The sequence below is a fragment of the Aquimarina ulvae genome (genome assembly GCF_053613295.3).
Genome location: NZ_JBSIBP030000019.1, coordinates 1 through 44,837 on the forward strand (window position 1 = coordinate 1; position 44,837 = coordinate 44,837).

At 30.2% G+C, this 44,837-nt stretch carries 15 protein-coding genes; 6 read left to right on the top strand and 9 right to left on the bottom strand.

What is annotated here, in order from left to right:
• The 9 genes from ACWGOQ_RS23305 to ACWGOQ_RS23345 form a co-directional block, all read right to left on the bottom strand.
• Positions 1–1,584, bottom strand: a 1,584-nt coding sequence (locus ACWGOQ_RS23305) for a condensation domain-containing protein (RefSeq protein WP_458202874.1), incomplete at its 3' end; no start/stop codon positions are given.
• Between the two features lie 8 nt (positions 1,585–1,592).
• Positions 1,593–6,641 (bottom strand): non-ribosomal peptide synthetase, encoded by a 5,049-nt coding sequence (locus ACWGOQ_RS23310; protein WP_452060276.1) that lies wholly within the window; start codon positions 6,639–6,641, stop codon positions 1,593–1,595.
• Between the two features lie 242 nt (positions 6,642–6,883).
• Positions 6,884–11,134, bottom strand: coding sequence for a thioester reductase domain-containing protein (locus tag ACWGOQ_RS23315; RefSeq protein WP_452060277.1), 4,251 nt, complete (start codon positions 11,132–11,134; stop codon positions 6,884–6,886).
• Between the two features lie 53 nt (positions 11,135–11,187).
• Complete coding sequence (locus ACWGOQ_RS23320) at positions 11,188–11,970, bottom strand: SDR family oxidoreductase (RefSeq protein WP_452060278.1); 783 nt, start codon at positions 11,968–11,970, stop codon at positions 11,188–11,190.
• Between the two features lie 90 nt (positions 11,971–12,060).
• Entirely contained in the window at positions 12,061–12,972 is a 912-nt protein-coding gene (locus ACWGOQ_RS23325; RefSeq protein ID WP_452060279.1) for a cupin-like domain-containing protein, read from the bottom strand.
• 419 nt (positions 12,973–13,391) lie between these two features.
• Complete coding sequence (locus tag ACWGOQ_RS23330) at positions 13,392–17,864, bottom strand: non-ribosomal peptide synthetase (protein WP_452060280.1); 4,473 nt, start codon at positions 17,862–17,864, stop codon at positions 13,392–13,394.
• Positions 17,865–18,040: 176 nt separating this feature from the next.
• On the bottom strand, positions 18,041–22,681 hold the full coding sequence (locus ACWGOQ_RS23335) for a non-ribosomal peptide synthetase (protein ID WP_452060281.1): 4,641 nt from the start codon (positions 22,679–22,681) through the stop codon (positions 18,041–18,043).
• 176 nt (positions 22,682–22,857) lie between these two features.
• The gene (locus ACWGOQ_RS23340; protein WP_452060282.1) at positions 22,858–35,295 is read right to left on the bottom strand and encodes a non-ribosomal peptide synthetase; all 12,438 of its coding nucleotides are present in this window, start codon (positions 35,293–35,295) and stop codon (positions 22,858–22,860) included.
• Positions 35,295–35,822: a UpxY family transcription antiterminator gene (locus tag ACWGOQ_RS23345; protein WP_452060283.1), complete on the bottom strand. Its 528-nt coding sequence runs from the start codon at positions 35,820–35,822 to the stop codon at positions 35,295–35,297. The genes ACWGOQ_RS23340 and ACWGOQ_RS23345 overlap by 1 nt, the downstream gene beginning before the upstream one ends.
• Positions 35,823–36,582: 760 nt before the next feature.
• Here ACWGOQ_RS23345 and ACWGOQ_RS23350 point away from each other — a divergent pair.
• The 6 genes from ACWGOQ_RS23350 to ACWGOQ_RS23375 all read left to right on the top strand — a co-directional run bounded on the left by ACWGOQ_RS23350 (position 36,583) and on the right by ACWGOQ_RS23375 (position 44,712).
• The gene (locus tag ACWGOQ_RS23350; RefSeq protein WP_452060284.1) at positions 36,583–38,766 is read left to right on the top strand and encodes a lantibiotic dehydratase family protein; all 2,184 of its coding nucleotides are present in this window, start codon (positions 36,583–36,585) and stop codon (positions 38,764–38,766) included.
• 10 nt (positions 38,767–38,776) lie between these two features.
• A complete protein-coding gene (locus ACWGOQ_RS23355) occupies positions 38,777–39,658 on the top strand; it encodes a thiopeptide-type bacteriocin biosynthesis protein (protein WP_452060285.1) in 882 nt (293 codons plus the stop codon).
• A gap of 138 nt (positions 39,659–39,796) precedes the next feature.
• The gene (locus ACWGOQ_RS23360) at positions 39,797–41,557 is read left to right on the top strand and encodes a helix-turn-helix domain-containing protein (RefSeq protein ID WP_452060286.1); all 1,761 of its coding nucleotides are present in this window, start codon (positions 39,797–39,799) and stop codon (positions 41,555–41,557) included.
• A 516-nt stretch (positions 41,558–42,073) separates the two neighbouring features.
• The gene (locus ACWGOQ_RS23365) at positions 42,074–42,223 is read left to right on the top strand and encodes a hypothetical protein (protein WP_452060287.1); all 150 of its coding nucleotides are present in this window, start codon (positions 42,074–42,076) and stop codon (positions 42,221–42,223) included.
• A gap of 67 nt (positions 42,224–42,290) precedes the next feature.
• Positions 42,291–44,438, top strand: coding sequence for a prolyl oligopeptidase family serine peptidase (locus ACWGOQ_RS23370; RefSeq protein WP_452060288.1), 2,148 nt, complete (start codon positions 42,291–42,293; stop codon positions 44,436–44,438).
• Positions 44,439–44,583: 145 nt separating this feature from the next.
• Positions 44,584–44,712, top strand: coding sequence for a transposase (locus ACWGOQ_RS23375; RefSeq protein ID WP_458202875.1), 129 nt, complete (start codon positions 44,584–44,586; stop codon positions 44,710–44,712).
• The last annotated feature ends 125 nt before the right edge of the window (positions 44,713–44,837 follow it).

The following is a 44,837-nucleotide window of genomic DNA, read 5'->3' on the forward strand; positions in this document are numbered from 1 at the left end:
ACTAGAACTAGTAGCATTAAATTCTCCTAAAAGAACACCCTTCTCTTCTTCTGAAAGATAATCTATAGCTCGTAATGGTTTTGAAGGATCTAAGAGAATTTTAGATAAAAGCTGTCTATAATGACACATTAAACCTTTAATCATCTCACCATCATACACGTCAATATTGTAATTAATATTGAACAAAAGATTGCCTCCAGTCTCCTGAAAAATGATCTCTAAATCAAATTTAGATGCATTTGAACCGCGATCTATTATTCTATTGGCTGTATTAGAATCTAAAATAATGCTAGAATTATCATCCTGTAAGTTTTGTAGCACTAGAATTGCATCAAATATTGGGTTACGACTAGTATCTGTTTTAATATCTAATTCTGATACTAAGCTATCAAAGGTATATTGTTGATTAGAGAAAGCAGATAAGGTTGATTTTTTAACCCGATCATAAAGGTCATCAAAATTTTCATCAGGAATTATTTTATTTCTTAGTGCCAATGTATTTACATAAAACCCTATCTGATTTTCTAAATCACCGTGCTCTCTTCCTGCCACCGGCGTTCCTGTTATTATATCTTTTTGTGACGTATATCTATAACATAAAACATTCCAGGCAGATAACAATCCCATAAATAAGCTTCCTCCCTGTTCTTGACTATAATTTTGTAACTTCTTTACTATATCAGAATTTATATACGAGGATAGACTTCTTCCATTAAAAGTTTTTATTTTAGGCCTTGTTTTATTACCAGGCAAGTCTAATGTTGGTAATTCTCCTGATAAGGTATTTACCCAATATTCTTTGCATTTCCCATATTCTTGTCCTTCTTTTTGGGATAGTTGCCAGGCACTATAATCCTTATATTGAATTTTTAACTCGGGTAAATTAGGCTGTGCATTTCTTAAATATGCTTCATAATATGCTAATACATCTTTTATCAGTATATCTTTCGACCAGCCATCACTTATCAGGTGATGCATATTATAATAAAAAACATACTCTTCCTCAGAAATCTGAAATAGACTTGCCCTTATTAGTGGACCGTTTACTAAATCAAATGGTTTAAATGAATCTTCCTTTGAGAAAATATTTATACTGTCGTTTACATCTTTAGTGTTTCTTAGATCATGATAATCAATATCGAAATTTAGTTCTTCTCTACTAAGAACCCATTGTTTAACCTCTCCTTCATCATTTTCTTTAAAAACCGTTCTTAAAATTTCATGACGATCTATAACCGAATTAATGGCTTTTTTAAACTTTTGTATATCATAACTTCCTGGTAATTCGACTCTATTAGAAATATTATAAGCCACAGAAGAATCTTCTATTTGACTTAAAATCCATAGTCGTTTTTGAGCATCAGATAGTTCATAACACGAATCTGTTTTGATTTTCGGAATACTTTCATACTTATCATTTTCGGAATTAAAACTCTGATTATCCATAAGGTATGATATAATCTCCGACTTTCTGTTTTTTATCTCCTCTAGTAATTGAGTATCTAGATTTTGATTTTCTGAAAACAACTTTAATTTGTCATCCACAATATCCATATAGATATCATTGTCGGATATTTTTTTCAAAAGATTAATCATAATTCTATCTCCTTTAATTTTTTACTAGTTCTAATAATAGATTCTTGCTTTTTTATTATTCCTATCTGGGAAGCAACATATTGAATGGTGGGATATTGAAACAAGTTTTTCATACTCATATTTGTTTCAAATCTGGTGTTTATTTTATATAAAATTTTAACAGCTTTTATACTATTTCCTCCTAATTCAAAGAAATTATCATTAATACCAATTCTATCTTTTCCTAATACTTCTTTCCAGATTTCTAGAATACTTTTTTCTATTTTGGTAGTTGCTAATTCGAATTCTACTTGGTTAATTAATTCTTCTCCTTTGATATTCGACAATGCTTTTTTATCAATTTTACCATTTGTAGTAATTGGCATGTTTTTTATTTGAATAAATCGATCAGGTATCATATACCGCGGTAATTTATCTGATAAATAGTCATATAACTTTTTTCTTTCTTGCTTCTTATTTGATACGATATAAGCCAATAGTTCTATATCAAAATCTCCTTCATTTTTTAGGACAACAACGGCCTCACTAATACTATTTTTTGATTGTAAGTGATATTCTATTTCTCCTAATTCTATTCTGTGTCCTCGAATTTTAACTTGATTATCTCTTCTTCCTAAGAATTGTATATTTCCATTTGGTAACCATCTAGCAAGGTCTCCTGTTTTATATAGTTTTTCTCCTTCTTTAAATGGATTATTAATAAACCTCTCTTCATTTAGTTTTAGACGGTTTAAGTAACCTCTAGCCAATCCATCACCTCCAATACATATTTCTCCAACAACCCCTTTTGGTTGTAAATTATCAAGTTCATCAAGAATATAAACTTGTGTGTTTTGTATAGGACGTCCAATAAGTACATTCGTGTTTTTCTCAGGGATTTCATATACTATACAACCAACAGTTGCTTCAGTAGGGCCATATTCATTATAAATTTTAATTGCAGGATTGAGTTTTCGTAACGTTCCAACTTGGTTTTGATATAATACATCCCCTCCAACAATTGCCATTTCGAGATGATTCGCTTCTAACTCCATATTTTCTAATAAACTTATATGCGCAGGAGTTAATTTTATGCAAGAAATTGTACTTTCAAAATATTGTTTTAACAAATCGGTTATCTCTAAACTTTGCTTAAATACTTTTAACCTACTTCCACTCAAAATTGGTAAAAACAAACTAGTAACTGTTAAATCAAAAGACAACGATGTAAATAGACCAAAATCTGAATTTGACAAACCATTATTGAGATAATAAGATTGCGCCCAATTCAAATAATTCATCATTGATATATGTTCTATCATGACTCCTTTAGGCATACCTGTAGAACCTGATGTATATATAACATATGATACACTTTTTGGATCTATTTTTTGGTCCTCATAATCAACAGAATATGATGATTGCGTTTCTTTAAAGAATGCTAGCTCTTTTGAATCTATAAAAGTTTTGCATTTACAATCTTCCTTTATATAATCGATTTTAGATTTCGGGTATGATGGATCGATTGGAACATAAGCTGCACCTACTTTTAACACTCCAAGAATACAAATAAGCAGCCAATCATTTCTTTCTAATTTGATACCTACTAGGTCATTGGCACATAAATTATGTTCTTTCACTAGATAATTAGACCATTTATTTGACAAATTATCTAATTCTAAGTATGTGATTTTTCTATTATCAAATTCTATAGCTATTTCATCAGGATTTTGTTTTACTTGTTCTGTAAAAACATCTATTATAGTTTTATCCTGAGCATAGGATACGTCTGTATTATTCAATTCATGTAAAAGCTCAAACTTTTCCTCTTTAGAAAGATAGTCGACCTTTCTTATTTCAGAATCTGGGTTATTTACCAATTGTATAATTAACTGTTTATAATTACGGATAATACTTTCTATCATATGCTGGTCATATATATCCGAATTGTATTTAACAATAAAAGATAAAGCATCCCCTATTTCTTGAAAAGTTAGTTCTATATCAAACTTTGAGGCACATATTCCATCGTCAGAAATATAATCGCAGTCCTTCTCTTCTATGGTAGAACCAAAATCATTATCAACAACATTCTGCAGAACAAGCATAACGTCAAACAATGCACTACGGCTGGAGTTTCTTATTAAATCCAAATCTTCTACAAGATTATCAAATGGATACATTTGATGATCAAATGATGAAAATGTAGCTGTTCTAACTTTATCATAGATTTCGTTAAAAGTATCAGTTGAATCTATTTGGTTTCTTAATGCCAATGTATTTACATAAAAACCTATTTGATTTTCTAAATCAACGTGATCACGGCCACTTGTAGGGGTTCCTATAATTATATCATTCTGTCCAGTAAATCTATTACAAAGAATATTCCACGCAGCTAGTAATCCAACAAAAAGGCTTCCTTCTTTGTATTGACCATAGGCTTTCAACTTTTTTATCGTTTCAGAAGGTATACTTGTTGATAATTGATGGCCCTTATACGTTTTTATTTTTGGTCTTATTTTAGAACTTGGAAAATCTAAGATTGGTAATTCTCCAGAAAACTGATTTAACCAATATTTCTTACTTTCTTTAAACCTATCTTTTAATAACTGTTTTTTTTGCCAAGCTACATACTCTTTATATTGAATATTTAGGCTTACCATACTTGCATCATTGTTGATCTTGAGTGCTTCGTAGCAATCAAGTACATCTTTGATGAGTACTTTCATAGACCAACCATCACTAATTATATGATGCATGTTAAAATAAAAAACGTACTCTTCATCAGAAATTTGCAATAAAAATGCCCTAATAAGTGGTCCTTGTTCCAAATTAAATGCGATATAAGAATCTTCTTTTTCATATTGCTTTGCTTTTTCTTCTGGTTTTTCTTTTCCTCTAAAGTCTACGTAATCAATTTTAAAATTTAATGCATCTTTTGACAATATTTGCTGCCTAATTTCTCCTAGTTCATTTACTCTAAAAACAGTTCTTAATATTTCGTGACGTTCAATTGTTTTATCAATTGCTTTTTTAAAGTTAGGAACATCATATTCTCCATTTAATTTAACTGAGAAAGGCATGTTATACGCTATTGAGCCTTGATCAAATTGGCTAAGTACCCACAACCTATGTTGAGACGAAGAGAGTTCATAAGTTTCTTCACTCTCTAGTTTATCTATGATTTCAAACGTTGATACTTTTGATTGTTCTATCAAATTTGCCTGTTCTTCTAAAATTGAATTATTAAACATTTTATGAATGTCTAAATCAACATTAAAAGTTTGATGTATTCTCAACTTTAATTGTATCAGCTTAATACTGTTTCCTCCTAATAATAAAAAATTGTCCTTAGCACCAACTTTTTCTAACTTTAGTACCTGTTTCCATATTGTAGCTAGCTTTTCTTCTGTTTTAGTAGTAGGCGCTTTATAGTTCTGATTTTTTACAAGAACATCATTTATCTTTTGTTCCAATACAACTGGGTCTATTTTACCATTTGCATTAATAGGAAAAGTATCTTGTCTAATTATTAAAGACGGCGTTTCATATTGAGATAAGTATTGTAAACAATAGTTTCGTACAGCATCTTGATCAACATTTTCTGATTTATAAAAACAAACTAAAATCGAATTCATTTCTTTATCTTGATGAAGTAGGCATTTAACCATACTTACCTCTTCTATTTTAAGAATTGTACTTTCGATAGAATTAATATCTACTCTGACTCCATTAATTTTAGCAATACCATCTTCTCTTCCTAACACAATAGTGTTTCGATCCGAGTCATATTTACCATAATCTCCTGTCTTATAAATTATATCTTTTTGATCACCTAATGGGTTTTTAATAAATTTTTCAGCTGTTTGTTCTTCATCATTATAATAACCCTTTGACAAAAACGGTGTCCTAATATAAATACTTCCTACTTCTCCAATTCGGCATAATTTATTCTCCGAATTTAATATAAGAATTACTGTATTTGATATAGGTTTCCCAACACATAAAACTTCCGATGGTTCTCCTTTTAATTCTTTTTCAACTGGATAAAACGTACTTAATATAGTTGCCTCTGTAGTTCCGTAAAAATTTAGTATGCTTGTATTATCTCCATTTGTCTTACGCCAATTTATTATGTCCTTGTTATATAGTTTTTCTCCCGCTAATAATATATACCTGAGATCTTCATATTTTGTAACGCTATCCTCGTCGGGAGAACTCCAATCTGAAGATAACAGTCTAAAAAGTGTAGGAACCATATGAACCACCGAGACTTTCTCTTTTCTTAACCAATGTTGAAGTTTTGAAATATCTTCCTTAACCTCTATTGATGGTAAACATATTGTACAACCATTTAATAAAGCCATGAAAACGGCTTGTAGTGATGCATCAAATGAAAAGGATGGGAGTAAACCTATTCTATCTCCCTCTTTTATACCAAGTTCTTTGGATTCCCAATGAATAAAATGACTTAAACTTTTATGACAACCTAAGACGGCTTTTGGTTTCCCTGTTGATCCAGATGTAAAAAAAATATAATTAGAATCATCTCCATCAATATAAGCCGTAGGATTACCTATTGGTAAATCAATATCCACATCTACCTCAGTATAGTCTCCATCTTTATATTCGAATATTGAAAAAATTAATTGATTATCGTTATTTATAGATATTGTAATTACCTCAGGTATAGAATAATTAAAAAGTTTATCATAACTTTTTAATAAATCTAAGTTTTCTTCGGAAGTTAAAAACACTTTGGGTCTGATATTGTCATATAACTCTCCCCAATGGTTTCTCTTATATTTTTTATCTATTGGTAAATAAATAGCTCTGGATTTGAAAACACCTAGAATTGATATTAGCTGAATTAATGAATCATTAAAAAAAGAAGCAACTATATCACCCTTATTTATATTTCTGTTTTCTAAATAATGGGCCATCCTATTAGACTGGATGTTTAATTCACTGTAGGACAGATTTTTTGTTTCTGTTTCAACGGCTATATTAGTTCCCTTTTTCTCAACAATATTTTCAAATACAGAATGTATTACTTTTTTATTCATCTCAATTATATGTTTAATATTTGATATTTAATTTTCAATATGGTGTTGTCGAAAAGCAATCTTTTATATTTCTCATCCGTTTCTTTTGAGCACTTATTATTTTGAACTCAATAAAATATTTACAGATAACATTAATTCATTACGTAATTGATTTTTGTGTAGAATACAAATACGATAGCGCCTGCGCTTTGTATAAAATGAATAATGGATATTATGGATAAAAACTAGTTGATCTAAAAAAATCAATCTATCTCTACAAGATTTAAGTTTTTTGAGGCTTTTGCTTTATCATTAAATAGTTCTTCAATTATTAACGAAATCAACCAGTCATCTTTTAATTCTGGAAATACTAAACCATAATTACCAAAAAGATCATTGGATTCTGTGCTTAGATACTCTATATTTCTTTTTTGTGATATATATCTATTGATCCATATTTTGAACATATCGATACGTTCATTTTCATAAATAGAACCTTCAAAAGCTAAAACAGCAGATTTAAATTCTTCATCATTCACTATTTTAACTGCATACCCCATTTTTTTCAAAATTGGTAATAATTCTCGTATTGAATAGTACGCGGTATTCTCTAAATGTATGCAGTTTAAATCAGTATTAATTCGACCAGTTACTACATTAGACATCATTTTAGAAACTACATCAACGTGTGAAAATGACACTTTTTCATTATAAGAAACGGGAATCTTACCCAGAATCATCATCCCTTCAAGCAACTGGATGATTCTATTTTCTCCTCCATTTTTCTGAAACTTCCCTGTAATAGAATTTGCAGCAATATGTCCTACCCTATATATTTTACACTCCAATCCTTTGTCTAAAGCATTTCTAACCAATTTCTCCGCATCAAACTTTGATTTTTCATACCCTGATAGAAACGATTGACCTATATCAAACGTTTTTTCTGAAAACTCTGAAGCGCCCCTTGATGAAACTCCGCTTACTGCCAAAGTAGATACATAATGTAACGTTTTCTTTATTCCTGTGTGAGCCAGTTTAATTACTTGCTCAGTTCCGAATATATTACTTCTATGTAGATCTTTATAGGATTTGGTCAGATTAATATCAGCTGCACAATGAACAATCGAATCTACAGAATCACAAAGATCTGTATAACTATTAAAATCTAGTCCAAAATAGTTCTCTGATAAATCTCCGACAACTAAGGTTATATTACTTCTTTTACCTAAATTCTCTTCAGGAAAATAATGTTCTAATATTGAATCTATTTTCTGATAAGCAGATTCCCGATCATAGGATCTCACCAAGCAAAATACATGAACACCCTCTATTAAAAGTTCTCTTAATAAATATGCTCCAAGATAACCTGTTGCACCAGTAAGAAAAACATTCTTTATACTTCTAGTTTTAAAATTTTGTTTAGGGATTTTATAAAATGATTTACCTATAGAAGGAACATTACTTCTATGAATATTAATACTTTTATCCACATCTATTGTATCTTTAAAGAAAGATTTTTGGGTTAATTTTTTTGTAAAATTATTAGCAATAGTATAAGCATCGGAATCACTAACAGTACTTTTACAATACTGAATATCGGCTACAAAATTACTATCAATAAATCTACCCGTAAAAAACAATTTATACTCTCTATTACTATCCTCATTCCTAGTCGAATAACTAGAAATAGAGGAAGGATAAAGGTTAAATGATGAATTTCCATAATATTCAGGAAATTCTCCTAAATAATTAAATCTAACATCAGATTTTAATTTTTCGTATGATGTATAAACATCTGGATATGCATTGATATTATTGGCGAACACCGAAACCTCATCAACCACAGTTTTGATTTTTTCAGCAGCTTTATTTTCCTTATTAAAATCTACAGGAAATGTTGTAGACCACCAAGAAACTGAGCTACTTAAATCAACAGTTTTGCTTACTTGCGGTCTGCCATAAAATTCGATATCCACGGATAACTCATCAAGGGTATAAAAGTCGAATAGAGTATCCACAAAACAACGCAGTAATATTTCATTTATCCTTTCTAGATTACTTTTTGTTTTTTTTAGGTTCTTTAGAACCATTGATAATTTATCATCTAACGAAATCGTAACTACAGAAAGTTCTGATTGCTTTTTAGATTGAATTAATGGTAGTTTTTTTATTTTTTTACTTAATCCCTTTGGATATTGAAGACTTGGTAATCTATTCTCTATTAATAGTTTCTTATAAAACTGATTTCTAATAGTTTCTTTTTTTGTGCCTTTCTGTTTACCTTTTGAAATATCTTCGTAACTAGATAAAATTTTATTTAATATGAGATCCCAGGATATTGCGTCAATAATTAGGTGATGACATGCCAAAAACAAATAGTTCTGCTCTTTTAATTCTCCTTTGATAAGTCCCACTCGAAAAGTTATTCCTGAACTAATTGAAATTGTACTTAAAATTTCTTGAGTGATTTTAATAATTTGATTTGTAACTGATAATTTCTTATTAAGTTGATAAACAGACAATGGAGGGTTTGACGCATTGGACTCTTCTGTATATACATCTTCAGAGATTTTAATAAATTTAAGAGATAACTCTGAATGAGAATTTATAGTTTCTTCAATTGCTAAGGCAAGCGTATTAGTGTCTAGTTCTCCTTTAATCTCTAATAAAACTGTCTGTGCGTATTGATCTAAATTCTTTTTATTACACTTAAAAAATTGAAATTGAGAACTCGTAAGATTTTGACCTCCAATAGTATTTTCTTCTTTTTCTATTTCTTTTCTTTTTTCTCTTTTTAAAGAAATAAACTCACTAAATAATGGATTATTATTCAAGTCAAACAAGCTAACATTGTATCCATTCATTTGTAGTTTACCTATTAATTTAATTGCGTTTAAAGAGTTTCCTCCTGATTCAAAAAAATGTTGATCTTCATAGATAACTCCTAACGCTTCTTCCCAGCAATGTTTAACGCTATCTTCCCAAGAATTCCAGTCAACAGTTTCAGAACTATTCCCTCTATTTCGCAGCTTTGTTTTTCTTCTTAAAGCTTTAAAATCTATTTTACCATTCCCTGTATATGGACAAGAATCATCAATATAAATTTGTTCTGGTATTTTATATGAAGGAAGCTGCTCTTTAAGCCAGTAATATAGGTCTTCCATACTTATCCCATTATCTGTATTTGGTTTAACGTATGATTCTATTACATTTCTATTTTCGTTTCTAAAAGTATTCAATACAGCATACTCTACTTTAGGATGTTTATTAATAACTTGCTCTATCTCATCAAGTTCTACTCTATGCCCCCTAATTTTTACTTGATTATCATTTCTATTAAGAAAAATGAAAGTCCCATTTGTTAACTTCTTACAAATATCCCCAGTCCTATACCCATATTTATTACTCTTTTTATTAAAAAAGAATTTTGATTTAGTATCTACTTTATTATTGTAGTATCCCAGACTAACTCCAGGGCCTTCAATATACAACTCGCCTATATGATTATTTTCATTAACTAAATAACCATCTCCTTCTCCTATCGGTGAGCCAATAGGTACGCTTTCTGATGAGTCTATAACATCTGAAATATTATACACGAGTGCTCCTACAGTAGTTTCACTAGGACCGTAATGGTTATATATATTTTTGGATATTATTTTATTTCTAATTGAATCAACTAATGTCCAAGGTAATTTTTCACCCCCAAGCACCATATAATTAACTCTGATTTTGTTATCTAATGAAAAGAATGGAATTATCGCATTTATATGAGATGGTGTTGTTTTTAAAAAATTAATATCCTCTTTCTCTATTATCGCCTTGAATAATTCAGGGTCTTTAGATTCATCGCTATTCAATATTCTTAACATCCCTCCAGAAATCAATGACATTAGTATATTAGTATGTCCCAGATCTGTAGAGAAATTAGTTACATGTGCTGAATTCAATTGATCATTAGTATCCAAAATTTCATAAAAACTCTTGGTATAATGAATCACATTCTTATGCGTTACTTGTATCACTTTAGGTGTTCCTGTCGTACCACTTGTTGTGGTCATATAACAGATCTCAGCACGTTTGTCTAACTTATCTTTTTCAAGGCTATTTTCTAGATTAAATAATTCACTAGATTTCAGCACTTTAAACCCTTCCCAACTTTTAACCTCAGCTTTATCTATTTTATTCAATAATACATGGCTAGGGCGAAACGAATCAATTTTATTTTTGTTTACTAAAAGTCCTTCTTTTTCATCCAAAAGTACTGGAATACCGCCCGAATAAATGATTCCCCAAAAACACATTATGCTTAGGGTATCTTTTCTAGTTAATAAAGCTACCTGATCATTAAGCTTTACTCCGTGTAACTTGAGGCTTTTTGCGATTCTTATCGAATTATCATGCAACTCTTTATAAGAGTAATTAGAATACTTATCCCTAATAGCTGTCCTATTTGGAAATTTCTCTGTAGTTAATTCGAGAATATCTGTTAAATACTGATTTTTTGTAGACATACTATAGAAAATTTCTTGTTCGTTGAGAATATTGTTTTTACGATATTAGGGTTTTATGGATACGATTGTCTTGTTGGTCGAATTGAGATATTATCCAGATGTACATTGCCCGGCATATTAATTAAGAATTGAATGGTTTTTGCAACATCTTCTCCATTTAATACAGGTCCTACTTCTGACACATACTTATTAAACCACTCCATATCATATCCAGCGGATTCCTGAAAGTTAGTTCCAACTAAGCCTGGTTCAATCAACGTTACTCGTATTCCTTGTGGTCCAAGTTCTCTTCTTAAAGCTTCGGTTAAACCATGTGTTGCGAACTTTGTTGAGCCATAAACCGAATTAAATGGGGACACATTTCTACCTATTGAAGAACCGATTACGACAATATCTTTTGGAAACGAAATGTATTCTTCTGTAGAATTTGTTTTAGCAGTCATTGAGGTAGAAACTGCTTTTAACTGATGCATCAACCCTTTAACATTTGTATCTAACAGGCTATCCCATTCCTCCTCGTTAGAGGTAATTAATGTTCCGGGTAATCCACGACCTGCACAAGCAACAAAAAGACAGGGTGCGGTTCCCCAGTTCTCTTCGCATTTTTGTATACAACTGACAATGGTATTTTTATTTGAAACATCTCCTGCTACTATATCAACTATTTCTTCTCCTGCTAAATCGTTCAATTCTTTTTTTAGCGCTTGCAACTTGTATATATCTCTACCATTTAATATCAATCTTACACCATCCGATATCATCTGTTTAGCAGTACTTCTTCCAATACCAGAACTAGCACCTGTAATGATTCCTATTCTTTTTTTTCTTAATCTCATCCTTATCCTTACTTTATTCTTTTAATTTTTTAGATCTCAAAACTGTTTTGTTAATCAATCTCTTTATGACACAACTATACAAACACCTTTTTAAGCTATAAAACTGAAGTATGACTTGTAATAGGAAAAAATATATTTTGATGGAATTTTAAAATATAAACCCATAAATATCAGCATATTGTAATAAGCATTTGGATAAGAAGCTTCTTTTATTGATGATATTAATCCATTAGTTACCGTTTTTTTTGTGTGCCAATCAATATTAAAAGAAATTGAATTCGTAAGACTACGCACCTGATGAAAAGTCCCAGCTGGCATGAAAAGAATATCTCCTGCACTTACAGTAAATTTAAGCTTCGTAGCCTCCTTAAACTTAGGGTGTTTTAGATAATCTGGATTGTTAAGATTTACTTCTGACCATTTCCAGTCTTGTCGATAACATTTATCCATATCTTCTGGCAAAACTATCGTAAACTCTTTATAACCGGATACTTGAAAAAATAGATTGTTTGTTAACAATGTATCTACATGCATCGGTGTTATATTATTAGATGTTCCCATAAAAAAACAGATATAATTCCACCAATCATTTCTATACCATTCAGGCAACAAATCCAAAGGGAAAGGTTCTATATCTCTTCTCAACTCTGGAATCATTTGAAAAAGTGGAAAATCGTGAAGATAGTACGGAGGATTTCCTTTCTTTCCTGACAACTCATACTCTTGCATTTGCCTTACGTAATCAGATAATTCCATTGCTTGTAAGTTGCCTTTTTTAACATCCCCTACTTTAGCTACAATTTCTTCTTCAAGTTGGAGGTTACCAAAATATTTATTATCCCATATGTTTATTGAAGGCCATTCACTCATTAAACCTTTAATTAAAACTGGTCTATTTTTGTTAACATATTCCAGATAAAACTTCTCTCTCGAAATATTATATTCTACTGCTATTTTAGCATCTAGTAATTGATCTACAGGATCAAGAATATTATTGTTCATATTTAATTTATTTTAAATGAATTATACTTAACACTAAAGGAATAGTGAGTTCACCCTAAGGGATACCTTATCGTACAGAAACGTGGATGAAATTATTCGTACTAACCAATAATTTTTCCACTAATTAGTTTTATTTAAAAGATTTTCTTTTTATTCAATCCTTCTGAAACCGGGAGTATGATTGTTTATACAGATTGACTTACACGTAATTATATCTTCAATTTTTAAAGAAATGCTATACTATTCTTTTAGGATGAAACAATAAAAATGAAACATACATTGCCTTTCAATAAAGTGAGATTTTTTATAGTGTGTTGGTGTTATTTTGATCAAGTATAAAATTTATACGTAATATTTATATTGTCGATATTTAATTTTACTCTTATAACTGGAAAGTCTCTTTTATAGCTTGTTATATTTTAAAAATCATCGCTCATTGTTGCTGTCATGGTATCCTGAAAATAATTTTGTTCTAATAACTCCTCCTTATCTAAAATTTCATTGATATAATCCTCAATAATGAATGACTCGTTATGAATTACGGATTCCAAAAGAATTAGAAAATCATTTGCCAGATTATCAATATCAAACCTTTTAAATAAATCTGTATTATAAACAAATTGGCAAAGAATTTTTTCTTCTTTTAAATCAAAATTAAATGAAATATCATATTTACTTCTTATTGTATTTTCCTGATCGCTTTGGAATTCAACTATTTCTTTTGAAAATTTATTTTCCTGTTTAGTTAGATCATTAACAATAAGCATTACATCAAACAAAGGACTTCTAGATAAATCTTTTCCTTGTCTTAGTTCTTCAATTAAAGCGTCAAAAGGATATATTTGATGCTCAAATGATTCTAGTATTTCACTCTTAGTAGATAGTAAAAAATCTAGATACGTTTCATTAGTATCCAAAATCATTCTTTGCGGTAATGTATTTACATAAAACCCAATTTGATTTTTTAGCTCAGGATGCAACCTACCTGCTGCCGGACTACCTATTACTATGTCTTTTTGATATGAATATCGATATAATAACATACTAGTCACACACAAAAGGTTCATATAAACAGTAGTGTTTGTCCTGCTAGTTAAATCTTTAAATTTATCAAATAATGCAGGGGAGATCTCTTTTTGAATCATCGCTCCATTATATGTCTTAATGTTTGGGCGATCATTAGAAAGAGAAAGCTCTAGTTTTGGAATATCATCAGTAAATCTATCTATCCAATATGATCTATGAAACTGATAACCTGACTCTTTTACTTGTTTGTTTTGCCATATCGTATAATCCTTATACTGTATCTTTAAGTCTAAAAGATTAGGTTTTTCATTATTTTTATATGCTTCATAATATGTTAAAACATCTTCTGCTAAAACACCTTGCGACCATCCATCACTAATAATATGATGTAAGTTATAATAAAATATAAATTCATCATCAGAAACTTGTATCAAACAGGACCTTATTAAAGGGCCTTGTTCCAAATCAAATCTTTTGTGAGAATCACTATTTATATAAGACTTAACAAGATCATACTTATTTTCTTTCTCTCTGAAATCTATAACCTCTATTCTAAATCTAGCATCTTTTTCAGAAAGAATGCATTGTCTAAATTCCCCATTATCATTCTCTCGAAAAACCGTTCTAAGGATTTCATGCCTATCAATCACAGCATATATTGCTTTTTTGAAACTTTCAACATCATGATAATCACCTTGCAGTGTTATATACGAAGGCATGTTATACGCTACAGAACTTTCTTCAAGTTGACTTAACATCAATAATCGTTGTTGTGCATCTGATATAGGGAAGTCAGCAGCATCTTTTGCCTTTTCAATAGAAATATATTCTCTCTTTTCTGATAACTCTATTAATTTTGCTTGTTCTTTGAGAGTTGGATTTGAAAATAGTTGTTTTAATTCTAACTTTACTTTAAAGCTTTTATGGATATTTCCTATGAGACGTGTAGCTTTCAAACTATGTCCACCAAGTTCAAAAAAATTGTGCTGAATTCCAAAATCACTGGTATTTAGTAATTCTTTCCAAATACCAAACAATTCAATTTCTATTTGATTTGAAGGTGCAATGTTTTCTATTAAATTTTCTGACAAATTTTCTAATGGAGATGGTAAGCCTGATTTATCAATCTTACCATTAGAATTCATAGGGATTTTGTCCATAATTACTATAAAAGCTGGTACCATATATTCAGGTACTTTGCTTGCAATATGTAATTTTATATCGCTTACCAACAAATTGTCGGAAACTGAAACGTATGCTACTATGCTTTTATCTCCATCTGGCATCTCGATTAACTTGATAGCACTTTGCGTAATCTCCTTTAGAGTATCAAGTTGTTTCTTTATTTCGTCTAATTCAATACGATACCCTCTAATTTTAACCTGATCATCTATTCTCCCCAAATACTCCATTTCGTCATTATCCAGGAACCTCACTAAATCACCTGTACGATACATTTTTCCATTTTTTCTAAATGGATCTGTTATAAATTTCTCTGCATCTAATTCTTCTCTATTTAAGTATCCACGTGCCACTCCTTCTCCAGCAACATATAACTCGCCTGGTCTACCATAAGGAAGTAAATGTTGCTCTTTATCTAATATATAGCATTGTGCAAACGATAGAGGCTTCCCTATAGTACTAACTGGCAGCATCAATGACTCTTGTGTTAATTCTTTATAGGTAACGTGGACTGTAGTTTCAGTAATCCCATACATGTTTATTAAGTTAACTTCGGGATGTTTTTCATTCCATATTTTTAACTTTAAAGGATTCAATGATTCTCCTCCAAATATGACATATCGTAGAGAAGGAATCTCTAATTTATGTTCGATAAAATTATAAAATGCGGATGGTGTCTGACTAAATATGGTAACTTCATTATTCTTCATTAATTTAGAAAGAGATTCTGGATCTCTTGCTTCCTGATCATTAATTACAACAAGGTTACCTCCACTTAGAAGACAGCCAAAAATCTCCCAAACAGAAAAATCAAAACAATAAGAATGGAAAAATGTCCAAGAATCATCAACAGAAAAATCAAATTTCTCGTTACAAGACTTAAATAGATTCATTACATTACGATGTTCTATCATGACCCCTTTAGGTTGTCCTGTTGTACCCGAAGTATATATAATATATACCAAATCACTTGGTAAAACCTTTACCTTAGGAGCATCTATCCCTACCTCTCCAATAGTTGAAGAGTTTTTATTAAGAAAATCTTCATCAATTATCAATTTACTAGAAGTGTCTGATAGAATAAATGATTTTCTTTCCTCTGGATAATCTGGGTTTACAGGAACATATGTAGCTCCACATTTAAGAACCGCAAATAATACAACGATAAGTTCTTGTGATTTAGGTAAAATGACGGTAATCGTATCACCTACATTTACATCAAAATTATCTAAAAGCATATTCGCTATTTGATTAGAACGCACATGCAAATCCAAATAACTCATACTCCCCCCAGACCAACTTAATGCTGTTTTATCTCCACACGCTAAGACCTGTTCCAAAAAACGATTTACAATTGTACTCTCTTCTCTTTCAAAATCTAATTTAGTTTTACTGATAAGATCAATCTCCTCATTACTAGACAGTAACGGGATATTTTTCAGTTTCGCTTCACCCCCGCTAACTATAAAAAACAATAGTCTTTGTATTAAGTTCAAAAGTGATTCTACAGTGTTTGAATTAAAATATAATCCGTTGTAGGTTAAAACAAGATCGTACTCTTTTTGATTCTTATTTACTAACAAATTAAAATCATATTTTCCCCATCCTTGATTAGAATCCTTTACATCATCTGAGTTAGAATTGTTTTGACTATTATCATCATAAACATATAAAATATCAAATAATGCCGTACGACTCATATCCTTTTTAGGGTTGATCTCACGAACCAATCTATCAAAAGGCATAGTCTTATAGTCCTCTGATTCTATCAATGTCTGATCAACAATATCACATAGTTCTTTGAGCCCTTTATCCGTTGGTAAAAACGAACGCAATACCACTAGATTTTCTATTGGACCTACTATGTTTTTGGTATTATCAGTACGCAAATCCATCAATGTTCCTATAACAATATCCGACAATCCTGTTAACCTCACAAGAGCCATTTTATACGCTGCCAAGAATAAGCTACGTTGACTAATATTTGATTTTTCACAAAATGAATCTATCCGATCTTGTCTTAATGAAAACTTTTTCTTTTTAGCTTTATATAGATGAACTTGTTCTCGTTCTTTATCCGTAGGAAAGTATAATACTTGTAAATCTTTTAATTTTGATTTCCAGTAAAAAGTAAGTGACTCTAAATCATCTTTTGTTAAAGCGTTTTGCCAATTAGAAAAATCCCGATATTCTAAACTTTTATCAAGGATTATATCTGCATTATCAATAATTTCTGTAAATTCTTTCTTTACAATTTTTAAACTTTTACGGTCGATAATTGCATGATGAAAGATGAACAAAAAATCTGTATGATCATCTTTGTTATCAAAGTATATTTTGAATAAATAGCCAGAATCAAAATCAAACGGTTTTTGACGAAGTTCTTCCTCTCTGTTTTTTAGTTCTAGTTCTTCAATACAGACTGTTTCACTAGCGAAATGATCTATTCCAGAAATTTTTTGAAAAATCTGATCTTCTTCTTTTAAAAAACCTGTTCGTAATATACTATGGCTTTCAACCAATTTAACAATTGCTGCTTTTATCGACTCTTTTTCAATTTTTTTATTCACTTTAAAAAACAAAGGAATATTATGATAGATTGGTCCTCCTACATAAAGGTCATTTTTCTCAAAGTGGTCAATAAACCACAGCCGTTGTTGGTGATATGAACTTAGGTTTTTCATTATTTTTGGATTAAGAACTATTTTTATAAACTTGATATGTACTGGAATGTATGTAGTCTACATCCCCACCTTAGTTTTTTGTATTAAAAACTATTAAATTATCTATCAAGACCTTATATATTAAAATTGATTTTTAAGTTTCTAAAACTGGAATATTGTAAGAGAGAAAATCTATTTTAAATTCCGAAGACAGGAATTGTTTTCTTATCTATAAGATTTATAGTATTGATATCTTTTTCTGAATTTTTCAGTAAAGCTTCAACACATTTACAAAAACGTTTAGCTAATATTGAGACTTCTTTTTTGTCGAATATGGCAGTTTGATATTCTATAGTGTACGATATTTTATTTTCTTCTTGATATATATAAAAACAAATAGGAAATTTACTTTTTTTCAGTTCTTGATGCTGAGATTCAAATTTAAATTTTTCAAAACCTCCCCTTTTATTTGACTCTTTAGTGCGGTTAATAACATTTAAGCAAATATCAATTCTATCTACCAAATTGAACCCATTAATTGATTGAAAATCATCAATAATAGCATCAAAAGGATAAAATGATGAATCGATCATATTTATTTGATCTTCTGATGATTTTTGTAATAGCTCCTTAATTTTACTAAAAGGATTAACATGCACATTATAAGGTAGTAAGTTAAGATACAAACCTACTTGATCCATTAAATCAGGGTGATTTCTCAAACTAACCGGAACACTAATTAGTATATCTCGCTGTCCACTAACTTTATGAATTAAAACTCCTAATGCCGAAGCTATCAAACTCATTAATCCTCTATTATTATTTTTACAATATATCTCAATATCTTCTCTTAATGTTTGATCAAAAACTTGTGTAAAATGAGCTCCACAAACATTATCAATATCTGTATCTTTATGCCATTTTTGTTCTTTTTTGATATGTTGAAGATGTGTTTTCCAAAAATTACTTTGAGCTGTAAACTCCTTATTATTTATTCTGTTTTTGATCCATTTCACATAATCCTTGTATTGAACTTTAAGTTTAGGGAGTTCAATATCTTTTCCTTTATGAATCTGATCATATACGTATGCCAACTCTTTATTCAAAATTGCATCCGAACTAAAATCACCAATGATATGATGCATCATATATGACAAAATATATTGTTCTTTGTTTTTTTGAATTAGCAATATTCGAAAAAGTGGCGATTTATCTAATTCAAATACAAACTCATTAAACGATTTCAGCAATTCATTAATATTCTTTCCGATTAATTGATCTTGAGAAATGTAAGTTATTACAGAATTAACATCTATATGATCACTAATGTATTGTACTATATTGCCTTTTTTGTTCGTGGAAAACGACGTCCTAAGTGCTTCATGCCTATCCAACAGATATGCTACTGATTTTTTGAATACCTTTACGTCAAACTGCCCTTCTATTTCATAAACAGTTTCTATATTATGTGCCTTTGACCCTGAATTGGTCTGTGATGCAACCCACATTCTTAGTTGCTCATTAGACATCATATACCCGTCGTTTTGGGGCTGAATAGGAGTTATTTTATTTAAATTAATTCTGTTTTTGGACTTAAACAATATACTTAATTGATGTATTGTCATATTGCTATAAAGTTCTCTAGTCGTAATCGCTATATTGAATTTTTGATTGATCTTATTAATCAATACCATCATATTCAAACTATGCCCTCCTAATTCGAAGAAATTATCTGTAACTCCTATATTTTCTATCCCCAGTACTTCTTCCCAGATAATTACTAATTCCTTTTCCTCTTTTGTAACGGGTGCTACATATTGACTCCTAATTAGATGTTTTTCTGTTACTTTTGGAAATGTTTTTTTATCAATCTTACCATTTGCTGTCAAAGGAAAATTTTCTAATTCTACATAATAACTAGGAATCATATATTCTGGTAACTTATAACTCAATAAAGTTCGCAATTCCTGCATATTGTGTTCATCATTTTTTACCAAGTAAGCTACAAGCACTTTTTCTCCTTCAATATCTATATCAACTACTACTGCTTGGTGAATTGAAGTCATGCTAACCAAAGCGTTTTCTATTTCCCCAAGTTCAATGCGGTGCCCTCTTATTTTTACCTGATTGTCTTTTCGGCCAACAAACTCTATTGAACCATCTGATAGCCAATTACCTAAATCACCTGTTTTATATAATCGAGTCCCCTTAAGAAATGGATTATCTATAAATTTCTCCTTGGTTAATTTTGACTGGTTTAAATATCCTCTTGATAGTCCATTTCCAGAAATACATATTTCTCCAACGACACCTATTGGTTGTAATTCCATACTATCAGATATAATATAAATCTGAGTATTGTTTATCGGGCGACCTATAGGAATACTTTCTCCTGTGCGGTTCTTAAGATCAAAACTAGTAGTTACTACAGTATTTTCTGAAGGACCGTAGTTATTAAAAATCTTAAGGCCTTTAATATTTTCTGGTAATTTAAGAGCTTCCCCTCCCGTTAAAACAATAGTATTTTTTAGTACCGTATTCTGGATTACAAGTTCTTCACAAATTTTAGTTGGTAAATACGTATGTGTTATTTTATGACCTATTAAAAAATTTATTAGTAGATTTATATTATATCGCACCTCTGGATTAGAGATAGGGTATAACGTACCTCCAGATACTAGATATGGATAAATCTCCCATACTGAAGCATCAAATCCGATACCTGAATATAAGCTACCTCTGCTTGATGCATCTACATTATATTCGGAAACATGCCAAGAACATAAATTCAATAAACTTTTATGTTCAATCATTACTCCTTTTGGTTTTCCAGTGGACCCAGACGTATAGATTACATAGGCTAAGTTTGATTGTTTTATCTCAATATTTGGAAGCGTCTTTAATAAGTTTTCTTGTTGATTAAATTCTCTTAATAAATTTTGATCAATTGTAACTTTACAATTACTATCTTGCTCTATATAAGATATTCGTTTTGCGGGATAACTAGGATCAATAGGAACGTAGGCTGCACCTGTTTTCAAAACCGCTAATAGTGAAATAATCAACCATTCACTTCGATCCAATTTCACACCTACCAAATCTTCCACTTGTAGATTATAACGCTGTAATAAATAATGAGCCAACTCATTAGAAACCTCATCCAATTCACCATATGTAAATTCTTTACTCTCATGAATTACAGCAACATACTCTGGATTTTTTGCCGCTTGCGCTACAAATAAATCTATAATAGAGGTATCTGAAATATTAAAAGAGGTATCATTAAAGTCATAAAACAACTGGTTCTCTTCTGAGGCTTCTAAGTAATTGAGTTTGGCTACATCTTTGTTCGGGTTATTTATTCCTTGTGTGATAAAATTACCTAAATGAGTACATAATCTTTCAATAAAGCCTAACTCATAAACATCTGTGTTATATTCTAAATGCAAGGATAATTGTGCTTCTTTTTCTGAAAAAATAAAGCTCATATCAAATTTGCTAAATGATGTATGCTTATTTGGGTAAGGTGATATTTCAACACCATTCAACCTCATACCATCTGATGTCAGTAATTCTTGTTGGTTTTGCAATACTACCATTACATCAAATAAAGCTGATCGACTAACATCTCTTTTTATCGATAATTCATCAATTAGCCTGTCAAAAGGATACTCTTGATGTGAATATGCATTTAGTAAGGTGGTCTTCGCTATGGATACTAAATCTTTAAAACTGGTAGATTCTTCAAATTCTGTTCGAATTGCCAGCGTATTTAAATATAATCCTACCTGATTTTCTAAATCTGCATGTTCTCTTCCTGCAACAGGTGTTCCCAGGATTATATCTCTAGTATTTGTATATCGGTAAAACAATCCATTTACTCCAGCCATAAGCACCATAAATAAGGTAGTCTCATTTTGCTTGGCATATAGGTTTAATCGAGATGTAGTTTCCTTTGAAAATGAATATGAAATATAAGAGCCATTATAGGTTTTTATATTAGGTCTTACTTTACTAGTTGGAAGCTCTAAAACGGGCAAATCTCCTTTAAACTTATCTAACCAAAAAGATTTAGATTTTTCTAATTCTAAACGTTTAGAAGTACTATTTTGCCATTCTGCATAATCCTTATATTGAATTGACAATGTTTGTAATGTTATTGTTTCTTCTGAAACCAAGCTGTTATAAATCGATATAAACTCTCTACTCAACACTCCCATTGACCATCCATCACCAATAATATGATGCATATTAAGCATTAAGACATGTTTTTTATCCGATATCTTAATTACTTCTGCTATAAACAATGGTCCTTTCTCTAGATTAAACACATGTTCCTGAACAGCTTTTAATTGACTTTTTAATACCTTATCTGAATCATTATTACTTAAGTCCAAAAATTTCAACTTCCCTAAATATTGTTCTACGGGAATTATATATTGTCTTAATTCTTTGTTTTTATCTTCAATAAAAATAGTCCTTAAGCTCTCATGCCTTTCGATTAACTTTAGAAATGCTATGGATAACTTACTAATATCTAATTCTCCCGAAAATTGAAATGCATCAAAAATATTATAGGCAGTATTACCTTCATCAAGTTGGCTCAATGCCCAAAGACGTCTCTGAGAAGAAGTTAATGAATAATACTCTTTCTTTTCTGCCGAGGGTATAACCTCTGATGAAGAAAGCAGCTTCATTAATTGGTTCTTGTGAGCTTTAATATCTTCAATAATTTCAGTGGACAACGTACCTTTAGGTGCATTAATTTTGATACTACCGTTATCTACTTTAAGGCCAACTTTTAATGACTCTAATGTATTTATTAAATTATCTATCACAATATTTGGTTTTCAAGTTACTCTGAAATGCAATTACAAATTCCAACAGTGCATAATCATCGTTTGGTGATGAATTACTTTTAGATTCTGTTTATTTTAATGAATGGATATGAATGGAAACAAATCTTTTGATTAAAGTATCAATCAAGGATTCTATTAATAAAAAGGGAAGAAACTTATATAGTTATCTCTTCAAGGTTATCAGCATTAGTCAACTCTAACTGATTTTGAAAATTAATAAATTCTAATTTTGTAGATACACCTTTTATTTCTTGGGTTTCATATAAATCTTGAATAGAGAATAATGTATTAAAGGTTTTATTTATACGATTAATTAGAACGGTTGCCTTTAAACTATTCCCTCCTAATTCGAAAAAATTATCCGTCACACCAACTCCATTTACTTTTAACACCTCTTCCCAGATTGCGACCAATTGCTCTTCTATTTTAGTACTAGGAGCAACATATTCATTTCTAAATATATCCTTCCCAATTACTTCTGGAAGTGCTTTTTTATCAATTTTACCATTGGGGGTTAATGGAAATGTATCTAATACCTGATAATAATCAGGAATCATATAATCTGGTAAATATGTCCTCAAATTAGACTTTAGCTCTTGCTTATTAATAGTTCCCGAATTTATTATATAACATACTAAAACACTATCTCCTTGAATTTCTTTTACAATAACTAGTGCTTGTTGGATATTATCTTGTCTCACCAATATATTTTCAATTTCTCCTAATTCAATTCGATATCCTCTAATTTTTACCTGATCATCTTTACGGCCTATAAACTCTACAGTTCCATCTGACAACCACTTACATAAATCTCCAGTTCTATATAATTTTTCTCCTTTTCTAAAAGGATGATCAATAAACTTCTCTTTTGTTAATTCAGGTTTATTTAAATAACCTTTAGACAATCCATCTCCAGAAATACATAATTCACCAATTACCCCTATTGGTTGCAGCGTAAGGTCATCAGACAAAATATAAAACTGTGTATTATCTATAGGAGCTCCAATAGGTGTAGATCTTTCATAAGATTTTTCGATTTTTAGACAGCTACTATAGGTAGTATCTTCTGATGGCCCGTACAAATTCCGAACTGCTATATCTGTAGTTAAAAACTTATTAGTAAAAGATACAGGAAATGGTTCTCCTGCCAAATTAACACCTACAACATTAGCGAAAGAAGTTTCAGTATCAAATAATGTTTGTAAAACTGAAGGTACTGTATTGATCAAAATATTTTGATCTTTATGTAAATAACTCTCAATTTCTAATCCACTAGATAAAACTCGAATCTTTTTACCAATACTTAATGGATAAAAAATCTCATAAACGGATAAATCAAAGCTAAGAGACGTAACTGCGTACATAATATCAAATCGGGTAGTTTCAAACTCTTTTCTCGACCAATTCAACATAGTCACAGCATTGTTATGAGTGAGCATTACTCCTTTTGGAGTACCTGTAGAACCAGATGTATAAATTACATAAGCTAGATTTGATGGTTTTATTTCTATTTCAGGAAGTTTTTTAGAAATAACATCTTCTTCTCTAAATAATGTAATCAACTCCTTATCTAGAGTAACTTTACACTTACTATCATTTTCTATATAGTCTATTCTTTGTTGCGGATACTCCGGATCTATAGGAACATACGCACCGCCACTTTTTAATACCGCAAGTAATGCTATTATTAACCATTCATTTCTATCCAATTTTACTCCAATCAAATCCTCTTCTTGGATATCATATTTGGAAATTAAGAAATAAGATAATTGATTTGACAATTCATCTGCTTCTTTATATGTGATTTCCTTATTTCCATAAACTATAGCTATAGCATCTGGAGTTTTTAATGCTTGTTCTTTAAATAAATCAACAATAGTCTTATGGTTCGAAACATTTAATGAAGTGTCATTAAAATCATAAAGTAATTTTTGTTTTTCTGTATCACTTATATAGTTAATTTCAGAAATACTTTTATTTGAATTACTAGTACAGTTCAGTATGAAACTCTCTAAATGAGAAATCATATTTTTCACAAAATCAGTTTCATAAACATCCGTATTATATTCAAGTTGTAGTGACAATTGCCCTTCATTTTTTGAGAAAATAAAACTCATATCGAACTGACTCATCTTTCTATGATGTTCCACATAAGATGCTATTTCCAGCCCATCAATTTTTTGAGATTCTGAAGAAAATAAATCATGTTGGTTCTGTAGTATTACCAATATATCAAATAAAGCAGATCGACTTGTATCACGCTTTACTTCTAAATCATCTATTAAAATATCTAGCGGATACTCCTGATGAGAATAAGCATCTAATAAAACACCTTTCTGAAGGTTTATTAAATCTTTAAAACTAATAGTTTTATCAAATTGTGTCCTTATTGCCAACGTATTAAGATATAATCCTATTTGATTTTCTAAATCTAAATGATTTCTTCCAGCAACTGGTGTTCCTAAAATGATATCATTGCTATTAGTATATCGCGATAATAGTCCATTAATACCTGCCATAAGCACCATGAATAAACTAACCTCATTTTGTTCAGAAAACAGCTGTAATTGTTCGCTTGCATCTCTAGAGAGATTGTGTACAATACTATCTCCGTTATAGGTTTTTATTTTTGGTCTCTTTTTGTCTGTAGGCAAATCTATTACAGGTAATTCTCCTTTAAATTGTTCTAACCAATATTCTTTAGATTTTCTTAATTTGTTTTTTTGTTTTGCTGATAAAAGCCACTCCGCGTAATCCTTATATTGAATAGATAACTCTGGTAACTTAATATCATTATTACGAACTAAACTATCATAGGTGAGCATAAGTTCTTTGTTTAAAATTTCCATAGACCAGCCATCACTTATGATATGGTGCATATTAAACAACAATAAATGTTTATTTGAGGAAATCTTAATGACTCCTAGTTTTACAAGAGGCCCATTATCTAAACTAAATTGATATTTATAATTTTCATCAATAGTAGTATTTATTAATAAATCTTGATCAGTATCATTAGTAAGATCAAACATATCAATACTAAATTCTATAGTATTAGCATCCATAATATATTGACGAACCTCCTCTTGATCATTTCGTTTAAATATAGTACGTAAACTCTCGTGTCTATTGATAAGGTGAAGAAAAGCTTTAGTAAGTAGCTCTATATCCAATGTTCCCTTTATCTGTGTTGTTCCAGAAATATTATAAGCACTATTTCCTTCTTTAAACTGACTCAAAACCCATAAGCGTCTTTGAGAAGAAGTCAAAGCATAGCTTTCTTGATTTTTGATTGTAGGAATAGGGGCATACTCGTTTTTAATTGTGTTGGATAACATTCCGGTAATCGTTGGATACAAGAACAAATCTTTAATTGAGACCTCTAATCCTAAACGTTTTTTTATCTTATTTACCAAAACAGTTCCTTTTAAGCTATGTCCTCCTAGTTCAAAGAAATTGTCAGTAACACCTACATTTTCTATATTTAAAACTTCTTGCCATATAGAAACCAATTGCTTTTCTGCCTCTGTTTTAGCTACTACAAACTTATTTCTGATAATATCTTTTTCTTCTACTTCAGGTAATGCTTTTTTATCAATTTTCCCATTCGAGGTTAGCGGAAGTTCATCTAATTGAATAAAATAATTAGGTATCATGTATTCGGGTAATTCCTTTCCTATTGTAGTTCTTAATTCTTGTTTATTAACTTTTCTGTCATTAATATAATAAGCTACTAATAATGTATTACCTTCAATTTCTTTAGCCAAAACAATCACTTGTTTCATTTTGGTTTGAGATAAAATAACACTTTCTATTTCTCCTAATTCAATTCGATATCCTCTTATTTTTATCTGATCATCTTTTCTTCCTAAAAACTCAATCGTACCGTCTGGTAACCATCTACCCAAATCTCCTGTTTTATACAAACGTCCTTCTTTACTAAAAGGGTTTGTGATAAACTTCTCTTCCGTTAATTGAGGACGGTTTAAATACCCTCTAGATAACCCGTCTCCTGAAATACAAATTTCTCCAACGACTCCAATAGGCTGTAGTTCTATGTTTTTTGATATAATATAAACCTGAGTATTATCAATTGGACGTCCTATTGGAATATTTTCTCCTGTACGATCATTAAGGTCAAAACTAGTTGTAACCACTGTGTTTTCTGAAGGCCCATAGTTATTATAAATTCTATGGTTATTAATGTCTTTTGGTAGTTTAAGAGCTTCTCCTCCTGTTAGGATTTTCGTATTTTCTAATTGAATATTTTGAATTATTAACTCTTCGCAAATCTTGGTTGGTAGGTACGTGTGTGTAATTTTATGCTCTCTTAAAAACTCTGTCAATAAATTAACATCATAACGAATTTCCTGATTAGAAATAGGATACAAACTACCTCCAGAAACTAAATAAGGATAGATTTCCCATACCGAAGCATCAAATCCTATACCTGCGTATAAACTACCTCTACTTGATGGATCTAGATCATATTCAGCAATATGCCAAGAACATAAATTCAATAAACTTTTATGCTCAATCATCACTCCTTTAGGCTTACCTGTTGACCCTGAAGTATAGATTACATATGCTAAATTTGATGGTTTTATCTTTATATTGGGAAGCGTATTTAATATATTTTCTTGTTTATTAAATTCTATTAGTAAATTTTCATCTAGTGTAACTTTACAATTACTATCTTTTTCTATATAGTCAATACGTTGTTCTGGGTATGTAGTGTCAATAGGAACATAAGCGCATCCTGTTTTCAATACGGCTAGTAAAGAAATTACTAACCATTCAGTTCTTTCTAACTTTATAGCGACTAAATTTTCTTCCGATACATTATAATGATCTAAAATATAATGTGCTAATTGATTCGATAATTCATCCAATTCTCGATATGTATATTTTTTATCTTTATGAACTAATGCTATCGCCGTTGGTTTTTTGGTTACTTGTTCCATAAACAAATCAACTATGCTATCTACTTTTGGGCAAGCCATTTCTGTAGCATTAAAATCATATAACAATTGTTCTTCTTCTGATTCACTTATATAAGATAAACTTGATATATTCTGAGTAGGGTTCTCTATACCTTTAAGTAAAAAACATTCTAAATGAGCACATAAATTTGCTATAAAACCAAACTCATAAATATCTGTATTATATTCTATCTGTAATGATAATTGTCCTACTTTCTCAGAGAAAACAAAACTTAAATCAAACTGACTTGTTTTCCTATATTGATCTTTATAAGGAGTTATTTCTAATCCTTCTAAACCTATAGAGTTCGATGACAATATGTTTTGTTGATTATTTAATACAACCATAACATCAAATAGAGAAGATCTACTGGTATCTCGGTGTAAGTCTAACTCATCTACAAGACGATCTAATGAATACCCTTGATGAGAATAAGCATCTAATAAGGTGTTTTTTTGTGTAGCTACTAAACCTTCAAAGCTTATCGTAGGTGAAAAATTTGTTCTAATCGCCAATGTATTTAGGTACAAACCTATTTGATGTTCCAATTCTGAATGCGCTCTGCCCGCTATTGGGGTACCAATAATAAAATCACTATTACCCGTATATCTAGAAAACAAGCCATTGATTCCTGACATTAATGTCATAAATAAACTTACCCCTTGACGCTCAGAAAAATTTCTTAAATCTTGACTAGTTCCTTCTGAAAAACGATAATCAAAACTATCCCCATTATACGTTTTTATCTTAGGGCGTGATTTATAAGTTGGAAGTTCCAATACTGGCACTTCCTCCTTAAATTGTTCTAACCAATACTCTCTAGAAACTTCTAATTCTTCCTCATGTTCTTCACTACACAACCAATCTGAATAATCTTTATATTGAACTGGTAATTCCGGTAACTTAATATCATTACCACGTATCAAACCATCATAGATCATCATCAATTCTTTACTTAAAACCTCCATAGACCAACCATCACTTATAATATGATGCATATTAAACAATAATAGATGTTCCGTTGCAGATACTTTGATTAATCCTAGTTTTAGTAAAGGTCCTACCTCTAGATTAAAGTGATATTCATAACTATAATCTACAATAGCGGACAATGCCTCACTTGAATCGGAAACTTCACTAACATCATATAAATCAATATCCATACTCACCTCATTTTCAGGTAATATATACTGACGTACTTCTTCACGATCATCCTCTTTGAAAACTGTACGCAAACTCTCGTGACGCTTGATTACCGTTAGAAAAGCTTTTCTCAGTTGTACTACATCTAAAACTCCTTCTAGTCTAAAAACACTTGGGATATTATAGGCAATACTTCCTTCTTTAAACTGACTCAACACCCATAACCTACGTTGAGATGAAGTCAACGCATAACTCTCTCGCTCCTTTGTTTTTGGAATACGAATATACTTGCTTTCCTTTATTTGAGATGTTATTCCTTCTATCGTAGGGTTTAAAAACAAATCTCGTACCGATAGAGATGATCCTAAGGCTTTTTTAATTTTATTTATAAGGATAGTACCTTTTAAGCTATGCCCTCCTAACTCAAAGAAATTATCAGTAACACCTATCTCTTCTATATCTAATATTTCCTGCCATATTGCCACTAATTGTCTTTCTACCTCATTACCCGGTGCTTTATATTCATTTTTAATCATATCATCCCCCGATATTTCTGGCAATGCGGTAATATCAGTCTTACCATTAGAGGTTATTGGAAGTTCACTTAATACAATATAATAGTTAGGTAACATGTAATCAGGAAGATCCTGAGCTAGGCTTTTTCTTAAAAATTGCTTATCTATCTCAATACCTGAAACCAAATAAGCTACTAAAACAATATCCCCTTCTATTTCTTTTCTTAAGACAACCACTTGTTCAATTCCTGACTGAGATAAAATGACGTTTTCTATCTCACTTAACTCGATACGATACCCTCTAATTTTAACCTGATTATCTTTTCTTCCTATAAATTCTATAGTACCATCGGGTAGCCATTTCCCCAAATCACCTGTTCTGTATAATTTGCTTTCTTTAACAAAAGGATGATCTATAAATTTTTCGATAGTCAGCTCTGGTTGATTTAAATATCCTCTGGATAATCCAGTTCCAGCAATACATATCTCTCCTAAAACCCCTAACGGCTGTAACTCTAAGTTATCCGATAGAATATATAATTGTACATTATTAATAGGCTTTCCAATCGGTATAACTCCTTTTTGAATATGATTTTGATTAACTTTACAGATCGTAGAACTGATTGTTGTCTCAGTAGGTCCATATTTGTTGTAAAAATCTCCAACATCAATCATTTTTAAAGCTAAATCTTTTGAACAAGGCTCTCCTCCAGAAATTACTCTTCTTAATGCTTTACACGACGTAAGATTATTCAAATGCGTTAAATAACTAGGAGTAGAGTGAAAATGAGTTATTTCATATTTATTCAGGATAATTGATAGACCAGATGGATCAATAATTTGTTCTTTAGGAACTATAATTAGTGAAGCTCCATTCAATAAAGTCAAAAATAATTGTTCAACCGATGCATCAAAAGAAGGGTTAGAAAAAAGCAAAACTCGCTCGGAGTTATCAAAATCAAACTCTAAAGTTTGGTTCTTAATATAGTTTACCAAACTTACATGCTCCACCATTACTCCTTTCGGTTTACCTGTAGAACCTGAAGTATAAATTACATAAGCTAGTTTATTTGGTTTAATAACTATTTTTGGATCCAATTGTGAAAAATCTACTTTTTCTTTAAAAGTATCTAAAAACTGTTCATCTATAATTGTTTTACAATTAGTATCTTCTTCTATATACGATATTCGTTTCTTAGGGTATTCTGGATCTATAGGCACATAAGCTGCCCCTGTTTTGAGTATCGCCAATATCGAAATTACTAACCATTCGCTTCTTTGCAATTTTACGGCTACTAAATCTTCTACTTCCAAATCATAATAAGCCAACAAATAATGCGCTAACTGATTCGACTTAGTATCCAACTCCTTATATGTCAAACTCTTATTATCAAAAACTATGGCTACAGCATCTGGTTTCTTTATTACTTGATCAATAAATAGACTAACTATATTTTCATTCTTTGGAAATTCACGTTTAGTACTGTTAAAGCTTTTTAACAGCAGATCCTTTTCTCCTTTAGGTATATATGTTAGAGAAGATAAATGTTGATCGGGAGTTGTCACCAATGTGTCAAGAATGTTTAAATACATGGATAACATACGCTTCATTGTAGAAGACATAAAGATATCTGAGCTATATTCCCATTGTATAGAAATTCTTCTATCACTCTGATTATCTGGCATAGCATCAACTTGCTCATAAACAGTATTTACGATCACATTAATATCAAATTTGGAAGAATTATTATGCGTATTTATTAGTTCTATTTCCGCATCCAACAAAGACATATTATTGATTGGAGTGTTAACAAAACTGAACATATATTGAAAAAGAGGTTGAATATTCAAGCTTCTTTTTGGATTCAATCTTTCTACAACCTTACCAAAAGGTGTATCGTCATATGCATATGCATCTAAACATGTTTCTTTTACTTTGCTAAGGATATCTATTAAGCTTAGATCATTATCAAGAGTAGTTCTCAGAGGGATTGTATTCACAATCATTCCTAAAACCTCTTCGAATTCTTTATACTTTCTATTGGCTACTGCTGTTCCGACACAAATATCCGTTTGATTACTAAATTTACTTAGCACTATTTTAAATGCTGTAATCATTGTCATAAATAAAGAGACATTTTTATTTTCTGAAAACTTCCTCAATTTTTCTGAAAATTCTAACGAAAACACATGTTGCATCGCTTCGCCTTTCTTAGTAGGTAATACTGGACGGTTATAGTCCAATGGAAGAGGTAACTGATTAGAAAAACCTCTTAATTGCTTTTCCCAAAAATCTAATTTTTCTCTTAAGACTGTTTCATTTAAATTCTCTTTTTCCCAATAAGCATAATCTTTGAATGTAATTTCCGGTTTTTTAATATCAAAATCAGGGTTTCTTTTTAATTCATTGTATATATCGACAAAATCTCTGAATAATAGACCTTGTGTCCATCCATCTAAAATTAAATGATGTTCACAGAATATAAGAACATTTTCTTGTTCAGAAAACTCTAACAATTCTGCTCTAAAAAGAGGCCCATCTTCAATTTTAAATGCAGCAACTTCTATTCTATGAAGATTATCATTAATTATTTTCTGTTTTTCTGATTCTAATGTATCTCCATAATTTATAACTGGAATATTAAACGTATAAGGAGATAATATTTTTTGATAAGGTTCTCCATCGATATTTACAAAGACAGTCCTTAAAATTTCATGCTTCTTTATAAGTTTAGAAAATGTTTTTTCTAATATCCCTATATCTATAATACCATCAAGCTTTATTGCTCTGGACACGTGATATGAAGTATCTTCACTATTCAATTGGTTTAAAAACCATAGTCTATCCTGAGAATATGATAAAGGATAATATTCTTGACTGGGAGTTAATATCCTTTGAATTTCTTTTCTATCTAATGATGGAATTAATTCACCTATTTCTCTAATAGTAGGGGATTTATAAAAATCTTTTAAGGATAGTTCTATTCCTTTTTGAGTTCTTAAATTACTTATAAACTGATTTGCCAACAAAGAATGACCACCTAATTCAAAGAAACTAACATTAACATCTACTTTGTCCAATTTCAGTAATTCTTTCCAAATTGCAGCAATTTCCTTCTCTTCATTGGTAGAAGGTAATTGAACTGTTTCTTTGATATCCACAAACTTTGGGTTAGGTAATTTTTTGACATCGATTTTTCCATTCGTTAATAACGGAATAGCATCAATAACAACAAAGTGAGTTGGAATCATATATTCAGGTAAAAATTCTTTTAACCCGATCGCTAATGAAGAAATATTAACAAAAGATTCATTCGCCACTAAATAAGCAATTAAAATTGGTAATTCATTTACTTCATTTATACATACATAGGTATCTACAACATATGCATTTACTTGTTGTATAGCTTGTTCAATTTCACCAACTTCTATTCTATATCCTTTATAACTAACTTGATTATCTTTTCTACCATAAAAAATCAAGTTGCTATTTTCGTCCCATTTTCCTAAATCGCCGGTTTTATAAATACGTTTTCCATCAATATCAACAAATGCTTCTTCTGTTAGCTTTTTTTGATTTAAATATTTTATTGCTAACCCTAATCCTGAAAGTCCTATTTCTCCAATCGCTCCTTTTGGTAATAAATTGGCATCATCCATTACATAAACTCCTCGATTGGGTATCGGTGTGCCAATAGGAATAGAAGATTCTTCATGTTTAACCTTATAATACGTAGCACATACTGTGCTTTCAGTAGGTCCATATGTGTTATATACATCATATTTTCCTATCAAATTACTAACATGATGAGATTTTAGGGTGTCCCCTCCACTAATTAAGGTTTTTAAACTTAGTTTATAGTTTAATTCATTTTCATTGAGATACTGTAAAACAAAAGGATTAGTACTCAATAACGTAATATTATGTTGCTCACATTCTTTAAACAATTTATGGAAATCCTTTGTATCATTTGCAATAACAAGGTTTCCTCCTGTAGCAAGTATGGGGAATACTTCTTCAACAGAAGTGTCAAAAGAAAGAGATGCTTGCTGTAATACTTTATCTGAACTTTCTAAACCAAAGTACTCCTTAAATGTTAAAGTATAATCATATAAAGATTTATGACTTATAACTACTCCTTTTGGGTTACCTGTTGATCCTGATGTATAAATAATATAGGCCGCATCATCTACGTAAATATCTACGGTTTCAAGGTTTTCAAAACTATGATCACCTTCTAAAACTTCATCTATGTTATGCTCTTTACTGTCTAAAGAAGTGTGAGAAAAAGAATCAACTAATATCATTTTTAGATCACCATCCTTAATTATATAGCTTTTTCTCTCTTCTGGGTAACTACTATCAATAGGTACATATATCGCTCCAATTTTTAACACAGCCAGAATACATAGTATACTTTTCTCTGAGCGAGATAACATCACACCAATACGATCTCCTCTTTTTATTCCAGATCTGTGAAGGTAACTTGCCATCTGTTCTGCCCTAGCATCGAGATCTTTATAAGTTACTTCATTGAAACCATAAGTTACAGCAACAGATTGTTTATATTTTGCTACCGTAGCATTCCAAAGGTCTAAAAATGTATTATCAATTCGCTCAATTATAGACCCTTTGGAGAACTCATTAACTTCGGATAACTGTTGTGCATCCGCTATTTGTATTTCAGAAATATGTTCATTTATATGTTTGCCTAAATTTACCAGGACATTCTTAAATGATCGTATCAATTCATTTGCTTCTGACCTAGGGACGTATTTTTCGTTAATATCAAATCTAAATTTGAGTATACCCCCTTTATGTTCAAAAATATGTATCGAAATTGGGTCATCTTCACTATCATTGGATATTGGGTGAATTGTAGCTGTACTTCCTGCAAACTCATTATTATATTGTAATCTTTCATATGACAATCTTACATCATACAAGTGAGTAATTTCATTAGGTAATTCTTTAATAATATCTGCCTGCTGAAACCCTTGATGTCTATAACAAGAAAATAATTCCTTTTTGATACCTTGAATAAAACTCAAAAAATCATCCTCCTTCTTGAGAGTTAACTGTAATGGCAAAACGCTTATAAAAGGTCCAAAAGTTTTCTTTTGTATAGCATTTTTTCTATTTAAAATAGGCATTCCTAAACTAATCTCACTCTTGCAATAATATTTTGATAGCACCAAAGAACAAACCCCCAAAAGCACATGAAAAATACTCAATCTTTCTTTCTTGATTATTTCCCATAACTTCTGATTTTCTATAACTGATAATTCCGTTTCAAGATGATAATGATCCTGCTCTCTATTACCTTCTTTATAAATCAACGAAGGAAGTTCTTGGTATTTATCCATCCAAAACTTCTTGTCTTCATTAAAATTATCAGATAATCTATATGTATTTTCAGAAAGGATAAACTCTTCATACAATGTGGTATGAGTTTCTATATCCGCATAGGTATATCCATCTTCGATCAACAGTTTTTCATATATTCTATTAACTTCATTAAATAACAACTGAAAAGAAAATCCATCAGCAATAATATGATGTAATTTTGAATACCAGATACTACAATCTGGAGACACATTAATCAACCACATTTTGTAGAGCGGTTTTTCTTCTTCAAATCTAAATGCTTCAGAAAAATCTCTTTCTATCTTTCGTACCGCCTTTTCTTTACTTGGTTCCTCAAAACATTTTAAAAACTCTGAATGATCATGTAAAGACATGTCATAAGTAGGAATCCCTTTGTTTTCTTTAAAAGTAAAAGAAAATATATCATTTTCTTTTACTAATATTTTAAAGGCTTTATTGAATAATTCAAAATTAATCTCCCCTTTAATTATTACATATCCTCCTATATTATATTTAGGAGATTCAGGAGTCATTATTTGGTCCAACCAAACGTACTTCTGTATGTTAGAAATTGTATTTTTCATTAGACTGCTTTTGATATTTTCGATAAGTAACTTGAAGGCACTGTAGCCGTAATTCCCTGACTTATAGAATCCAATCGGACTATAATCTTATTTTCATTATTAACATTAATCACTTCACATTCTAAGCCTGTTAGTGAACCATACTGAATCATCATAATTTCACCAACATCATATGGTTGATTATCAACCTTTATATCCTGGATACCCTTAGAACCTACTAAGAACTTTATTTTGGTTATTTCTTCATCTTTTACGATTCCATACTCAGATCCAAAACGAATAAAAGAACAAGCACCTTCTACGGATAATGTTTTATGGAAATCCATAGACGTTTTTATGTTCACAAAGACATACGAAGAAAATAAAGGGATTTCTAATTTCTTTTGGCGATCACTCCATTTTCTTATAGTTGTTACTATAGGGAGAAAGGACTCTAATCCATTTTCCTTTAGCAATTCATCAACTTTTCTTTCGTAACGTGATCTTACATAAAGTACGTACCAACCTGTTTTAAGAAGCTTACCCATGATTAATGTTTTAATAAGGATGAAAAAATGTTTGTGTGTAATCTATATATTTATCGGAATAAAAAAGAAGGTTTTAAAAAAGCCCATAGCTTCGCTTCCTTGACTCACATCCAGTATATTCTGTAAAAATTTATGTATTGAAGATTTAGTTTCTGCTTTCCAAAATATCCCTAAGATTATTATGAAAAGCTTTCGCTAATATTTGATACAAACATAAAGTAAAACACAACCTTAAAACAAGTCTTTAGAGTCTGTTTTCAGGAATAACAGGCCTTAATTCACGGAATCCCGGACAAAAAAATATAACACAAAACACTGATAATTAGAATTTTAAACAACATAAAGTCAATTTCACACTTATAAAACACTTTATATCATTGTTCACCCAAAACACAATGAATTTGTTCCTTTAATTGCCCTATTATCCTAATATTTTCTACTAGTTGATAACACTATTTTTAGAAATAAACTATAATAATTAGGGTAGAAAGGATTGAATTTGCATTTAAAATCAAACTTCTTTTCTTAATCATATGTTAAAGATCATCCATCTTACAACTGAAAAACCGTAATATCAGAGGATGATGAAAAGAAAAAATTATATTTGTTACTATATCACACAATGTAATTTTATTATACAGTATTCAGCTTGAAACCAAAAAACCCATATACCTTCTTCAATAAATTTTGTTTAAGAGTACCTCTTTTACCTTTAGATTTTTATTTTGATTTGACAAAAAACGAAGAGGTTTCAACAGAAATGTTTAGAAAAATCTGGACAAATGATATTGTTAAAGAGGCTATATTTTTAGGATCTCCTGAGCTTTTTATAGCTATTAACAAATGGTTTGAGGGAGAGATCGTTGATCTAAAAAAAGTAGATAGATTAAAAATTTCTTTACTAAAATATCTATCCCGGATGTCATCTAGATGCACCCCTTTTGGATTATTTGCCGGATGCAGCATAGGAGAGTTGGGTGAATCAACTGTTATTGAACTGAAACCAAACCATAAACATCATAGACAAACCCGTTTTGACATGAATTTTCTAGTTGCTTTTTCGCAAAAGCTAGCTAGGATTGACTATATCCAAAAACAACTTCGTTGGTTTCCTAATAATAGTATCTATAAAATAGGAGAACAATATAGATATGTAGAATACATTTATAATACAAAAAATAGAAGAGAACATTCTATAGAAGCAGTAACACATACACCATATTTGGAAAGTATCCTTGAACACGCTAAATCAGGAAAAAAAATTGAAGAACTTACTTCTTTATTAGTAAATGATCATATATCGATTCAAGATGCCGAAGAATTTATTGAACTCTTGATTCAGAATCAAATTATCGTAAGTGAAATAGAACCCTCTGTAACAGGACAAGATTTTTTGATTCAGTTATCAAATAATTTAAAAAAAATTAAAAATACCGAATCTATAATCAATCAAATTGATCAATACCAAAAACATTTAGATCAAATTGATGAAAAAATAGGAAATACAACTCAAGTTTATTTGGATTTAAGTAAGTCTGTAAAAAAAACAAATACACCCTTCGAGTTAAAGTATCTATTCCAAGTAGATTTATATACTGAAGCAATCAAAAATCAACTAGATATTCGTTTTGGGTATCAAATAAAAAGGGCAATGGTAATTTTAAACAAGATGAGTTTACCTTCCCAAAACAGTACTTTACAACAATTTAAAGATGCATTTAAAAGAAGATATGAGACACGTGAAATTCCTTTATCCACAGTATTGGATACTGAAATTGGTATTGGATATCGCCAAGATACCCAAGCAGTAGATTCTAATCTTTTTTTGGATGGCTTACAGGTTCCTCATAAACACAACTTAAAACAAAAGTTACAGTGGGACCCCATAAAAGATATTCTAAATAACAAATTACAACAAGCTAATTCTGAGAAGCTATATACAATACAATTATTTGATAAGGATTTTGAAAACTTAGATATCAACTGGACAGATCTTCCTGATTCCATATCTACAATAACAGAAGTTTTTACATTAGATAATCAAGAAAAAATAGCATTATCTAGCATAGGAGGAGCATCTGCTGCAGCTCTTCTGGCTCGTTTCTCTGCCGGTAATCAAACGATTTTTGAATATGTTCAACATGTCGCAACTATTGAGGAGCAAATGCATCCTGAGAAACTTATTGCTGAAATAATTCACTTACCAGAATCTCGTACTGGAAACGTAATTCGTAGGGCTGTAATACGAAAGTATGAAATTCCATATTTAGGAAAATCTAGCCTTCCTATTGAGCAACAACTTCCTATACAAGATCTTATGCTCTCAATTAAAAATAACACTTTAGTTTTACGTTCCAAGAAACATAACAAAACGGTTCTTCCAAGACTGACCAACGCGCACAATTATAGTAGACAAAACTCTTTACCTATTTACCATTTTTTATGTGACATGCAAAAACAGAATATGCGAGGAGGTATCGCTTTTAATTGGGGTGAAACACTTGAAAAAAACAAGTTTTTACCCAGAGTAGAATACAAGAATTTTATCTTCTCAAAAGCACGTTGGCGTATCTCAAAAAAAGATGTTGCTCCATTTCTGGATGATATAGAAACCAAAAATAATTACCTCATTAAGGTAACAAAATGGAGGAAAAAACTACTAATACCTAAGTATGTCCAGCTTATTGATAAAGATAATACGCTACTGATCAATTTTGAAAATAAAGAATCTACCCTTATGTGGTTAAATACTATAAAAAACAGAGAAGAGTTTTTATTAGAAGAATTTTTATTCATAGAAGACAGTCCTGTAAAACAGGGGAGTAATAAATACACTAATCAATGTGTATTCTCATTTTACAAGGAAACAAAAGTAAATCAAATACCTAAAAAAGATACCGTATTATATTCTAGTAAATTATCAAAGATAACAGTAAAGGCATAATACTCTTAAAGTGCAAGTAAAAAGAACCTTTATACCTGGAGAAGAATGGTTGTATTACAAAATATATTGTGGTGCCAGAACCTCGGATAGTATTCTAATCAATACCATCTATCCATTAATGAAATTATTAATCAAAAAAAGAATGATTGATCTATGGTTCTTTATTAGATATCATGATCCGGATGCTCATATAAAACTTAGACTTCGTATCACCAACATTAGAAACATTGCAGATATTATGCAGTTATTTAGTAGTACAATGCAATCATATGTTACTGATGATATTGTTTATAAAATTCAATTAGACACTTATCATCGTGAGTTAGAACGTTATGGTGCAAATACTATTCATATTTCAGAAGAATTGTTTTACCATGAAAGTAGTATGTTATTAGAAAGTAAAACTATAATTGAGGACGAAAATTTGTATTTCTTATTTATTATGAAGACTATTGATCAATTCCTTAACAGTTGTAATTATGAAGTGCAAGAAAAACTAAGTTTTGCAGTTAACAAAAGAGATGCATTCAAAATAGAATTTAACGCCGATAAGGTTCTTAATAAACAATTAGATCAAAAATATCGAAAAATTAAAAACAATTTGGCCCATTTTCTGAAATCATCATATTCTGAAAATGAATTTAACGTTTTGGATAAAATTATAAATACAAAAGAAAAAGCAACTATAAAATTAATACAAGAAATTGTAAACCATAACGAAGAAGGTAGTCTCGAAGTGCCATTTGATTATTTAATAGGAAGTCATATTCATATGCTAGTCAATAGAGCTTTTCGGTCTAGACAAAGGTTTTATGAACTTGTTATTTATGATTTTCTTGGAAAATATTATAAATCGGATTATATAAAAAACTCATTATCTATAAATTCATAGTTCAAAAAAATTATGAAATGTATCTTAACCAAAAAACCAAAGATTAATTCCTTAATAATAGGAAAGAAATTTGATAACAAACCCTATATCAAACTATCTGAAAAAAAATCAGGTTGGCAGAGATAAAATTATCAGTATATGAAAAACAGGCTACTTGTTACATTTTTGATTTCAGCATTTTGTTTTTTGAGAATAACAAACGCTCAAGAGGCTGTTGCTCAAGATACATTATTCCAAAAAACATATGAAGAACTACAAGAAAGTTTCAAACAATACAAGAGTGACCCTAAACATTCAAAAGTGTATGCATTAACATATCTGCAAAAAGCTAAACAAGAAAGAGATATCATAAAACAAGCTGATGGATATTATATGTTATCTGAAATCTCTAAGCAATCCGAGGTTCTAGCATATGGAGATAGCATTATCATGTTAACCAAAAATATCAAAGATTATAACTACCCAGCCAAAGGACACTTGCTTAAAGCAAGAGTTTATGGTGGAAAAAGTCAATTCAAAAAAGCAATAGATGAATTGGTATTCTCCAATCAATATGCAAACGAGAATGAAAATACAGATCAACAATTCAAAACCAAATATTTCATTGCTTTACTTAAAGAAGATTTGGGAGAATCTTTAGAGTCTTTAGAATCTTTAAAATCAATTGTTGATTATTATGAAAAGCAGTTTAACGAAAATCCCAAATACGAGTATGACTATATAAAATCTTTATTCGCATTAGGAAGTTCTTTTAACAAAAATAAAATATATAATTCTGCATATATAACCAACAAAAAAGCTATTAATCTTTCATTAAAATCTAAAGATAGTATATTGTATGGTCGTCTGCTTTTATCTTCTGGCAGAACCCATTACTATAAGAAAGAATATGCATCCAGTCTTGATAGTATTCTTAAATTTAAAAAACTTTCTAAAACGATACCTCAAAGTATTGGCACTTCAATACGTGCGGACTTATATCTTGGAAAAATATATGCTAAACAACAAAACCACGAGGCTTCCTTAGTACATTTACAAAAAATGGACTCTTTAGCGTACGCTAAAAAATACTATTTTCCAACTATTAGACAGGGGTATGAACTTCTAATTAAAACATATAAAGAGAATAAAAATATAGAGAAACAACTATTCTATATCAATAAACTTTTACACGTAGATAGCATTTTAGATACTAATTACAAACAAGTATATGTTAAGATAAATGATGAGTACACGACTCCTAATCTAATTCTAGAAAAAGAGAATATTATTGACTCTCTTCAGAAAAACAATAAAAAAACGATAATTACAGTAGGTATCTTATTACTGTTTATCATTTCTTTAATCATAATTTTGGTTCGAAATGTTAAGAAACGAAAAGTATTTCAGCAAAGATTTCTTGATTTATATGAAAAAAATAATAATTCTGAAGAAGAAAACACTGATTCAGTTAAAAATCAAATAGGCAAAACCTCTGCTAATTCCAATCAAAATGACACAACAGATATAGGGATTTCAGAGATTATTATTGATGACATTTTAGAGCATTTAAATACTTTTGAAAAGAATAATGATTTTATCAAAACTAACATTTCTATTAATGCCTTATCAAAAGAGTTCAAAACAAACTCCAAATATTTGTCTAAAATTATTAACACATATAAGGATAAAAGTTTTAGTAATTATATCAACGAGCTTCGTATTGACTTTGTGGTTGAAAAGTTGAAATCTGATTCTAAATTCAGAAAATATACCATTAAAGCAATTGCTAATGAAATAGGTTTTAATACAACTGATGCTTTTTCAAGATCATTTCATAAAAAAACCGGAATCTTTCCGTCATTTTTCTTGAAACAATTAGAGAAAAAACAAAGTGAAGAAGAAAAAAAAACGACTTAATACGCAGAACAAATTTGATAATATAAACAAACTTTCTCTCCGCAAACTAAAAATTATCAAGTTTGATAATTTAATTGGTTTTAAAGGTGGAGCAATTTTAAGTTAAAATCCTCCCAAAACCGATAATGATACTTGGGGTTAATTGTATACTAAAGAATAGAAAATATCTCACTAAAGTAATTGCAAATATAATATGGGTCTCAATATTACCTATTTTTTTTCCAGCTCATTTCACAAAAAAATAAAATTCTCCTCCTACTTTCCCAAAAACAATAAGAACAAATCAAAATAAAGAAAAAAAACAACGATTCAATTACAAGAAAACACAACTATATGATTACCAATTATTTGTGTGTTTTATTTTCTGGAAACAAAGACTCCGAATTCTTGAAATCGGGACACCGAATTCCTGAAATCATGTTGCTACTGCTTTTTTTATGGTGTAATAGCCTGACGTATCTCATACATTTGTTACATCATTAAATCATACAACAATAAAATTTAAAACTCTACAACATGAAAAAAATGCAGAACTCAGACAACGTAAACAAACTTACTCTAGACAAATTTAAAATTGCTAAGCTTAATAATTTAATTAGTATTAAAGGGGGAGCATTATTAAATTCTGATGATGATGATTCTGATGATGATACTTGGGGAAGCTAGAAAGAAAACAAAGTATTTATTATCATATAAAGGGAAGCAAAACTTCCCTTTATATTAATTTTTTTATATGAAAATTAAGTTATTTATTATATGCATTTTACTTATGAGTTGTCAAACCAAAACAGATATACTACCTGTAAAAATTGTGGTAGATAAATATCATGGACAACTGATTGAAGATCCTTACCGATATTTAGAAAATTTGGAAAATCCAACAGTAAAACACTGGATTGATCAACAAAACGATATCTCATATAATTTTCTACGTGCTATAAATAAAAGACAAGAATTAGTTGATAAACAGATACAATTCGATAGTAATAAATCATTCACCATTTCTAAACTTAAGGTTACAAAAAACAACAAATATTTTTATTTAAAAAGGTCTTCAACAGACAATACACCTAAATTATACTATCGAGAGTCATATGAAGAACCAGAAATAATGTTATATAATCCTAAGGATTACAAATCAAACGCTGACTCCGAATTTGTTATAAACTATATTGCACCCAATTGGGATGGAACTAAAATTGTAATTAGTCTAACCAAAATGGGTAAAGAAATTTCAGACTTGATTATTTATGACGTACTTTCCAAGACTGTCAGTTCTAAGGTCATAAGTAATGTCTGGCCTACGAGCTCTGGAGGAATACACTGGTTACCAGATAATTCTGGATTTATGTATTTACAATATATAAACTCAGATCCAGAATCTAAACAATTTTCATTAAACACAAAATCTGTAATTTATAAACTTGGAGCTGATCCAAAACAATTAAAAGAACTACTTTCAAAGAGTCATAACCCAAAATTAAATCTTAAAGAACAAGAAACACCAATTATATCATTCAATGACAAAAATGATAAATATATTATTGGAAAAATAAGAGGAAATAGAAGTTACTACGATGCTTATTCTTTAAAAATAAGCGAATTGGATGGTAAAAATTGGAAAACACTCTTTAAAGTATCTGATAAGATTAAAGACTATATGGTTAAAGGAGACTCTTTAGTCTACATAACTTCTAAGAATGCTCCTAATTTCAAAATATGTAGTACTTCTATAATTAATCCTGATTTCGACAACCCTAAAACATTAGTTGAAGAAAAAAAAGATTTAGTTATTACCGATTTTAGTCTTACCAGTGAAGGGCTATATTTTGTAACTAGTAAAAATGGTGTAAAAGCTAGTTTATTCAAGTTGGAAAATAATTCTCAAAAAGAGATAACCTTACCAAAGGTTTACGGAAATATAAGCCTAAATTCACGAGGATTAGATTATCCAGAACTTTGGATTAATGCTAGTGGTTGGACTACAGATAACAAACGATTTGAATATTTTAACGAACAACTGTTAGATAAAGACATAAATGCAGCATTGGAAGATCAGCGATTCAAGGACATAATTGTCGAAGAAATTGAAATAACAGCCCACGATGGAGAAAAAATCCCTCTGTCTTTATTTTATAATAAAAAAATAAAGAAAACAGGGAAAAATAAGGTTTTAATGGATGGTTATGGAGCATATGGAAGATCTATGAAGCCTTCTTTGCAAATAAGAAGATTATTATGGGTATTAGAAGGAGGAATATATGCAGTTGCACACGTAAGAGGTGGTGGCGAAAAAGGAGATGCCTGGCATAAAGGAGGACAAAAAGTAACCAAACCAAACACTTGGAAAGATTTTATAACCTGTGCCGAATATTTAATAGAAAATGATATAACCACCAGAGAACAATTGGCTATATGGAGTGGTAGTGCCGGAGGAATTATGATTGGAAGGGCCATCACTGAGCGTCCAGATCTATTTACTGCTGCTATTATAGAATTTGGTATGCTAAACACTTTAAGATCCGAAAACAGAGCTAACGGAGCAAAAAACATAAAAGAGTATGGAACTGTAAAAAATCCTGAAGAGTTTAAAGCATTATTAGAAATGGATGCATATCATAACTTAAAACAAGGCGAAAAATATCCCGCTACGCTGTTAACTGCAGGTCTGAACGATCCTAGAGTTCCAGCGTGGTTCTCGATTAAATTTGCTGCCCGGATACAAGCTTATAATGAAAGTAACACCAATAATTTACTGCTTATAGATAAAAAAGCAGGGCATGGTAAAGATGATACAAAGACAAAGGAATTTGAGCGGTTTGCTAATATACTTTCTTTTGCGTTTTGGCAAACGGGTCATCCTGATTATCAACCAGAATAAAAGAAATTCTTAAAATAATAGCTTTTAGATATTCTTTACCTTCATTCTGAAAAGAGATTATGTCTTACGGGTTTCATAATATTGTTGTTTATCAATTAAGAATACTTTACCCTATTTGTTTTAATTTAAAACTAAAACTACCTTTTTGAATGTTTTATCATCAAATGCTTCAGCAGAATCATTTAATGCAAAAATAAAAGCCTTTAGAGCACAGTTTAGAGGCGTTAGAAATGTAGAGTTCTTCTTATTTAGACTAACAACTATTTTCGCCTAAATACTTAATCCCACAACTTTTAGACTTGATCCCTTATTATCAGATAATGGATCAACACAAAAAGTTGTGGAGTAATTTAAAAAGGCTGAACTTTGATTTTTAAAAAGTCTATGTCTAGCTCTGAT

Excerpts from the sequence above, each read along its gene's own strand:
- ACWGOQ_RS23310 (WP_452060276.1), bottom strand. The coding sequence starts at position 6,641 with ATGAATAAAAAAGTAATACATTCTGTATTTGAAAATATTGTTGAGAAA.
- ACWGOQ_RS23315 (WP_452060277.1), bottom strand. The coding sequence starts at position 11,134 with ATGTCTACAAAAAATCAGTATTTAACAGATATTCTCGAATTAACTACA.
- ACWGOQ_RS23320 (WP_452060278.1), bottom strand. The coding sequence starts at position 11,970 with ATGAGATTAAGAAAAAAAAGAATAGGAATCATTACAGGTGCTAGTTCT.
- ACWGOQ_RS23325 (WP_452060279.1), bottom strand. The coding sequence starts at position 12,972 with ATGAACAATAATATTCTTGATCCTGTAGATCAATTACTAGATGCTAAA.
- ACWGOQ_RS23330 (WP_452060280.1), bottom strand. The coding sequence starts at position 17,864 with ATGAAAAACCTAAGTTCATATCACCAACAACGGCTGTGGTTTATTGAC.
- ACWGOQ_RS23340 (WP_452060282.1), bottom strand. The coding sequence starts at position 35,295 with ATGAAAAATACAATTTCTAACATACAGAAGTACGTTTGGTTGGACCAA.
- ACWGOQ_RS23345 (WP_452060283.1), bottom strand. The coding sequence starts at position 35,822 with ATGGGTAAGCTTCTTAAAACAGGTTGGTACGTACTTTATGTAAGATCA.
- ACWGOQ_RS23350 (WP_452060284.1), top strand. The coding sequence starts at position 36,583 with ATGTTTAGAAAAATCTGGACAAATGATATTGTTAAAGAGGCTATATTT.
- ACWGOQ_RS23360 (WP_452060286.1), top strand. The coding sequence starts at position 39,797 with ATGAAAAACAGGCTACTTGTTACATTTTTGATTTCAGCATTTTGTTTT.
- ACWGOQ_RS23365 (WP_452060287.1), top strand. The coding sequence starts at position 42,074 with ATGAAAAAAATGCAGAACTCAGACAACGTAAACAAACTTACTCTAGAC.
- ACWGOQ_RS23370 (WP_452060288.1), top strand. The coding sequence starts at position 42,291 with ATGAAAATTAAGTTATTTATTATATGCATTTTACTTATGAGTTGTCAA.